Raw genomic sequence first — 57,671 nt, forward strand, 5'->3', positions numbered from 1 at the left:
GAACGGGCTGCGTACGGTGCTCGAAGGCCTGCCCGACGATGCGCCGGTGCATATCCATATCGCCGAGCAGACGGCCGAAGTCGACGACTGCGTGCGGGCCTACGGCGCACGCCCCGTGCAATGGCTGCTCGATCGGTTCGACGTCGATGCGCGGTGGTGCCTCGTGCATGCGACGCACGTCGACGCGGCCGAGACGGCAGCGCTCGCGAAGCGTCGCGCGGTCGCGGGCCTGTGCCTGACGACCGAAGCGAACCTCGGCGACGGCGTGTTCCCGGCCGTCGACTATCTCGCGCAAGGCGGCGTGATCGGCGTCGGCTCGGACAGCCACGTGTCGGTCGACTGGCGCTCGGAGCTGCGCCTGCTCGAATACGGGCAGCGGCTCGTGCATCGCGCGCGCAACGTGCTGGCGAGCGAATCGCAGGCGCACGTCGCCGATCGCCTGTTCGATGCGTCGCTCGCGGGCGGCGCGCAGGCGAGCGGGCGGCGCATCGGTGCGCTGCGCGCCGGTTGTCGCGCCGACTGGCTCGTGCTCGATCCCGACCATCCGGCGATCGCCGAGCACGGCAGCGCGGCATGGTTGTCGGGCATCGTGTTCGCCGAGCACGGCGAGACGCCGGTGCTCGACGTCTACACGGGCGGCGAGCGCGTCGTGAGCGGCCGTCGCCATCGCGACGAAGCCGCCGCGTATGCCGACTACCGCGCCGCGCTGGCGCAACTGCTGCGCTGAACGCGCGGCAACCGGCGCACGCCGCACGCGTGCGCCGGCTGACTCTTACGGTGAGGCGACATGACTGAACAACCGGCTGTATTCACGCTGAAGCAGGGCACGCTGCCGCTGCTGATCTCGATTCCGCACGCAGGCACGTACATTCCCGACGACATCGCCGCGACGATGACGCCCGACGCGCGCTTCGTCGACGATTGCGACTGGCATCTCGAGCGGCTGTACGGTTTCGCGGCCGATCTCGGCGCATCGATCCTCGTGCCGTCGCATGCGCGTTACGTCGTCGACCTGAACCGTCCGCCCGACAACGAGAACCTGTATCCGGGGCAGGACACGACCGGGCTCGTGCCGGTCGATACGTTCGACAAGGCGCCGCTGTATCCGGCGAACGCGCTGCCCGGCAACGACGAGATCATGCGTCGCCGCGACCGCTACTGGCTGCCGTATCACGACGCGCTGCAACGCGAGATCGCGCGCCTGAAGGGCGAACACGGCCGCGTGCTCGTGTGGGAAGCGCATTCGATCCGCTCGCACGTGCCGCGTTTCTTCGACGGCCGCCTGCCGGACTTCAACTTCGGCACGTCGAGCGGCGCAAGTGCGGCGCCCGGCCTCGCGCAGGCGCTGGCGGCGCGCGTGCTCGCGCACGGCGGCTATACGGCCGTCGCGAACGGGCGCTTCAAGGGCGGCTACATCACGCGTCACTATGGCGTGCCCGATACCGGCGTCGAGGCCGTGCAGCTCGAACTGTCGCAGATCACCTACATGGAAGAGACGCGTCCGTACGCGTACGACGAAGCGCGTGCCGCGCGGATCGTGCCGCTGTTGCAGACGCTCGTCGAAACCGCGCTCGCGCATCGTTGAGCACGGGCCGCCGCGATGCGGCAGCGCGGCGCGGCGGTGCGTCCCGCCCCGTCGGCACATAGCGGGCAAGCCGATGCAATGCACAAAACGGCATCGATCCACGCGATCGATGCCGTTTTTTTCGTCTGACCGATGTCGTCATCGGCACCTGAAAATTTGACGCAATTTTTAGTTGATATAAGCTGAATGTCAGGAAGTCGTCACGCGCGCACCGGCGACGAGGCCATCGACGATGGCCGGACTGCGCCGGAATCCGCTGCGAGACATCTTGCTGACGTGTCGCCACGCGGCATTGCGACACGTGTCCTGCCTCCATCAGTCAGTCGAGTACGATCGTGAAAGCCGCCAGCCCTTCGATACGCCGGACGCGAAGTCCGTCGGCGGGCGCGCCGCCTCAGGCCGGGCCGAACCGGCATGCTGATCGCGGCACGCGCGCCGCCCCGTTACGCGAGCCTCGCTTCTTCGCCATTTCCCATCGCGGCCCGCGCCGCTTCAATCTCGTGACCGCGCACCTGTGCAGCGCGGTGCAGTGCGACGGCAGCGCATCGTTGTTGCCCTAGCGTCCCTTTCCGCTTCCGTCCCGGGCCGCACCGCCGGTTGCCGCCGCATCCGCGCGGCAGGACCGCGCCTGCCCCGGTGTTTGCCCGGCGGCGCGACTGCACGCCGGTGCGGCGCGCCCGCGAACCTGCATCGTTGCGCGCGCGAGCGTGTCGCGCGCCATCACCGGAGAGACGCCGATGCGTGCGCGACCGATCGTAGCCGTCACCGCCGACCGCATCCTGCGCGGCGCCCATCCGAACCACACGGCGGGCGAGAAGTACCTCGCCGCGGTCGTCGACGGCGCCGGCGCGCTGGCGTTCGTGCTGCCCGCGCTCGGCGCGCGGCAGCCGGCCGACGCGATCGTCGCGGCGATCGACGGGCTGCTGTTGACCGGCAGCTATTCGAACGTCGAGCCGCATCATTACGGCGGCGCCGCGAGCGCGCCCGACACGCTGCACGATCCGGCGCGCGATGCGACCGCGTTGCCGCTGATCCGCGCGGCGATCGACGCCGGCGTACCGGTGCTCGCGATCTGCCGCGGCATGCAGGAGCTGAACGTCGCGTACGGCGGCACGCTGCATCAGCGGCTGCACGCGATGGCCGGCTTCGACGACCATCGCGAACGGCCGGCCGATCCGCTCGAACGGCAGTACGGTCCCGCGCACGTCGTGCAGCTTGCGCCGGGCGGCCTGCTGCAGCGGATCGCGCGCGGCGCGCGCGAGGCGACCGTCAATTCGCTGCACGACCAGGGCATCGCGCGCCTGGGTGCGGGGCTCGCCGTCGAAGCAAGCGCGCCCGACGGGCTCGTCGAAGCCGTCAGCGTGCGCGGCGCGCGTGCGTTCGCGCTCGGCGTGCAGTGGCATCCCGAATGGCGCTATGCGGAGCAGCCGCTGTCGCGCGACATCTTTGCGGCATTCGGCGCGGCGTGCCGCACGCACATGACGCACCGCCTTCATGGGGCCGGTGGCGCGATGGCGTCGTCGGCCGCATCCGACATCGATATCGACCAACGAGACCGATCATGCAACCCGAACTGAGCGAATTCCTGCGTCAGCACCGCATCACCGAAGTCGAGGCGATCATTCCCGACATGGCCGGCATCGCGCGCGGCAAGATCATTCCGCGCAACAAGTTCGAATCCGGCGAATCGATGCGCCTGCCGCAGGCCGTGATGGTGCAGACCGTCACCGGCGATTATCCGGAGGACGGCACGCTGACCGGCGTGACCGATCCCGACATGGTGTGCGTGCCCGATCCGTCGACGATCTGCCTGATCCCGTGGGCGGTCGATCCGACCGCGCAGGTGATCCACGACTGCGTGCATTTCGACGGCTCGCCGGTGGAGATCTCGCCGCGCTACGTGCTGCGCCGCGTGCTCGACCTGTACGAGGCGAAGGGCTGGAAGCCGGTCGTGGCGCCCGAGCTGGAGTTTTATCTGGTCGACATGAACGCCGATCCCGACCTGCCGCTGCGCCCGCCCGTCGGTCGTACGGGGCGCGCGGAAACGGGGCGCCAGTCGTATTCGATCGAGGCCGTCAACGAGTTCGATCCGCTGTTCGAGGACATCTACGAGTACTGCGAAATGCAGGGCCTCGATATCGAGACGCTGATTCACGAAGTCGGCGCCGCGCAGATGGAGATCAACTTCATGCACGGCGACGCGCTGTCGCTGGCCGACCAGGTGTTCCTGTTCAAGCGTACGGTGCGCGAGGCCGCGCTGCGCCACAACATGTACGCGACGTTCATGGCCAAGCCGATGGAGAACGAGCCGGGTTCCGCGATGCATATTCATCAGAGCCTCGCGGACATGCGCACCGGACGCAATCTGTTCGCCGACGAAGGCGGCGTCGTCTCGCCGCTGTTCCACAGCTATCTCGCCGGGCTGCAGAAATACACGCCCGCGCTGATGCCGATCTTCGCGCCGTACATCAACTCGTACCGCCGCCTGTCGCGCTTCATGGCCGCGCCGATCAACGTGCAGTGGGGCTACGACAACCGTACGGTGGGCTTTCGCATTCCGCAGTCGAGCCCCGTCGCGCGACGCATCGAGAACCGGATTCCGGGCGTCGACTGCAATCCGTACCTCGCGCTCGCGGCGACGCTCGCGGCCGGCTATCTCGGCATCACGCAACAGCTCGCGCCGACCGAGCCGATCGCGTCGGACGGCTACGACCTGCCGTATCAGCTGCCGCGCAACCTCGAGGAAGGCATTTCGCTGATGGCCGCGTGCGAGCCGCTCGCCGGCATCCTCGGCGACAAGTTCGTGAAGGCCTACCTGGCGTTGAAGGAAACCGAATACGAAGCGTTCTTCCGCGTGATCAGTTCGTGGGAACGCAGGCATCTGCTGCTGCACGTGTAAGCGTGCGGCGCTGTTTGACGGAGAAAACATGACCGATCGAAACGAAGCCCTTTCGCCGCATTCGACCGCCGAATACCGCACGCTCGACGCCGCGCACCACATTCATCCGTTCTCGGACATGGGCGCGCTCAACCGCGCCGGCAGCCGCGTGATCGTGAAGGCCGACGGCGTCTACCTGTGGGACTCGGACGGCAACAAGGTGATCGACGGGATGGCCGGCCTCTGGTGCGTGAACGTCGGCTACGGCCGCAAGGAGCTCGCCGACGCCGCCTATCGCCAGATCCAGGAACTGCCGTTCTACAACACGTTCTTCAAGACCACGCACCCGCCGGTGATCGAGCTGTCCGCGATGCTCGCGGAAGTGACGCCCGCCGGCTTCAACCACTTCTTCTACTGCAACAGCGGCTCGGAGGGCAACGACACCGTGCTGCGGCTCGTGCATCAGTATTGGCGCGTGCAGGGCAAACCGCAGAAGAAGTATGTGATCTCGCGCAAGAACGGCTATCACGGCTCCACGATCGCGGGCGGCACGCTCGGCGGGATGGGCTACATGCACGAGCAGATGCCGTCGAAGGTCGAGCACATCGTGCACATCGACCAGCCGTATTTCTTCGGTGAAGCGCAGCCCGGAGACACCCCCGAAGCTTTCGGCCTCGCGCGTGCGCAGCAGCTCGAAGCGAAGATTCTCGAGCTCGGCGCGGAGAACGTCGCCGCGTTCATCGGCGAGCCGTTCCAGGGCGCGGGCGGCGTGATCTTCCCGCCGTCGACGTACTGGCCGGAGATCCAGCGGATCTGCCGCAAGTACGACATCCTGCTGGTCGCCGACGAGGTGATCGGCGGGTTCGGGCGCACCGGCGAATGGTTCGCGCACCAGCACTTCGGCTTCGAGCCCGACCTGATCACGATGGCCAAGGGCCTCACGTCGGGCTACGTGCCGATGGGCGCGGTCGGCATTCACGAGCGCGTCGCGCGGCCGATCATCGACAACGGCGAATTCAATCACGGGCTCACGTATTCGGGGCACCCGGTGGCGGCGGCCGTCGCGGTCGCGAACCTGAAGCTGCTGCGCGACGAAGGGATCGTCGAGCGCGTGAAGACCGACATCGGGCCGTATTTCCAGCGCCGGCTGCGCGACGCGCTGGGCGGCCATCCGATCGTCGGGGAAATTGCGGGCGCGGGGCTGGTCGCCGGCGTTCAACTGGCGCGCGACCGGGGGCGGCGCGAGCGCTTCGGCGCGGACGTCGACGTCGGCACGATCTGCCGCGACTTCTGCTTCAACGGCAACCTGATCATGCGCGCGACCGGCGACCGGATGCTGCTGTCGCCGCCGCTCGTGATTCGCGAGGCGGAGGTCGACGAGATCGTCGACAAGGCGAAGCGTGCGTTCGACGCGACGGCGGAGCGGATCGGACGGGCGTGAGCGGGCGTCGCGCGGCGACTACACGTAGTCGTAGCGCTGCTGGTCGAATTGGACGATCCGCGCGACGCAATCGGCGACGGTTGTCGTGCCGGTTTCGATGACGAGATCGGCGGCGCTCGGCGCCTCGTAGGGATCGGAGATGCCGGTAAACCGGGTTGTCTGACCGGTGACCGCTTTTGCGTACAGGCGCTTCGGATCCCGCGCGGCGCAGGTCTCGAGATCCGCTTTCACGTAGATTTCCGTGAAGCGCGTGTCGCCGATGATGTCCCGTGCCCGTTGCCGGTCGGCGGCGTACGGGGAGATCAGCGCGACAATCACCGTGATGCCCTGTACGTTCAGGAGCTTCGCGATCTCGGCCGTGCGTCGGCAGTTCTCCGCGCGGTCTTCGCGCTTGAAGCCGAGATCGGACGAGACGCCCGAGCGGAGCGCGTCGCCATCGAGTATGCAGACGGGAATTCCGTGCTCGCGAAGGTGGGCAGCGACCTGGCGCGACAGGGTGGACTTGCCGGCGCCGCTCAGGCCGGTGAGCCACAAGGTATGTGAAGTGAGCGGTGCCATGGTTGCGTCGGAACGGTACGCCGGGATCGCGCGATCGTGGTGACTGGAACGGGAGCCGGCACTGCATCGGTCGGCCGATTCTAGTCAGCCAATATCAACCGGATGTTACGAATGCGTTACCGTGAATTACGATGCTCGCCATGCGTTTTTGCGCGGTGCAAGCGGGCACACGGGCCGCGGCCGTCGCTGCCGGGCGATGTCGCAACGGGCGCGAGACGGCGTCGAAACCGGTAATCGTACAAACGCGGCGAACCAAAACGAAAAGGGCCTGCGTCGTGAGACGCAGGCCCTTGAATTCTTTGGTGGGCGGTACTGGGATCGAACCAGTGACCCCTGCCGTGTGAAGGGATTCGCTGGGGGCGGAACGCCGCGGAATAAGGCAAATCAAGCCCTTTCTTTCGTAGCGCGATGAAACAAACTGTCGTTGGTCTAGCGAATCGCCTGTCAACGGTGACAGGTAGGCCGACGTGGCCGGTATGCGAAAATTGCATGCTCAATCCGGGAGTTACCTATGCCGACATGCCCGAGCTTCCTTGAAGCCTTCCAAGCGAATATGACCGCGCTGCATATGCCTGTTCCGACAACGCTTTTCGCGACGCTACAAACGTCGGTTGCGGCCGTCAGTACGATGATGGGGACGCTAAAGGCGCTTGGCCCCGAAGCGACGGTGGGCGAAATACTCGGTGCGACTACGCTAGTCGAAAAGGTGGGCGTTGTCGGTTCGATCCTTGGCAGCGCCTACCTAGGCGCAGTCATCGGTAGCCTGATGGTCGCAACCGATTCGACATTGGCGTGTGGCGTAGGCAAGGGCAACGCGAACACGTCGCTTGCAGTCGCTCAATGGGGCGCTCGCTATGGGCTGGCGATTCATCCGCTCGTCATGGCGCAAATCCTGCGGCATCCGGAAGTTCTCTCGCCCGGCCCGCATAGCTATTTCGGGTTGAAGACGAACACGGCGATCCGGGGTGCGCGATGAAGTGGATTGCCGACCGCCTACTTCTCATCGGCACGGCGATAGTCTGTTTCGCCGTCGCTTGGGCCATCATCGCCGGAACCGGCGAATGGTTCCCCACCGTTATGATGCTGATCGCGTTCGCAACGCTATGGGGCGATAACGCCCGCCTGCGAAAGCTGCTCGAACAAAACGGCATCGATCCGCGACGGCGCAAGCGCTAATCCCGGCAACGTCAGCTGCATGCCCTGGCGTGTCGGACAGATACGAGGCCGGGCGAGACAGGGCATCGATGCGATATTGCGAGCGAATACCGATTGCCCAATCGCCTGGCGCGTTCACGATTCGCCACATTTCCAATCCTTGCTGTTGCGCTGTGGCGGCAACGTCAATGGTCGTCATGCCCAAGTGGTGCCGCCAACGTTGAACGCCGATGCTATGCCGCTCGCGGCCAGTGATATGGAAGAATTAGCCGCGACGCCGAACCTCGGCTCGCCAGTTCCCGTTGCGTTTCCAGATAGATGCCATCGACAGGCTCCAGACAAAGGTTGAAAAATCGTCTGGGCTGGATTCTGCGATTCCGCCATTCTTCCGCCAAAAGCAAATTCCTGGAGGTTCGCGACAAAGAAAAAGGCCCTCGGCTTTCGCCTGAGGGCCTTTGTTCTTCGGGCTTCACACACCGATTAATCCTTGGTGGGCGGTACTGGGATCGAACCAGTGACCCCTGCCGTGTGAAGGCAGTGCTCTACCGCTGAGCTAACCGCCCAAAGAAGCTGAAATTATGTCAGAGCTTTTTGGGTTCGTAAAGTACTTTCTTCAAATATTTTTCAGGCCCGCGCCAACGGCCCGTCAGCCGGCCGCCGGCGGTTCGACCAGATCGAGGATCGAGCCGTCGCGCTTGAGCGTCGCGAGCACGATGCTCGAGTTGATCGACATCACGCCGACTGCGCGATGCAGCCGGTTGATCACGAAGTCGGAGTAGTGGTCGAGGTCGCGCGCGCGCACCGTCAGCACGTAGTTCGATCCGCCCGTCACGACCTGCGCGGCGATCACTTCCGGCCATTGCTGGATCGCCTCGACGAACCGGTCATGCCATTCGGGCACGTCCGGACGCATCGATACCTGCACGAGCGCCTCGAACGCGACGCCGATCTTCTTCGGCTCGATCGTGCAGCGGTAGCCTGCAATGACGCCGCGTTCTTCCAGCAGCTTCACGCGCCGCAGGCATGCCGACGGCGACAGCGCGACCGCGTTCGAGAGGTCCTGATTGCTGAGGCGTCCGTCCCGCTCGAGGTGGCGGAGGATCCGCATGTCGGTTCGATCCAGGCTCATTTCGCAGAATCCGGTAACGTGTGTGATGTCAGGCGCAGACTCTACTGCAATCGGTGCGGTTCGTCATCGAAATGTGAAGCTCATTCTATTTTGACCTCGATAACATGCGCCGCATGTTTCGACCGGATCCACGCTTTCGAACGAGGTCAATCGATGCAACCAGAAGGGCAATTCCAGCATATCGCGGCGCGCGAGCACGGTCTGCGCCGCACGCTTTCCGCACGGCAGATGGCGATGATCGCGATCGGCGGTGCGATCGGTACCGGTCTTTTTCTCGGCAGCGGTTTCGCGATCGGCTTCGCGGGCCCGAGCGTACTCGTGAGCTACGCGATCGGCGCGTTCATCTCGCTGCTGCTGATGGGCTGTCTCGCGGAGATGACGGTCGCGCACCCGACCTCCGGGTCGTTCGGCGCATACGCCGAGCATTACGTGAGCCCGTGGGCCGGGTTTCTCGTGCGCTACGCGTACTGGGCGTGCATCGTGCTCGCGGTCGGCACCGAAGTCACGGCGATCGCGCTGTACATGAAGTACTGGTTTCCGGGCGTGCCGGGCTGGCTGTGGATCGTCGGCTTCTCGGCGCTGCTCGTGTTCGTGAACGCGCGCAGCGTGGACGTGTTCGGCGCGGTCGAGTACGGTTTCTCGGTCGTGAAGATCGCGGCGATCGTCGGCTTCATCGCGCTCGGCGCGTATGTCGTGTTCGGCCATCCGACGCTGGTCGGCACCGGCGCGGCGCGTGCGGGCTTCCATCATTACACCGGTCACGGCGGCTTCTTTCCCAAGGGCATGTGGGGAATGTGGATCGCGGTGATCGTGTCGATCTTCAGCTACCTGAGCATCGAGATGATCGCGGTCGCGGCCGGCGAGGCGGAAGACCCCGAGCGCGCGGTCACGCGTGCATTCCGCTCGACGATCGTGCGGCTCGTGCTGTTCTACCTCGTCACGCTCGCGCTGATGCTCGCGATCGTGCCATGGACCACGGCGGGGCGCGACGAGAGCCCGTTCGTGAAGGTGATGGAGGCGATCGGCCTGCCGGGCGCGGCCGGGCTGATCAACTTCGTCGTGCTGATCGCCGCGCTGTCCGCGATGAACAGCCAGCTCTACATCACGACGCGGATGATGTTCAGCCTGTCGCGTGCGGGCCATGCGCCGAAGGCGCTCGGCGAAGTGAACGCGCGCGGCGTGCCGTTCGGCGCGCTGCTGCTGTCGACGCTCGGGATCGCGCTCGCGACGGTGCTGAGCGTGCTGTATCCGGATGCGTCGTTCACGATCATGATGGCGGTGTCGATGTTCGGCGCGCTCTTTACGTGGATGATGATCTTCGTCACGCACTACTGCTTCCGGCGTCGTCGCGCAGCGCTCGGCCTGCCGGCGCCCGCGTTCCGGATGCGCGGCTTTCCGCTACTGACGCTGCTCGGCGCGGCGCTGATGCTCGCGGTGATGGTGACGACCTACTTCACGGCCGAATTCCACATGACGCTGATTTTCGGCATTCCGTTCCTGGCCGCGCTGTCGGTCGTGTACGCGGTGTGGTATCGGCGTGCGCAGCCGGTGCTGCAGCCCGAAGCGAAGTAGCGCGGCCGTAGCGGTGCGCGGCAACGGCGCCGCGTCAGCCCGCCAGCGCGGGCAGCGCGTCGATCGACGCGCGCACGTAGTCGGCGAAGCGCAGCGCGACCGGTTCGGCGGTGCCGCTGCGCTTCAACGCGAGCGTGCGCGATTCGAGCGATGCATCCCGCAGCGGCAGGAACGCGAGCCGGTCGCTTTTCGCCTGCTGCAGCACGCGCGGCACCAGCGCGATGCCCATCCCGAACTCGATCATCGACAGGATCGTCTGCCACAGCCGCGCCTCGTGACGAATCAGCGGGCTGAAGCCCGCGTTCACGCACTGCGCGATGATCAGGTCGTGATAGTGCGGCGCGGCGTCGCGCGGAAACAGGATGAACGGTTCGGTCGCGAGCGCGGCGAGCGCGACCTGCCTGCGCCGCGCGAGCGGATGTGCGGCCGGCACGCAGCACACGAACGGCTCGGCATAGACGGGCGCCGATTCGACTTCGGGCGGGAAGTGGCCCCAGTGCGCGTAGCCGAGATCGATCTGGCCGCGCTGGATCGCCTGCACCTGCGCATGCGTGTTCATCTCGCTCAGCACGACTTCGACGCCCGGATAGTCGGCCTCGAAGCGCCGCACGGCGTCGGGCAGCCCGCGATACAGCATCGAATGGACGAAGCCGATCCGCAGCCGGCCCGCGAGCCCCGACGCGGAGCGCACCGTCAGGCGCTCGGCTTCGGCCGCCTGCAGCAGCAGCCGGCGCGCTTCGCCGAGCAGTACCTCGCCCGCGTTGGTGAGTGCGACGGTCCTGTTGGCGCGCGAGAAGAGCTGAACGCCGAGTGCTTCCTCGAACTTGCGGATGTCGAAGCTCAACGCCGGTTGCGAGATGAACAGGCGCTTCGCCGCGCGGCCGAAATGCAGCTCCTCGGCGACCGCCACGAAATAGCGCAACTGCCTGAGTTCCATGGTGTCTCCTCCGGACATCGGCATCGATAAGCGGTATCTATCGTACCGGATAAATCCTGTATTGGACGCTTATCGATCGCGCGCCTACGCTCTGCGGAAGGCTCGATGCAGGACCGGCCGGCCGCCGCGGTGCGCGGCCCGGTCGATGCACCGGCAACTCTGGAGACGCACGCATGCACGACCCCGCTCGCACGCCGGACACCGGCGCATCCCATATCCCCGACAGCCGGGGCATCAATTTCTTCTCCGTCGACCCCGATCTCGGCGCGTTGCTGAAGCTGCATCTCGGCGACGCGCGCTATGCCGAACTCGAGCCGCGGCTGCGCGCGCTCGGCGCACGCGTGTCGGGCGAACTCGACGAATGGGCATCGCGTGCGGACAAGCATCCGCCGGTGCTCGAGCACCGCAACCGGCGCGGCGAGGCCGTGCAACGGATCGACAAGGATCCGGCGTACGTCGCGCTCGAACGCGTCGCGTATGCGGAGCTCGGGCTCGCGTCGCTGAGTCACGGATCCGAGGCCGTGCCGCCGCTCGTCAAGTACGCGCTGACGTTCCTGTTCGTGCAGGCGGAGTTCGGCCTGTGCTGCCCGGTCAGCATGACCGATTCGCTGACGCGCACGCTGCGCCGCTTCGGCGATCCCGCGCTCGTCGCGCGCTACCTGCCGAGGCTCGCGTCGCGCGACTTCGACACGCTGTACCAGGGCGCGATGTTCATGACGGAGCAGGCGGCCGGCTCCGATGTCGGCCGGATCGCGACGCGCGCGACGCGTGAAACCGGCACGCATGGCGAGACCGTCTGGCGCCTGAGCGGCGACAAGTGGTTCTGCTCGAATGCGGATGCCGACCTCGCGATGGTGCTCGCGCGGCCCGACGGTGCGCCGGCCGGCATCCAGGGCCTCGCGCTGTTCCTGCTGCCGAAGACGCTGCCGGACGGCACGCGCAACCGCTACCGGATCGTGCGCCTGAAGGACAAGCTCGGCAGCCGTTCGATGGCGAGCGGCGAGATCGTGCTCGAAGGCGCGCAGGCCTACCTGATCGGCGAGATCGGCCGCGGTTTTCACCAGATGGCCGACATGATCAACATGTCGCGGCTGTCGAACGGCGTGCGCGCGGCGGGGCTGATGCGGCGCGCGCTGAACGAAGCGCTGCACGTCGCCGCGCATCGCGAGGCGTTCGGCCGCAAGCTGATCGAGATGCCGCTGATGCAGCGCCAGTTGATGAAGATGCTGCTGCCGGCCGAGGCCGCGCGCGCGATGTTCATGCAGATCGCGCTGCTGCTGCCGCGGGCCGACGCGGGCGACGAGCAGGCCGCGCGCTGCGTGCGGATCCTGACGCCGCTGATCAAGTTCCGCGCGTGCCGCGACGCGCGACGCGTGACGGGCGACGCGATGGAGGTGCGCGGCGGTACCGGCTATATCGAGGAATGGAGCGACGCGCGGCTCGTGCGCGACGCGCACCTCGGTTCGATCTGGGAAGGCACGAGCAACATCGTCGCGCTTGACGTCGCGCGCGCCGCGCAGCGCGAGCAGGCGCTCGACGCGCTGCGCGCGTTCCTCGGCGATCGTCTGGGCGAGGCGCCGCTGCCCGACGCGAGCCGCACCGCGCTGCGCCGCATACTCGCGCGGGCGTGCGATGCGCTGGCGCGGGTGGCCGGGGAGGGCGACGACGCGCATGTGCGGCAGGCCGCGTCCGCGCTGTATTACGCGAGCGCGGCCGTGCTGATGGCCTGCGAGGGCGCGCGGCTCGCGCCGGATTTCCGGCGTCTCGCGCTCGCGCACCTGATCGTGCGCCACAAGCTGCTGCCGGTCGATCCGCTCGCGCCGGCATCGCGCGACGACCGATCGACCGCGTTCGCCGCGCTGCTGCGCGGCCAGCCGGTCGCGCTCGACACGGCGCTCGACCTGCTGCCGGAGGTCGAACGATGAGCGCGACGACGGCGAACACGACGCGCGGCGCGCTGGACGGCCTGAAGGTCGTCGACCTGAGCCGGGTGCTCGGCGGCCCGTACTGCACGCAGGCGCTCGCCGACCACGGTGCGACGGTGATCAAGATCGAGCCGCCGGCCGGCGACGAGACGCGCGGCTGGGGGCCGCCGTTCGTCGGCGACACGGCCTGGTATTTCATGGGTGTGAACCGCAACAAGGAAGGGCTCGCGCTCGACCTGTCGCACGACGAAGGGCGCGCGATCCTGTGGCGCCTGCTCGAGCAGGCCGACGTGCTCGTCGAGAACTTCAAGCCGGGCACGCTCGCGCGCTGGGGGATGGACTACGCACGCGACCTGCAGCCGCGCTTTCCGCGCCTGATCCACTGCGCGGTGACGGGCTTCGGCGAAGACGGCCCGCTCGGCGGGCTGCCGGGCTACGACGCGGTGATTCAGGCGATGGCCGGGCTGATGAGCGTGAACGGCGAACGCGACGGCGACGCGACCCGCATCGGCCTGCCGATCGTCGACATGGTGACGGGGCTCAACGCGCTCGCCGGCATCCTGCTGGCGCTCGCGGAGCGCGAGAAGAGCGGGCGCGGGCAGTCGATCGACATCGCGCTGTACGACTGCGGCGTGTCGCTGCTGCATCCGCATCTGCCGAATTTCTTCGGGTCGGGCCGCGTGCCGGAACGCAGCGGCAACGCGCATCCGAACATCGCGCCGTACGACAGCTACCGCACGGCCACCGTGCCGATTTTCCTCGCGGTCGGCAACGACCGGCAGTTTGCCCGGCTCGTCGCGCATCTCGGCGCGCCGGCGCTGGCCGGCGACGCGCGCTTCGCCGACAACCGCAGCCGCTGCGCGCACCGGCCCGAGCTGAAGGCCGAACTCGAAGCGCGGCTCGCCGCGCACGCATGCGAGCCGCTCGCGCGCGAGCTGATGGCGGCCGGCGTGCCGTGCGGGCCGGTGCGCACGGTGGCCGACGTCGCGCACGATCCGCATGCGCTGCACCGCAATCTGTTCGTCGAGATCGGCGCGTATCGCGGCACCGCGTCGCCGGTGAAGCTGTCGCGCACGCCGGCCACCTATCGTTCGGCGCCGCCCGCGCTCGGCCGCGACACGCGCGCGGTGCTCGACCGGCTCGGCGTCGATCGCGCGCTTCAGCAGCACCTGCTCGATGCCGGCGTGCTGAAGACGGCCGCCGACGAGTCGCCGCCCGACTGACACGACGCCGCCGGCCGGCGGCGCGATGCCGGCCTTCCGGGAAAGGCGCGCACGAGTCGCGCCCCCGCTCACCAACAAGGAGACATCGATGAGCCGTCCGCAATCCCCGAGCGCCGCGCAGCCGCGGCCCGGCCGCGCCGCCCTCGCGGCGTTCGTCGGCACCACGATCGAGTGGTACGACTTCTACATCTACGGCACGGCGGCGGCGCTCGTGTTCGGTAAGGTGTTCTTTTCCCGCACGATGGATCCCGGCGTCGCGACGCTGCTCGCGTTCGTCACGTTCTGGGCCGGCTTCGCCGCGCGGCCGCTCGGCGGCATCGTGTTCGGGCATCTCGGCGATCGCGTCGGCCGCAAGACCGCGCTCGTGATCACGCTGGTGATGATGGGGCTCGCGACAACCGGCATCGGCCTGCTGCCCGGCTACGCATCGATCGGCGCGTGGGCGCCGGCGGGCCTCGTCGTGCTGCGCGTGCTGCAGGGTGTCGCGGTCGGCGGCGAGTGGGGCGGCGCGGTGCTGATCGCGAGCGAGAATGCGCCCAAGCACCGCAGCATCCTGTATGCGGCGTTCGCGCAGCAGGGTTCGCCCACCGGCAACCTGCTGGCCACGGCTGCGTTCTTCGCGCTGAGCGCGCTGCCGACGCCGTCGTTCCTGATGTGGGGCTGGCGCATTCCGTTCCTGCTGTCGGCCGTGCTCGTGATCATCGGGATGGTGATCCGGCTGCGGCTCGAGGAATCGATCGACATGCAGCGCGTGCTCGCACGCAAGCGCACGGTGAAGCTGCCGCTGCGCGACGTCGTGCGCGACCACTGGGTCGTCGTGCTGCTCGCGGCCGGCACGCTGCCGGTGATCAACGTCACGTATTTCCGCAGCACGTTCGCGCTGTCGTGGGCGACGAAGGAACTCGGTTACGCGCAGGGCACGTTCCTCGGCATCCTGTCGATCTCGCTCGTCGTGCAGTTCCTGATGCAGCCGGTCGGCGCGTGGTTCGTGTCGAAGGTCGACATGCGGCGCGCGATGGGCTGGATCCTGATCCCCGAGATCGTCCTGATGCCGGTGATGTTCCATGCGCTCGCGACGCGTTCGTACTGGGTCGCCGTCGCGGGCATGTGCATCTCGACGATTCCGTCGGCGATGTTCTACGGCGCGGTCGGCGGCGTGCTCGCGCGCGTGTTCCCGGCGAACGTTCGCTATACGGGCCTGTCGCTCGCGTATCAGTTGAGCGCGCTGGTCGTCGGCGGCGGCACGCCCGTGCTCGCGCAGGCGATCCTCAATGCGACGGGCAGCATCGTCGGCGTCGCGATCGCCTCGGGGCTGTACGCGCTCGTGTCGCTGGCGTGCATGCTGGCGCTGCTCAATCGCACCGGGTATCGCGCCGACGAGTTGTCGAGCGCCGAGCGCAGCGATGCGGCCGAGTGGGGGGCCGAAGGCTTGAATGCCGACAGTCGGGCCGGCGAGGCCGCGCAGCCGGACGATCGCGGCACGTTGAAACCGGCCGGATGAGCCGGGGAGGCCGGCGTGATTCGGCAGGCTGGCGATTCGGCCATCCGGTGAGCCGGTGCGGCAGTTCGGCGATCGGACGGCATCGCGCGCCGGACGGGGCGCACGTCGCATGGCCGCGATTCGCCCCAAATCACGCTTCCCAAACGCAAACGGCACCGTGCGAGACACGGTGCCGTTTGCCTGCGGTGTTTGCTTCACGTCGCCGCGAGGCCGGCACGGCCGGCCTGCGCGATCCGCGTCGCTTTAGCCTTCCGTCGGCGGTACGTAGCCGGACGCCTGGTCCGCGCCGTCGCCGAAGAAGTACTTCTCGGTCTGCTTCATCAGGTACTGGCGCGCGCGCGGGTCGGCCATGTTCAGGCGGTTTTCGTTGATCAGCATCGTTTGCTGCTTGAGCCAGCCTTGCCACGCTTCCTTCGACACGCTTTCGTAAATGCGCTTGCCGAGTTCGCCCGGCAGCGGCGGGAAATCGAGGCCTTCGGCTTCCTTGCCGAGCTTCGCGCATTGGATCATTCGAGCCATCGTGTACTTCTCCTGTAATCGGTGTCTGGGGGGAAGGGCAGTCGTGCCGGTGCTCAGAGCTGCTTCATCAGCACGAGCGACTTGCGCTGCCAGTTATAGAGTTTGCGACGGTCTTCCGGCAGGTCGTCGACGCTGACCTTGACGAAGCCGCGCTTGAGGAACCAGTGCTCGGTGCGCGTCGTGAGCACGAAGATGTGCGTGAGGCCGCGCGCGCGGGCGCGCTGCTCGATGCGCTTGAGCAGGCGTTCGCCGTCGCCCGAGCCCTGCGCTTCGGGGGCCACCGTCAGGCACGCCATCTCGCCGATCTTCTCCTGCTGGTACGGGTACAGCGCCGCGCAGCCGAACAGCACGCCATCGTGCTCGATGACCGAGAAGTGGTCGATGTCGCGTTCGATCTGGTGGCGGCCGCGCCGCACCAGCGTGCCGTCCGACTCGAGCGGCTCGATCAGCGCGAGGATGCCGCCGACGTCGTCCGGCGTCGCTTCGCGCAGGCTTTCGAGGTTCTCGTACGAGATCATCGTGCCGACGCCGTCGTGCAGGAACAGTTCGAGCAGCATGCTGCCGTCGAGCGACTGCGGAATCAGGTGCGCACGGGTCACGCCGCCGCGGCACGCGCGGATCGAATGCTTCAGGAAGAACGCGTCGTCGCCCTGGATGTTGCCGGAATCGAGCAGCTCGGCGGCCGCGTCGAGCGACATTTCGCGCACCAGCTCGCCTTCGTCGTCGACGATGCCGGGCCCATCGGTCAGGAAGATGATCTTGTCGGCGCGCAGCGCGATCGCGGCGGCCGACGCCACGTCTTCCATCGACAGGTTGAACGCCTCGCCGGTCGGCGAGAAACCGAGCGGCGACAGCAGCACGAGCTTGCGGCTCGCGAGCGAATGACGGATCGATTCGGCGTCGATCTTGCGCACGATGCCCGTGTGCGCGAAATCGACCCCGTCGAGAATCCCCACCGGCCGCGCGGTCACGAAGTTGCCGGACACGACGCTGATGTGCGCGTGCGCCATCGGCGAGTTCGGCAGACCCTGGCTGATCGCGGCCTCGATGTCGAGACGCACTTCGCCGGCCGCCTCCTTCGCGGATTCGAGCGCGCGCGCATCGGTGATGCGCAGCCCGTGCGAAAACTCGGATTCGACGCCGTGCAGGCTCAGCTGCTCCTCGACCTGCGGCCGCGAGCCGTGCACCAGCACGATCTGGATGCCCATCGCCTGCAGGAGCGCGATGTCGGACACGAGCGCATTCAGCAGCCCCTGCTGCACCACCTCGCCGCCGAACCCCACGACGAACGTGCTGTTGCGGAACTTGTGGATATAGGGCGCGACGGAGCGCATCCAGTCGACGAACTGCGCGTGGCTGGCGGCCGAATCGTCGGCGGCCGGCGGCGTCGCGGCGCCGGTCTGGGCGGGAGGGAGGTCGGTTTGGGAATTCATGGGCGGGATTATAATGCGCCCCCATGTCGAATGTTTCTAAAAGTCCCGCGCCGACGCGGGCCAATACGCCGTCGGCGCAGCACCCGGATGGTGCGGCCGATGCGCGCGAGCAGCAGGGCCAGCCGGCGCGCCAGCAGCAGGACAAGCCGGCGGGCAAGCCGGCACCCGCGCCGCGCCATGACGAACGGCGCGGCGACGCGCGCCAGCCGGCCGCGAAGGGCGCGCCGCAGGCGACCGGCGAGCGGGCCCCGCGCCGCGAGCGTGCGCCGCGCGCAGCCGTTCCGCCCAATCCCGTCCCGCCGATCACCTACCCCGAAAGCCTGCCCGTGTCGGGCAAGCGCGACGAAATCGCGCGCGCGATCGCCGGTCATCAGGTCGTCATCGTCTGCGGTGAAACCGGCTCGGGCAAGACCACGCAGTTGCCGAAGATCTGTCTCGATCTCGGCCGCGGCCTCGGCGCCGGCGGCACGGGCCTGATCGGCCATACGCAGCCGCGGCGCCTGGCCGCGTCGTCGACCGGCCGCCGGATCGCCGAGGAGCTCGGCACGCCGTTCGGCGAGGTGGTCGGCTACAAGGTGCGCTTCACCGACAATCTCGCGCCGGGCGCGTCCGTGAAGCTGATGACGGACGGTATCCTGCTCGCCGAGACGCAGACCGACCCGTTGCTGAAGGCGTACGACACGCTGATCATCGACGAGGCGCACGAGCGCAGCCTGAACATCGACTTCCTGCTCGGTTATCTGAAGGAGATCCTGCCGAGGCGGCCGGACCTGAAGCTGATCGTCACGTCCGCGACGATCGACGCCGATCGCTTCGCACGCCATTTCGGCACCGACGAACGTCCGGCGCCCGTGATCGAGGTGAGCGGGCGGCTGTATCCGGTCGAGATGCGTTATCGGCCGGTGGCCGAGGATCGCCCGGCCGTGAAGAACGCCGAAGGCACGGGCGGTCGCGATCGCGTGAAGACCGCGCGCGAGGCCGAGCGTGACCTGATGGACGCGATCGTCGACGCGGTCGACGAGCTGTGCCGCGAAGGCCCCGGCGACGTGCTGGTGTTCCTGCCCGGCGAGCGCGAGATCCGCGAGGCGGCCGAGGCGCTGCGCAAGCACCATCCGCCGCATACCGAGATCCTGCCGCTGTTCGCGCGGCTGTCGGCGGCCGACCAGGACAAGGTGTTCAAGGCGTCGAACGCGCGCCGCATCGTGCTCGCGACCAACGTGGCCGAAACCTCGCTGACGGTGCCCGGCATCCGCTACGTGGTCGACACCGGCCTCGCGCGCGTGAAGCGCTATTCGTACCGGAACAAGGTCGAGCAGTTGCAGGTCGAGTCGATCTCGCAAGCCGCCGCGAACCAGCGCGCGGGCCGCTGTGGCCGCGTGGCCGACGGCGTGTGCATCCGCTTGTACGAGGAAAGCGACTACCAGGCGCGCGCACGCTTCACCGATCCGGAGATCCTGCGCTCGTCGCTCGCGTCGGTGATCCTGCGGATGAAGTCGCTGCACTTGACGGCGATCGAATCGTTCCCGTTCCTCGAACCGCCGCCCGGCCGCGCGATCGCGGACGGTTATCAACTGCTCAACGAACTCGGCGCGGTCGACGACGACAACGCGCTGACGCCGCTCGGCCGCGAGCTCGCGCGGCTGCCGCTCGACCCGCGCGTCGGCCGGATGATCCTCGCCGCGCGCGACCAGCAGTCGCTGCGCGAGGTGCTGATCATCGCGAGCGCGCTGTCCGTGCAGGACCCGCGCGACCGCCCGATCGAAGCGCAGGAGCAGGCCGACCAGGCGCACCGCCGGTTCGCCGACGAGCGCTCCGAATTCCTGCAGTGGCTGAAGATCTGGGCATGGTTCGAAGAGGCCGTCGCGCACAAGAAGTCGAATCGTCAGTTGATCGATGCATGCCGGCAGAATTTCCTGTCGCACCTGCGGCTGCGCGAATGGCGCGACGTCCATTCGCAGTTGCTGACGGTCGTGCGCGAGCACGGCTGGCGGCTCAATGAAGTCGAGGCCACGTACGAGCAGATCCATCTGGCCCTGTTGACGGGCCTGCTCGGCAACCTCGGGATGAAGGCCGACGACGATCCGCATTACCTCGGCGCGCGCGGCATCAAGTTCTACCTGTGGCCGGGCTCCGCGCTCGCGAAGAAGGCCGGCCGCTGGGTGATGGCGGCCGAGCTCGTCGAGACGAGCCGGCTGTACGCGCGCTGCCTCGCGAAGATCGAGCCCGAGTGGGTCGAGAAGATCGGCGCGCATCTGCTGAAGAAGTCGCTGTCGGAGCCGCACTGGGAGAAGCGTCCGGCGCAGGTCAGCGCGTTCGAGCGCGCGACGCTGTACGGGCTGCCGATCTACCACCGGCGGCGCGTCGCGTTCGGCAAGCAGGATCCGGCGCGCGCACGCGAGCTGTTCATCCGCGGCGCGCTGGTCGAAGGCGAGTTCGACACGAAGCTTGCGTTCTTCGCGCACAACCGCAAGCTGCTCGCCGACATCGAGCAGCTCGAACACAAGTCGCGCCGCCAGGACGTGCTGGTCGACGACGAGCTGATCTACGCGTACTACGACCAGGCGATTCCGGAAGGCATTCACACGGGCGCCGCGTTCGAGCGCTGGTATCGCGACGAGGTGAAGAAGGCCGGCCAGCCCGAGGACAAGCTGCGTCTGCTGTACCTGTCGCGCGACGACCTGATGCGCCACGAGGCGGCGGGCGTGACGACGGACCTGTTCCCGAAGCGCGCGACGATGGCCGGCGTCGAGATGGCGCTCACGTACCACTTCGAGCCCGGCACGCCGCGCGACGGCGTGACGCTCGCGGTGCCGCTCTTCGCGCTGAACCAGGTCGACGCGCGCCGCTGCGAGTGGCTCGTGCCGGGGATGCTGAAGGAAAAGGTGCAGTTGCTGCTGAAGTCGCTGCCGCAGAAGCTGCGCCGGCACTGCGTGCCGCTGCCCGAGTACGCGGCCGGCTTCGTCGAGCGGATGGGGCGCGAGCGCTTCGGTGCGGGCGGGCTCGTCGAGGCGCTGATCGCCGACGTGCGCGGCGAGACGCAGGTCGCGATGAAAACGGCCGACTTCAAGCTCGAGACGCTGCCCGCGCACCTGTTCATGAATTTCAAGGTGATCGACGAGCACGGCCGCCAGCTCGCGATGGGGCGCAATCTCGCGCAGCTTCGCCAGGAGCTGGGCGCGCAGGCGCAGCAGCAGTTCCAGAAGATCGCGGCGGCGTCGACGATCGCGACCGGCGGCGAAGCGGGTGCGGCCGATGCGCCGGTTCCGGCCGCCGCGCCGGGTTCGGCGGCGAAGGGCGGCAAGCCGGGCAAGGGCGCGGCGCCGCAGACGGCGGCCCCGGCGGAAACCGGCGCGACGGCGCTGTACGAGAACCTGACGACGTGGAATTTCGGCAAGCTGCCGGAGCTGCTGGAGATCCGCCGGCGCGGCCAGACGCTGTACGGCTATCCGGCGCTCGTCGACCGCGGCACCCATTGCGACGTCGAGGTGTTCGATTCGCCGGAGGAGGCCGCGCGCATCCACCGGGCCGGCTTGCGGCGCCTCTTCGCGCTGCAGCTGAAGGAGCCGATCAAGTTTCTGGAGAAGAACCTGCCGGGCCTGCGCGAGATGGCGATGCAGTACATGTCGCTCGGCACGCAGGACGAGCTGCGCGACCAGTTGATCGACACGGCGCTCGACCGCGCGTGCCTGCAGGACCCGCTGCCCGACGACGACGCGAGCTTCCACGCGCGCCGCGACGAGGGCCGCAGCCGCCTGAACCTGCTCGCGCAGGAAATCGCGCGGCTCGTCGGGCAGATCCTCGCCGAATACGCGGGCCTCGTGAAGAAGCTCGCGCAGGCGAAGCCGTTCGCGCAGGCCCATGCGGACCTGCAGCAGCAACTGGCCGCGCTGGTCGGCAAGCGCTTCGTGATCGACACGCCTTACGCGCAGCTTGCGCATTTCCCGCGCTACCTGAAAGGCATCGCGCTGCGGATCGACAAGCTGAAGGCCGACCCGGCGCGCGACGCGAAGCAGTCGGCCGAGCTGCTGCCGCTCGTCCAGCAGTACCAGCGCGCGGTGTCGCAGCGCGGCGGCGTCGCCGATGCGCGGCTCGCGGAATTCCGCTGGCTGCTGGAGGAACTGCGAATTTCGCTGTTCGCGCAGGAACTGCGCACGCCGATGCCGGTCTCTGTCAAGCGTCTGCACAAGGTCTGGGAGTCGATGCAGCGCTAGCGCGACATCGATCGGCCGGGCTCGCACCGGCGGCCGGTTCGGTCCTGCACCGCGCCGCCTGCCGCGGCGGCTCGTTCGGCCGCCGCGGCAGGCGGCGAAGCGGCGCGATACCGGCATGGGTCAACCGGAGGGGCCCGCCGAACGTTCTACAATGACTGCTGTTCCACGACGTGAGTCTTCATGCGCACTTTCCTTTCCCTCGGCCGCACGCTCGCGCTGGCCGCCGCCGTCCTGGCGCCCGCCGCACACGCGAATAACGTGATCGTTCTCAATTCGGCCGAAGCGACGCTTTCCCTGATCGACCAGCAGACCCGCGAAGTCGTTTCCACGATGCCGACCGGCAAGGAACCGCACCATTTGATGGCGACGCCCGACAACGCGTCGCTGATCGTCGCAAATTCGGTCTCGAACAGCCTGATGTTCCTCGATCCGAAGACGGGCAAGCTGCAACGCACCGTCGAAGGGATCGACGATCCGTACCAGCTCGGCTTCTCGCCCGATCGCAAGTGGTTCGCGGCGGCCGGCCTGCGGCTCGACCGCGTCGACATCTACGGCTACGACGGCCGCGACCTGAAACTCGTGAAGCGCGTGCCGCTCGCGGTGATGCCGAGCCACCTCGCGTTCACGAAGGACAGCAAGACGCTGCTCGTGTCGCTGCAGGTGTCCGGCGAGATCGCGGCGATCGATCTGCCGACGCAGACGGTCAAGTGGAAGATGAAGGTCGGCAAGGTGCCGGCCGGCCTGTGGCTCACGCCGGACGACAAGTTCCTGCTCGTCGGGATGACCGGCGCGGATTACGTCGCGGTCGTCGACTGGCGCAACCAGAAGGTCGTCAAGCAGATCTACACGGGCAAGGGCGCGCACAACTTCCGCTCGCTCGCCGACGGCACGCACGTCGCGGTGACGAACCGCGTCGCGAATACCATCAGCATCATCGACGAGAACACGCTCACCAACGTCGGCGACATCACCGGCCTGCTGCCGGGCCCCGACGACATGGAGCTGTCCGCCGACAAGAAGACGCTGTGGGTGACGTTCCGCTTCGCGAAGAAGGTTGGGATCATCGACCTGGCCTCGCGCAAGCTGGTGCAGACGATCGCCGTCGGCCGCTCGCCGCACGGCATCTACTTCTACGACCGCGCGCCGTGGAAGGCGGCGAACGGCGCGTGACGCGCGGAGGCGAACGATGCTGCACCTGATCGATGCGTTCGTGTCGGACATCCAGACCTGGCTGTACGTCGACGTCGTGCAGCCGCTCCTCTTCAAGTTCAACCTGATGGACTATGACGAGGACACCTACGACGCGCTGTACTGGGTGATCATCGGCGCGCTGCAGATGGTGCTGATGTTCGCGCTGCTGCGCCCGCTCGAGGCGCTGCTGCCGGTCGAGCGCTGGAAGAACCGCCGCGCGGTGCGCGTCGACGTGATCTACACGGCGATCTCGAAGCTCGGCATCTACACGCTGTTCTTCTTCTTCGCGCTGCAGCCGGTGTTCGACAGCTTCCAGGCGTGGCTGCGCCTGCACGGCGTCGCGAACGTCAACCTCGACTATCTGTGGCCGGGCGTGACCTCGCAGCCGATCGTCGCGTTCGCGATCTACCTCGTGGTGCTCGACTTCGCCGGCTACTGGTATCACCGCTGGCAGCACAAGTTCGGCATCTGGTGGGAGCTGCACGCGGTCCATCACAGCCAGCGGCAGATGTCGCTGTGGTGCGACGACCGCAACCACCTGCTCGACGACGTGCTCCAGTCGTGCTTCTTCGCGGCGATCGCGCTCGTGATCGGCGTGACGCCGTCGCAGTTCGTCGTGCTCACCGCGGTCACGAACTTCCTGCAGAGCATCCAGCATACGAATGCGCGGCTGTCGTACGGCCGCATCGGCGAGCGCCTGCTCGTCAGCCCGATCTTCCATCGCCGGCACCATGCGGTCGGCTACGGCCACGAAGGCACCAAGTACGGCTGCAACTTCGGCGTGCTGTTCCCGTGGTGGGACATGATGTTCGGCACCGCGTCGTGGAACCGCACGGTCGAGCCGACCGGCATCCGCGAGCAGGTCGAGGGCGTGTCCTACGGCGACGGCTTCTGGTCGCAGCACGGCCTGGCGTTCGTGCGGATCTTCCGGCGCCTGTTCCCCGCGAAGCGCGGCGCGGCGTCGGCCTGATCCCTGTCCAGCCTTTCTCCCGTTGAACGGCGCTCCCACGCGGCCCGCATGTGCTTTGGCGCATGCGGGCCGCGTGGTTTATCCTTTCCCCGTTTTTCCCCGTCAATCCAGATTCCATAGGCTCGCATGAACGACCTGCTGCGTTCCTTCGTCCGGGCGCTCGCCAGCGCGCTGCACCCGCGCATGCTGTGGCTCACCCTGATGCCGTTCGTCGTCTCCGCGCTGCTGTGGGGCGCCGTGCTGTGGTTCTCGTGGCAGACGCTGCTGGACCTCGCGCGCGGCGCGCTCGACGGCTTCGTGCTGACCGCCGCGCTGTATCGCGCATTCGATGCGATCGGCATGTCGCAACTGCATGCGGTGGTCGCGCCGTTCGTGGTCGTGTCGCTCGCGATCCCGCTGATCGTGCTGACCGTGCTGCTGCTGATCGCGACGATCTCGATGCCGGTCGTGATCAAGCACCTGTCGAACCGGCAGTTCGCGGCGCTCGAGCCGAAGCGGGGCGGCACCTTCTTCGGCAGCGTGGTCAATTCGCTCGGCGCGGCGATCGTCGGCGTCGTGCTGCTCGTCGTCACGATCCCGCTGTGGCTGATTCCGCCGTTCTTCGCGCTGCTGCCGCCGGTGATCTGGGGCTGGCTCACGTACCGCGTGATGACCTACGACGCGCTCGCGCTGCACGCGAGCCGCGACGAGCGCCGCGCGCTCGTGCGCCGGCACCGCTGGCCGCTGATCGGCATCGGCGTCGCGACCGGGCTGCTCGGCACCGTGCCGACCTTCGTGTGGGTGTCGTCGGTCTGGATGATGGTGCTGTTTCCGTTCGTCGCGGCCGCCATGATCTGGGTTTACGCTTTCATCCTCGTCTTCTCGGCGCTGTGGTTCGGGCACTATTGCCTGCGCGCGCTGGAAGACCTGCGCGCGCGTGCGCGCGCCACCGCAATCGACATGGGGCAGGCATGAGCATCGGCATCATCATCATCGGCGACGAAATCCTTTCGGGACGCCGGCAGGACAAGCATCTGGCGAAGGTCATCGAGCTGCTCGGCGCGCGCGGCCTCGCGCTCGACTGGGCCGAATACGTCGGCGACGATCCGGCACGCATCACCGCGACGCTTGCGCGCGCGATCGCGTCGGGCGACATCGTGTTCTCGACGGGCGGGATCGGCGCGACGCCGGACGACCATACGCGCCAGTGCGCGGCCGCCGCGCTCGGCGTGCCGCTCGAGCTGCATCCGGAGGCGAAGGCGCTGATTTCCGAGCGCATTCGCGAGACGCACGCCGATCCGGCCACGCCGGTCGACTTCGAATCGCCGGAGAACCGGCATCGCTTCAACATGGGCGTGTTCCCGGCGGGCGCGACGATCATTCCGAACGGCTACAACCGGATTCCCGGCTTCTCGGTCGGCGATCTGCATTTCGTGCCCGGCTTTCCGGTGATGGCGTGGCCGATGATCGAATGGGTGCTCGATACGAAGTACGCGCACCTGCACCACGCGACGCCGCATGCCGAGCGCTCGCTGTACGTGTTCGAGCTGCCGGAATCGACGCTCACGCCGCTGATGGAAAAGATCGAGCGCGATTTTCCCGGCGTGCGCGTGTTCAGCCTGCCGAGCGTCGGCGACGCGGAGCGCGGCGGCATCTACGCGCGCCGTCACATCGATCTCGGCGTGAAGGGCGAGCCGGAGGCGGTCGCGGCCGCGTTCGTGAAACTGCGCGAAGGCGTGCACCTGCTCGGCGGCGACGTCGTCGAGCCCGATACGCCGCGCGGCTGAGCGGCCTGCCACGCGCCGCTCCAAAAGCAACGGGCCGCGCAATGCGGCCCGTCATCGGCATGTCATCGCCCGGCTCGACGATGAGGCTGTCGCAGCCGGCGTGCGCGGCGCGCCGTCAGGCGCCGATCCACGGCAGTTTGCGGAAGCACCAGCCGTCGACCGTCTTGCGGTGGCCTTCGGCGTCCTTCGCGCCTTCGAAGCCTTCGAGCAGGTCGAACGCCTTCGTGTAGCCGGCCTGCGCGGACGCGACCGCGGCGAGCTTCGAGCGCGCGGCGCTGCGGCACAGGAACAGGATGGGCGTATCGGGCGGGAGCGCTGCCTTCAGTTCGTTGACGAATTCGGCGTTCGGCACGCCGCCCGGGTAGCGCGTCCATTCGACGTGCAGGTACTGGCCGTCGCCGACGAGCGGGCGGCCGACCCAGTCGAGTTCGGCGCGCGTGCGCACGTCGACGAGGCGCGCCGACGGGTCGAGCTGCAGCAGTTCGAATGCCTCGACCGGCAGCAGTGCGCCGGCGTAGTCGAGCGCGCCTTGGGCGCGGCGTTCGTCGGCCTTCGCGTAAAGCTGATCCAGCGTACTCATGGCAGGGAGTCTCCGTATCGGTCAAACGAGCATTCTAGCGCGCCGCCGCGGCACGGACGTCCGCATGCGGCACGGCGCGCGTCGTACACGCGCTCACCAAAACGGTGCAGAATGGTGCGAATGCACCGAAATGATTCGCTCGATGCGGCGGGTCGGGGAGATTGCACCATGACGGTGCTTTCGGGGCAGGACCGACGGCGCGCGAAGCCCCGGAATCGCGCAGCGCGGCCCTGTCGTGGCGAGCCCCGGCGCGATTCGCGCCGATCCTGCGTAAAGGTGGCACGGAAGCTGCTATATAGAATTCGGTCGAATCGGGGCGCGCTGCGCCAAAGCAAGACCCCGGTCAGCTCGATAAACGAGGCGGTTTCCCAGTCCGCCGGAATTGTTCAATCAGGAGAAGAGGTTATGAGTAAAACCGTCGCCGACGTCATGCAGCTCGTGAAGGACGAGGACGTCAAGTTTGTCGATTTCCGCTTCACGGATACGCGCGGCAAGGAGCAGCACGTGTCGGTGCCGGTTTCGGCGTTTGACGAAGACAAGTTCGAAAGCGGTCATGCATTCGACGGTTCGTCGATCGCGGGCTGGAAGGGCATCGAGGCGTCGGACATGCTGCTCATGCCGGACCCGAACGCCGCCTTCGTCGACCCGTTCTACGAAGAGTCGACCCTCGTGCTGACCTGCGACGTGGTCGAGCCGGCCGACGGCAAGGGCTACGAGCGCGATCCGCGTTCGCTCGCGAAGCGCGGCGAAGCGTACCTGAAGAGCACGGGCATCGGCGACACGGCCTACTTCGGTCCGGAACCGGAATTCTTCATTTTCGACTCGGTCCAGTGGAACACGGACATGTCGGGCTGCTTCGTGAAGATCAACTCGGAAGAAGCACCGTGGTCGGCAGGCAAGGAGTTCGAAGGCGGCAACACGGGCCACCGTCCGGGCACGAAGGGCGGCTACTTCCCGGTCGCGCCGGTCGACACGTTCCAGGACATGCGTTCGGAAATGTGCCTGCTGCTCGAACAGCTCGGCATCCCGGTCGAAGTGCACCACCACGAAGTGGCGGGCCAGGGCCAGAACGAAATCGGCACGAAGTTCTCGACGCTCGTGCAGCGCGCCGACTGGACGCAATGGTCGAAGTACATCATCCACAACGTCGCGCACTCGTACGGCAAGACGGCGACGTTCATGCCGAAGCCGGTCGTCGGCGACAACGGTTCGGGCATGCACGTTCACCAGTCGATCTGGAAGGACGGCCAGAACCTGTTCGCGGGCAACGGCTACGCCGGCCTGTCGGAACTGGCGCTGTTCTACATCGGCGGCATCATCAAGCACGCCCGTGCACTGAACGCGATCACGAACCCGACGACGAACTCGTACAAGCGTCTGGTCCCGCACTTCGAGGCACCGGTGAAGCTCGCTTACTCGGCGCGCAACCGTTCGGCATCGATCCGCATTCCGCACGTGTCGAACCCGAAGGGCCGCCGTATCGAAACGCGCTTCCCGGATCCGATGGCGAACCCGTACCTGTGCTTCACGGCGCTGATGATGGCCGGCCTCGACGGGATCCAGAACAAGATCCATCCGGGCGAAGCAGCGGACAAGAACCTGTACGACCTGCCGCCGGAAGAGGATGCAAAGATCCCGACCGTGTGCGCGGGCCTCGACCAGGCACTGGAAGCACTCGACAAGGATCGCGAGTTCCTGACGCGCGGCGGCGTGTTCACGGACGGCATGATCGATGCGTACCTCGCGCTGAAGGAGCAGGAGCTGGCGAAGTTCCGCATGACGACGCACCCGATCGAGTTCGAGATGTACTACTCGCTCTAATCGGCGATGGCGCTTCGATTCAGCGCCGTCATGCCGGTTCGTTCCCGTCGCGCGGCTTGCGGCGGGAGCGGCGGAGTCTGAAAGGGGACGGCGTCCGGCCGTCCCTTTTTTGTTCCGACGATTTTCATTTTCTGGCCCGGTGAGGCGCGACAAGCACGCAGATGGTTCTGAAGAATCTGATCAAGGCGAAAACGGGGCAGCCCGAACGACTGACGGACGACGAGCGGCTCGCGCGCTCCGGTCTGCTGGCGGGGCTCGAAGCGCTGCCGACGGTCGTGCTCGTGCTCGACCGCAAGACGCTGCGGGTGGCGTTCGCGAACCCGTCGGCGGAGGCGATGCTCGACATCTCGCGGCGGCAGCTCGCGCAGCGGCCGTGGGGCGAGATTTTCCCGAACGCGAACGAGCTCGCGTCGACGATCACCGCGATCGGCCAGGAGCGCTTTCACGCGACGCATCTCGATACCGTGCTCGACCGGCCCGGCCGCGAACCGCTGCATGTGCACGCGATCGTCGGCTTCCTCGAGAGCGCGCCCGATTTCGTGCTCGTCGAGCTGTTCGAGAACGAACGGCAGTCGCGCACCGATCGGGAGGAGCGCATCCACGACCTGACCGCGGTCAACAAGCAACTGATCCGCAACCTCGCGCACGAGATCAAGAACCCGCTCGGCGGCATTCGCGGCGCAGCCCAGCTGCTCGAATTCGAGCTGGGCGAGCGCGAGCGCGGCGAGTTGCGCGAATACACGCAGGTGATCATCAAGGAGTCCGACCGCCTGCAGACGCTCGTCGACCGGTTGCTGGAGCCGCATCGGCATCCGCACATCGTCGGCGACGTGAACATTCATGAAGTGTGCGAACGCGTGCGCGCGGTGATGCTCGCGGAATTCCCGCGCGGGCTCACGATCGAGCGCGACTACGACGTGAGCGTGCCGGACCTGCGCGGCGACAAGGAGCAGTTGATCCAGGCGCTGCTGAACATCGTGCGCAACGCCGCGCAGGCGCTGCGCGAACGGATCGCGCAGGGCGACGCGAAGATCGAGCTGCGCACGCGCATCGCGCGCAAGGTGACGATCGCGAAGCGCCTGTACCGGCTGGCACTGGACTTGCACGTGATCGACAACGGGCCCGGCATTCCGGAAGAGATCCGCGACCGGATTTTCTATCCGCTCGTGTCGGGACGCGACGACGGCAGCGGCCTCGGCCTCACGCTCGCGCAGACGTTCGTGCAGCAGCACGACGGGATGATCGAGGTCGAGAGCCGGCCCGGACGTACCGAATTTCAGATTCTGCTGCCGCTCGACCATTGAGCGGCGACATTGCGATTGACCCATACCTGACCGACCTATGAAGCCGATCTGGATAGTAGACGACGACCAATCGATCCGCTGGGTGCTGGAAAAGGCACTCGCCCGGGACAGCTTCGCGACGAAGAGCTTCGCGAACGTGCGCGATGCGCTGGCCGCGCTCGACCACGAGACGCCGCAGGTGCTCGTGTCCGACATCCGGATGCCGGGCGGCTCGGGCCTCGAGTTGCTGCAGGCGATGCACGAGCGGCTGCCGGGCCTGCCCGTCATCATCATGACGGCGTTCTCCGATCTCGACAGCGCCGTCGCGGCGTTCCAGGGCGGCGCGTTCGAATATCTCGCGAAGCCGTTCGACGTCGACAAGGCCGTCGAGCTGATCCGCCGCGCGGTGGAAGAAAGCCTGCGCGGCGGCGCGCCGCAGGACGAGCGCGTGGCCGAGGCGCCCGAGATGCTCGGCCAGGCGCCCGCGATGCAGGACATGTTCCGCGCGATCGGCCGCCTGTCGCATTCGGCCGCGACCGTGCTGATCACCGGCGAGTCGGGCACCGGCAAGGAGCTCGTCGCCCGGGCGCTGCACCGTCACAGCCCGCGCGCGAACGGGCCGTTCATCGCGCTGAACACGGCGGCGATCCCGAAGGATCTGCTGGAATCCGAACTGTTCGGCCATGAGCGCGGTGCGTTCACCGGCGCGCAGACGACGCGGCAGGGCCGTTTCGAGCAGGCCGAGAACGGCACGCTGTTCCTCGACGAAATCGGCGACATGCCGTTCGACCTGCAGACGCGCCTGTTGCGCGTGCTGTCGGACGGGCAGTTCTACCGCGTGGGCGGCCACAACCCGCTGCGCGCGAACGTGCGCGTGATCGCCGCGACGCACCAGAATCTCGAGTCGCGCGTGCGGCAGGGGTTGTTCCGCGAGGACCTTTACCACCGGCTCAACGTGATCCGGCTGCGCCTGCCGCCGCTGCGCGAACGCAGCGAGGACATCGCGCTGCTCACGCGCCACTTCCTGCAGAAGAGCGCGCGCGATCTCGGCGTCGAACCCAAGCGCGTGTCCGACGACGCGCTCGCGTATCTGACGTCGCTGCCGTTTCCCGGCAACGTGCGGCAGCTCGAGAACCTCGCGAACTGGCTGACCGTGATGGCGCCCGCGCAGACGGTCGAGATCAAGGACCTGCCGCCCGACCTCGTGCCGGCCGGCGCGTCCGCGGCGTCGGCCGTCGCGACGGGCGACGGCGCGGACACGCACGGCAGTGGCGGCCATGCGGCGGCCGCGCCGTCCGCGATCGGTGCGGCGCCGCTGGCGGCCGCGCCCGTCGCGAGTGCGCCGAACGGCAGCGCGCCGGCCGGCTACCCGCTGTGGGAGCACGGGCTGCGCACCGAAGTCGCGCGGCTGTTGCGCGAGAACTCGGCCGACGTGATGGACGAACTCGCACGCCGCTTCGAGGCGGCCGTGATCCGCGAGGCGCTCGACTTCACGCGCGGTCGCAAGGTCGAAGCCGCGGAGCGGCTCGGCATCGGCCGCAACACCATCACGCGAAAGATCCAGGAACTCCATCTGGAGCCCTGAGCACGATGCGCGGCATGCGCGGGCATGCGCATGCCGCGATCGGACATAATCGCGGTTTGCACGCCGTTCGCCATTCCGCCGATCCTCCATGTCCGACTCCTTCCGCTGGCCCGCCGGGGCCGACCCGTTCCGTTTTCTCGAAGCGCTCGACAGCAAGCGCGCCCGCACCTGGGTCGACGAGCAGAATGCGCGCACGCGCGCCGCATTGCGCGACGACGATGCCTATCGCGCGCTGAGCGCGCGTCTCGCGAAAGCGTATCTGCCGCGCGAACGCCCGGTGATTCCGACCCGTTGGCGCGACTGGGCGTACGACCTGTGGCAGGACGATCTCCATCCGAAGGGGCTGTGGCGCCGCACGCGCTGGGCCGACTGGCGCGCCGGCCAGCCGATCTGGGAAGCGCTGCTCGACATCGACGCGCTCGGCGCCGAAGAGGGCGAGTCGTGGGTGTTCGAGCAGGAGGCGATCCTGTATCCGGACGGCGATCGCGTGCTGCTGTCGCTGTCGCCGGGCGGCGCCGACGCGGTCGTCGTGCGCGAATTCGATCTCGTCGAGCGCCGGTTCGTCGACGGCGGTTTCACGATCGACGAGCCGGGCCATCACACGGTCGGCTGGATCGACCGCGATACCGTCTACGTGAGCTGGGATCGCGGCGAAGCGCATGCCACCGCCGCCGGTTATCCGTATGAAGCGCGGCGCTGGGTGCGCGGCACGGCGCTCGCCGATGCGCCGGTCGTGTTCAGCGGCGAGCCGGACGACATCAGCGCGGGCGCGTGGTATGACCCGATCGACGGCCGCCACGTCGCGTGGCGCAGCGTCGATTTCTTCGACGCGCATGCGTACCGGCTGACCGACGCGGGCGAATGGGCGCGCTACGACGTGCCGACGCATGTCGAGGTCGGGTTCTGGGAGGGCTGGCTCGTGCTGGAGCCGCGTCTCGACTGGGATTGCGACGGCGTGCGTCACGCGGGCGGCTCGCTGCTCGCGATCCGCGAGCAGGCATTCCTCGCCGGCGCGCGCGCATTCACGACGCTGTTCGCGCCGCAGCCGACGACCTCCGCCTGCACGTGGACGCACACGCGCACGACGCTGATCGCCAGCTGGCTCGACGACGTGCACAACCGCACGATGCTGTGGCAGCCGCGGCAGGCCGACGATGGCGCGTGGACGTGGGACGCGCGGCCGTTCGACTGGCCGGGCGATGCGCAGATCGACGTCGAGCCGGTCGAATCGACGCTGAACGACGAGGTGTACGTCGACGTCGACACCTATCTCGATCCGCCCGAGTGCTGGCTGGCCGATCTGGCCGATCGCGCGGACGACGCGCCGTCGCGCCGCGTGCTGCTCGACCGGCCGCCGGTGCAGTTCGACGCGGCCGGGCTGGTCGTGCGCCGCGCGAGCGCGCGCTCGCGGGACGGCACGGCGGTGCCGTACACGCTGATCGGCCCGCGCGATGCGCTCGACGCGCCGGAAGGCGCGGCACGCGTTGCGCGGCCCTGCCTGCTGTCGGGCTATGGCGGCTTTGCGATTCCGAACCTGCCGGGCTACAGCGATGCGTTCGGCATCGGCTGGCTCGAGCGCGGCGGCGTGATGGCGTTCGCGCACATCCGCGGCGGCGGCGAGTTCGGGCCGCGCTGGCACGTCGACGCGCAGCGCGAACACCGCCAGCGTTCGTTCGACGATTTCATCGCGGTCGCCGAGGATCTGGTGGCGACGGGCGTGACGAGCGCCGCGCAACTCGGGATCGAGGGCGGCAGCAACGGCGGGCTGCTGGTCGCCGCGTGCATGATGCAGCGTCCGGCGTTGTTCGGCGCGGTGCTGTGCCGCGTGCCGCTGCTCGACATGCAGCGCTATCCGAAGCTGCACGCGGGCGCCGCATGGCTCGACGAATACGGTGACCCGGACGATCCGCGCGAAGGCGCGGCGCTGGCCGCGTATTCACCGTATCACCACGTGCGCGAAGGTGTCGTGTATCCGCCGTTGCTGCTGACGACGTCGACGCGCGACGACCGCGTGCATCCCGCGCATGCGCGCAAGATGGCCGCGCGCATGCAGGCGCGCGGCCACGAACGGGTGTGGTACTGGGAGAACACCGACGGCGGCCACGGCAGCGCCGACGATCTCGAACGCGCGCAAGCCGATGCCGCCGAATTCGGCTTCCTGTGGGCCCATCTCGGGCCGGCGCCCGCGCGGCGCTGATCGCGCGCGGGTGCTTGCGCGATCAGCCGACGATCGCGACGACGGGCGTGTGGTCGGACGGCTGTTCCCACGTGCGCGGCACGCGATCGACTTCGCACGACGTGCAGGTGGCCGCGAGCGCCGGGGACAGCAGGATGTGGTCGATGCGCAGCCCTGCGTTGCGGCGGAACGCCATCATCCGGTAGTCCCACCACGTGAAGGCTTTCTCGGGCTGCTCGAAGCGGCGGAACGCATCGACGAAGCCGAGTTCGATCAGCTGCTTGAAGTGCGCGCGCTCCTGCGGCGACACGAGGTTCTGGCCTTCCCATTTCGCTGGATCGTGCACGTCGCGATCTTCCGGCGCGATGTTGTAGTCGCCGAGCAGCGCGAGCTTCGGATAGCGCTGCAGCTCGGTGCGCAGCCACGCCTGCAGCGCGTCGAGCCACTGCATCTTGTAGACGAACTTGTCGGAGTCGAGCGCCTGGCCGTTCGGGAAGTACGCGGACACGATGCGCACGCCGTCGACCGTCGCGGCGATCACGCGCTGCTGCGGATCGTCGAAGCCGGGGATGTTGCGCACGACGTCCGACTCGTCGACGGCGAGCGTGTCGCGCACGAGGATCGCGACGCCGTTGTAGGTCTTCTGGCCCGTGAACCAGCTGCGGTAGCCGGCCGCCTCGAGATCGGCGCGCGGGAATTTCTCGTCCGGCAGCTTCAGTTCCTGCAGGCACAGTACGTCGGCTTGGCTTTGCGCGAGCCAGTCGAGCACATGCTGTTTGCGGACGTTGAGCGAGTTGACGTTCCAGGTGGCGATTTTCATGAACGGGAGCGTGCGTGCGGCGTGAATGCGAAGGCCGCCATCTTACCGCGAGCATGGGGTGCGAACGCACGCGTCATGCGGGGTGGCGCGCGTGTCATGCACCGTCGACCGGATAGCGGAAGCAGAAATTGTGACAAAAGTATTGACGTGAGTACTTCCTCACCCTATAATTTATTTCTCTGACGCGGGGTGGAGCAGTCTGGCAGCTCGTCGGGCTCATAACCCGAAGGTCGTAGGTTCAAATCCTACCCCCGCAACCAAGCACACCAGACGATGTGCAGCGCAAGTGACCGATGCGCGCTTCGTCGACGGAAACCCGGCTCCATGCCGGGTTTTTTGTTTTCCGCGTCCGCCCGTTATTTCGGCGCGCCCGGGCTCCCGGGCAGGAAGCCGTTCTCGATCAGATAGGTCGTCGTGTTGACCAGCGTGGCTCGCGCGTTAGGCGTGCCCGACAGCGCCGCGCACTTGTCCTTTCCCGTATCCAGCCGGATCGACCGTTCGGTCGTCGGGTAGTCCACGTCCTTCAGATAGAAATGCGGCAGCGACGTCATGTAGCGTGCATACGGCACGCATGGCCGCTGCATCGGGTCCTTCGACGCAGTGTTGAACGGAAAATACTCGTCGAACAGATAAGCCGAGCTCGACAGGCCGCCCCAGTCCGCCGGTACCGCGATGCTGCCGGTCGGCGTCGTGGCGCCGGTGGCGACGTCCGTGATGAAGCCGTCGACGGTCGAGCGCCCGTCGCTGCGATTGGCCTGCGTCACGGTGACCCGCAGCCGATAGGCGTGGCCGGTCTTCCACGGGTACGCGATCGAACACGATGTTCCGGAGCCGCCGTCCGCGCCGCCGCGGCAATTCGCCGACAGCGGCGCGGTGCCGGTGCCGAACGCGCTGAAGATCACCAGGTTGCTGCCCTGCGTGCGCGGCTGGATGCCTGTGTAGATCACGTGCCCGCCGTGTTGCGACGACAACTGGTTGGCCCAGTAGTAACTGGCGTTGACCTGGGTCGGCACGACTTCGGGCGTGATGTCCCACGTCATGCGATCGAAGCCGTCCCTGGGCGTCGTGGCCGCCGATGCGGTGATGCCGGGATCGGCGTGTGCGGTGAGCGTGGTCGACACGGCGAACAGCGCGCCGAATACGGTGCTGAGCTTTTTCATGTTCCTGTTTCCCGTTGGTGGAGAAAGAGACCGCGACGAGCAGCGTCGACCGCGGTGCCGCTGCCCGCGTACCAATTTGCGGTCACTTTATTACCAATGGATAACCAGTCGTGTCGGCGTGCCCGCGCGAACCGGGGCGCGCGATTCGCGGGCCGTTCGCGCTTGCCCCGCGTGACGGGCGAGAGCACGGAGTCGGGCGGGCGGCCACGCGCACGCCGGGAGAATGAATCGCGGCGTGCGCAACAATGCGGCGATGCCATCCGGCGACGGTCGCCGCTACGCGACGGCGCGCGTCGTTCAGCGCGCCGCCCATTCGACGGCCGCCTTCGCATGCAGCGCGGTCGTATCGAATACCGGCAGCGGCGAGTCGTCCGCGCCGATCAGCAGCGTGATTTCCGTGCAGCCGAGGATCACGGCCTGCGCGCCGCGCGCGGCCAGTTTGTCGATGATCGATACATACGTCGCGCGCGATTTCGCCGAAATCACGCCGTGGCACAACTCGTCGTAGATGATCCGGTGCACGTCGTCGCGCCCGCATTCGTCCGGCACCAGCACGTCGAGCCCGAACTTCCCGCGCAGGCGCTGCGCATAGAACGGCAACTCCATCGTGTAGCGCGTGCCGAGCAGGGCGACGCGCTCGACGCCCGCGTCGCGCAGCGCGTTGCCGGTCGGATCGGCGATGTGCAGGAACGGCAGCGTCACCGCGGCTTCGATCGCGTCGTGCACGCGATGCATCGTATTGGTCGTCAGGACGACGAGATCGGCGCCGGCCGCCTCGAGTTGCCGCGCGGCGTCGGCCATCCGTGCGCCGAGCGCGGCCCAGTCGTGCGTGCGCTGCAGCGCTTCGATTTCGGCGAAGTCGACCGTGACCAGCACGCTCTTCGCGTTGTGATGCCCGCCGTGCAGTGCCTTCGAGTGGCGGTTGATCATCCGGTAGTACTCGGCCGACGATTCCCAGCTCATGCCGCCGATCAGTCCGATCGTCTTCATTCCGTACCTTTGCGTTTCGTGTCTCGCGGCAAACGAGTATAGGCGCCGCCGCCCGGGCCCGGCCGGTACGATCCGCGTAAAGCGGGCCAGTACGGCGCAGCCGGTTGCGAGTGGCCGGCTGCGGGCGACCGGCTGCGGGCGACCGGCCCCGGACATACGCGGCAGTTGAAACCGGCACTGTGTTTTTGTACAGTATCGGCACCGTGAACCCGACCGCCATCCCGCCTGCCGATCCACACGAGTCGCCGCCGGGCGACACGCCGCCGCGCATGCGCAAGATCATTCATTGCGACTGCGACTGCTTCTACGCGTCGGTCGAGATGCGCGACGACCCGTCGCTGCGCAACCGGCCGCTCGCGGTCGGCGGCCGGCCCGACCAGCGCGGCGTGATCGCGACCTGCAACTACGAGGCGCGGCGCTACGGCGTGCATTCGGCGATGTCGTCGGCGCTCGCGATGCGCAAGTGTCCGGACCTGCTGATCCTGCCGTCCGCCATGGACAAGTACCGTGCGGCGTCGCGGCAGATCATGGCGATCTATCGCGACTACACGCCCGACGTCGAGCCGCTGTCGCTCGACGAGGCGTACCTCGACGTCAGCGGGTCGGAACGTTGCCAGGGCAGCGCGACACTGATCGCGCGCGAGATTCGCGAGCGCGTGCGCGATACGGTCGGCGTGACCGTGTCGGCGGGCGTCGCGCCGAACAAGTTCATCGCGAAGATCGCGTCCGACTGGAACAAGCCCGACGGGCTGTTCGTCGTGCGGCCGCACGAGATCGACGCGTTCGTCGCGGCGCTGCCGGTGCGCAAGCTGCACGGCGTCGGCAAGGTAACGGCCGCGCGGCTCGACCGGCTCGGCATCCAGACCTGCGCGCAGTTGCGCGACTGGCCGCTGATCGACCTGCACCGCGAGTTCGGTGCGTTCGGGCGGCGGCTGTACGAACTGTCGCGCGGGATCGACGAGCGGCCCGTGCAGGCCGACCAGGAGCGCAAGTCGGTCAGCGTCGAGACGACCTACGTGACCGACCTGACGACGCTCGAGCAATGCGCGGACGAAATTCGCCGCCTCGTCGTGCAACTCGACGCGCGGATCGATCGCGCGGGCGCCGCACGGTCGATCCGCAAGCTGTACGTGAAGATCCGCTTCGCCGATTTCCAGCGCACGACGGTCGAGTGCGTGGCCGACGCGACGAATGCCGACACGGCCGTCACGCTGCTCGCGAAGGGGTTGTTGCGGCGCGCGCAGCCGGTACGGCTGCTCGGCGTCGGCGTGCGCATCGACGAGGACACGGCCGCGCGCCACGGGCAATTCCTGCTGTTCGACGACGAGTCGCCCGCACCATGAAAAAAGGCACCGCCGAAGCGGTGCCTGTCGATGCAACCGGCGCAGCCGGGCAGCGCGCTCAGTGCGCGGACGCGGCCATCCCGTTGTGGCGCAGCAGCGCGTCGATTTGCGGCTCGCGGCCGCGGAACGCCTTGAACGACTCCATCGCCGGACGGCTGCCGCCGACCTCGAGGATTTCGCGGCGATAGCGCGTGCCGGTTGCCGCGTCGAGCACGCTGCCGCTGGCGGCGGCCGCTTCCTCGAACGCCGCGTACGCATCGGCCGACAGCACTTCGGCCCACTTGTAGCTGTAGTAGCCGGCCGCGTAGCCGCCCGCGAAGATATGGCTGAACGTGTTCGGCCAACGCGAGAACGCCGCCTGCGGGATCACGTGATAGCGCTCGTTGATCTCGCGCGCGAACGCGGTCACGCCGGTGGTGCCGGCCGGGTCGAAGTCGACGTGCAGCAGCATGTCGAACATCGAGAACACGATCTGGCGCAGCGTGCCGAGCCCGCTCTGGAAGTTCTTCGCGGCGATCATCTTGTCGAACAGCTCGCGCGGCAGCGCGGCGCCCGTATCGACGTGCGACGACATCGACGACAGCACGTCCCATTCCCAGCAGAAATTTTCCATGAACTGCGACGGCAGTTCGACCGCATCCCATTCGACGCCGTTGATGCCCGACACGCCGAGCTCGTCGACGCGCGTGAGCATGTGGTGCAGCCCGTGGCCGAATTCATGGAACAGCGTGATGACTTCGTCGTGCGTGAAGCACGCCGGTTTGCCGCCGACCGGCGCGGAGAAGTTGCAGGTCAGGTACGCGACGGGCGTCTGCACGTCGCTGCCGCGCTTCGCGCGCGAACGCGCGTCGTCCATCCACGCGCCGCCGCGCTTGCCTTCGCGTGCGTACAGGTCGAGATAGAACTGCGCGACGAGCGAGCCGTCGCGGTTCTCGACGCGGAAGAAGCGCACGTCCTTGTGCCACACCGGCGCGTCGTCCGGCTTGATCCGCACGCCGAACAGCGTTTCGGTGACGGTGAACAGGCCCTTCAGCGCGGCCGGTTCCGGGAAGTACTGCTTGACCTCGTTTTCCGAGAACGCATAGCGCTGCTGGCGGAGCTTCTCGGCCGCGTACGCGACGTCCCACGGCGCGAGTTCGGCGAGGCCGAGCTCCTTCGCGGCGAACGTGCGCAGCTCGTCCCAGTCCTTCTCCGCGTGCGGGCGGGCGCGCGTCGCGAGATCCTCGAGGAACGCGATCACCTGCTGCGGCGATTCGGCCATCTTCGGCGCGAGCGACACTTCGGCGAAGTTGCGGAAGCCGAGCATCCGCGCCTCTTCGCGGCGCAGCTTCAGCGCGTCGGCGACGATCGCCGTGTTGTCCCATTCGGCCTTGCCGTCGCCGTATTGCGGCCCGAGCTCCGACGCGCGCGTCGCATAGGCGCGGTAGAGCGTCTCGCGCAGCGCGCGGTCGTCCGCGTACTGCAGCACCGGGAAATACGACGGGAAGTGCAGCGTGAATTTCCAGCCTTCCTTGCCGTCCTTCTGCGCGGCTTCGCGGGCGGCCTCGATCGCGTCGCCGGGCAGGCCGGCCAGCTCGGCTTCGTCCTTGGCGAAGTACGCGTACGCGTTGGTCGCGTCGAGCACGTGATCGGAGAACGCCTTCGACAGCGCGGCCTGCTGTTCCTGCAGTTCCGCGAAGCGCGGCTTCTGGTCCTCGGGCAGCTCGGCGCCCGACAGGCGGAAGTCGCGCAGCGCGTTGTCGAGGATCTTCTTGCGCTCGGCGGACAGCGTCGCGTATTCGGCGCTCGCGGCGATCGCCTTGTACTTTTCGTACAGCGCGAGATTCTGCCCGACGCTCGACCAGAACTCGGTCACGCGCGGCAGGTTTTCACCGTAGGCCGCGCGCAGTTCGGGCGTGTCGGCGACCGCATTCAGATGACCGACGATGCCCCATGCGCGGCCGAGCGGCTCCGTCGCCCGCTCGACCGTCTCGACGACGGCGGCCCAGGTCGACGGCGTGTCGCTCGCGCTCGCGGTGTCGACCGCGCGGTTGGCGGCATCGAGCAGCGTATCGAGCGCGGGCGTCACGTGTTCCGGGCGGATCTCGCCGAAACGGGGCAGGCCGGAGAAGTCGAGGAGCGGATTGGTGTTGGCGCTGGCGGACATAAGACTCCCTGTCTGTTGCCGGATGAACCGGGATGAAAAGGGTAACGGCGGCTGGGCGCGAGCGCGCCCGATACCGACATTATTGGGGCGCATCGTGCGCTTTCCAATCGTTAGTTTCTAATGACGCGATTGACGCAGGGTCGGATGCGCGCGCCCGGCGAGGGGCGACGGATGTGGCGGCAGGCACGATGCCGCCTGGCGCTTGCGGCTGGCGAGGCGCCGGCGCGCGAAACCGCGCGCCGGCCGAGCGGGTGGGGCGTCAGGCCGCGGCGCCAGCGGCGCGTTCGGCGGATTCGATCGTGTTGATCAGCAGCATCGTGATGGTCATCGGGCCGACGCCGCCCGGCACCGGCGTGATGTAGCCGGCGACTTCCTTCACGCCCGCGAAATCGACGTCGCCGCACAGCTTGCCGGCTTCGTCGCGGTTCATGCCGACGTCGATCACCGTCGCGCCCGGCTTCACCATGTCGGCGGTGAGGATATTGCGCTTGCCGACCGCGGCGACCACGATGTCGGCCTGGCGCGTATGCGCGGCGAGGTCGCGCGTCTTGCTGTGACAGATCGTCACGGTCGCGCCGGCGTCGAGCAGCATCATCGCCATCGGCTTGCCGACGATGTTCGAGCGGCCGATCACGACCGCGTTCGCGCCCTGCAGCGCAATGCCGTGCGCTTCGAACATCTTCATCACGCCGTACGGCGTGCACGGGCGGAACAGCGGCTTGCCGGTCATCAGCGCGCCGGCGTTCGCGACGTGAAAGCCGTCGACGTCCTTTTCCGGCGCGATCGCCTCGATCACCTTGTGGCTGTCGATGTGCGCGGGCAGCGGCAACTGGACGAGGATGCCGTGGATCTTCGGGTCGCGGTTCAGTTCGTCGATGCGCGCGAGCAGGTCGGCTTCCGACAGCGTGGCCGGGTACGCATCCTTCTGCGAGAAGAAACCGTTGTCCTCGCACGCCTTGATCTTGTTGCGCACGTAGACTTCGCTCGCCGGGTTGGCGCCGACGAGGATCACCGCGAGACCGGGCTGGTGGCCGCGTGCGGTCAGCGCGGCGGCGCGTTCGGCGGCCTGGGCGCGCAAGGTCTTCGAAAGGGCGTTGCCGTCGATGAGGAGGGCTGTCATGGTGGTGGGTCCTGCCGGGAAGTTGGAATGCGGGCGTACGGCGCGCGAAGCGCCGTAGCAAAGCACGCAATTATACCGTTCGCCTGCTGCCGTCCGACAGCGAATACAAGGAAAGCGTCATGGACGCGGTGCCGGCGCTCCGGGAGGGAAGCGCCGGGCCGGGCCGCGCGAGTGGGCCGCATCGCGCGGCGCGGCAGTGCGCTGACGCGGCCGGCCGGGGCAGGCGCCCCGCGGCCGCGCGCGACGTTCAGGCCTGCTCCTTCGACAGCGCGAGGCGCAGCAGATCGGCGACCGTGTTGACGTTGAGCTTTTCCATGATGTTCGCGCGGTGCGCTTCGACCGTCTTGATGCTGATCCCGAGATCGTCGGCGATCTGCTTGTTCAGGCGGCCGGCGATGATCCGTTCGAGCACCTGCTGCTCGCGCGCGGTCAGCTTCGACAGGCGTTCGCTCGCGGCGCGCTGTTCCTGGACGCTCTTGCTCTCGCTTCGGGCCTTGTCGAGCATCCGCTCGACGAGCTTGCGCAGCTCGGCTTCGTCGAACGGTTTCTCGATAAAGTCCATCGCACCCTTTTTCATCGTCGACACGGCCATCGGCACGTCGCCGTGGCCGGTGACGAAGATGATCGGCAGCGCGGCGTTGTCGGCGATCAGGCGTTCCTGCAATTCGAGGCCGCTCATGCCCGACATCCGCACGTCGAGGATCAGGCACGCGATCTGGCCGGCCTGCTGCGCCGGCTGGTAGGCATCGAGGAACTGCTCGGCGCTCGAGAAGCATTGCACGCGATAGCCGTTCGCCTCCAGCAGCCAGCGCAGCGAGTCCCGTACGGCCTCGTCGTCGTCGACGACAAAGACGGTTTCCTGAGTGGTGGTGACAGGGCTATTCATAGTTCTCCCGTAACGGTATGTGATGCCGATGCCTCGCGCCCCCCTTGGCCGAGATCAGCGGGTTCCCCAATGGGCAGGCTGCAGTGGAACGTCGCGCCGGAAATGCGGCCGTCCGGCTCGACGTTGTTGACCACCCACAGACGCCCCCGATGCGATTCGATGATCGAACGGCAGATGTTCAGCCCCATGCCCATGCCGTCGGACTTGGTGCTGTAAAACGGTTCGAACAGGCGCTCGGCGGTCGCTTCGTCGACGCCCGGGCCCTGGTCGATCACACGGATGTCGACGAAGCCCGCGTCGATGTCGGCGACCACGCGGATCACGCCGTCCGCCGACGCCGGCTTCACGTCGGCCATCGCCTCGGCCGCGTTCTTCATCAGGTTCATCAGCACCTGTTCGATCAGCACGGGGTCGACATAAATAATAGGCATTCTTGCGAGGATTTCCGTGACGATCCGGATCCTGCGCTTTCTCGCCTCGATTTCGGCGAGCCCGACCGCGTCGGCAACGATGTCCGCGACCCGCGCCGGCTGGCGCTTCGGCTCGCTGCGCTTCACGAATTCGCGGATCCGCTTGACGATCATCCCCGCGCGCAGCGCCTGCTGCGCGGTCTTCTCGAGCGCGGGCTGCAGCGTCTCGGGCGTGCCGCGGCCGCTCTTCACGAGCGCGAGCGTGCCCGAGCAGTAGTTGTTGATCGCGGCGAGCGGCTGATTCAATTCGTGAGCAATCGACGACGCCATTTCACCCATCGTCATCAATCGGCTCGTGAACTGCAGCTTCTCTTCCTGCTGGTGCGCGAGTTCCTGCGCCTTCTTGCGGGTCGTGATGTCGGTCGCGATCTGCATCTGCGCGAGGTGGCCGTCCACCCACTGGATGTACTGGCGGCGCACTTCGAACCACTTCTGGATGCTCTCGACGTACACCTCCTGCGCATCGGCGGTGCTGTTCGTGAGCGCGGCGGCCGGCAGGCCCGCGAACGCGTCGACCATGTCGATCGAGTCGGACGACGCCTGCGCGCGGTCGAAGCCGCCGCCCGACAGCTCCAGATGGCCGTCCGGGCGAATGCCGAACAGGTGGCGGTAGTAGCGGTTCGCGAACAGCAGCTCGGCTTCGTCGGCGGCGAGCACCGACACCGCGGCGTCGAGGCTTTCGAGCACGGTCGTGAAGCGTTCGTGCGCGGCCGCGAGTTCCTCGCGCGCGCGCTTCGGCTCGGTGATGTCGGTCATCGACGACATCCAGCCCGTCTGGCGGCCCGAGCTGTCGATCAGCGGCGACACGTACAGGCGCGCATGGAACAGCGTGCCGTTCTTGCGCCGCACGCGCAGCTCGAAGCCCGAGCTCGGCGCCTTGCCGCGCAGCGTCATGTCGAGCTGGCGCTGCATTTCCGGGTAGGCGTCGCGCGGCCAGTACGGGAACGGCGCGACCTTGCCGACGAGATCGGATTCGTCCCAGCCCGTCATCCGGCAGAACGCGGGGTTCACGTGCGTGATGCGGCCGTGCATGTCGAGCACGCGCATGCCGATCAGCACCGAGTTTTCCATCGCGCGGCGGAAGAACGCTTCCGCGTACAGCGCCTGCTGCGCCTCGAAGCGCTGGCGCGTGTGCTTCCACAGGCTCCAGAGGCTCCACAGCACGAAGCACGACAGGCCGGCGACGAGCCACACGAGCGTGTTGTTGGTCAGGTTCGTGAGCTGCGGGAACGCATACACGCGCACCGTCAGCCCCTGGCCGGGCGGGTCGAGCGGAAGGTCGTAGTGCGAGTCGCGCGGCAGCCGCGGGCGCGTCGACGTGGACGACAGCTCGCGATTGTTCGAGTCGGTGATCGAGATCTTGTACTTCGACGACAGTTCCTGCGGGATGTCGTGCTTCAGGATGCCCTCGACCGAGAACACCGCGGCGATCGAGCCGAGATAGTCGCGGTCGCCGCGCATCACGGGCGTCTGCAACGTGATGAAGCCGTTGCCGAAGTCGTCGTAGATCAGCGGCGAATAGGCCTGGCGACGCGTGCTGCGCGCCTCGTCGTACGCGCCGCGCACGGCGTCCTGCATCTGTGCATCGCCGGGCTTCGCGAGCCGCTGGCCGAGCAGCGGCGGATGCACGGTCGGCCAGCGCTGCACGCCGGGCGCCGTGTACCAGTTCAGGTAGAGAATTTCGGGATGCGTCTGCATCACGTCCGCGACGGCCATCTGGAACGCGTTCTGGTCGAGGCGGCCGGACGCGAGGTCGCGCGACAGCGCCTGCAGCTGCTCCTGCGCGCCCGTCATCGACAGGCGGATCTGCTGCTGGGCCCACGCGACGTTGCGAAAGAGGGTGTCTTCCTGCTGCTGCTGTTCGCGCCGGTTGAGGCTCCACAGGATGAGGCTCATCACGACGAGGAACACCAGGATCGACAGCAGCGGCGTCAGCAAATAGGAATTGGACCACCACGGTCCGTGGTGCCAACGGGACGGCTGCGACTCCGCCGGCGGGCCCGGCGGTCGCGCCGAGCGTGCGAAAAGCCGATCGGTCAACATGGCAGGATTGTAGCGCAGCGCAATACATGGAAAACCGATACCGGATATGTTGAACGGAAACGGTTTTGTCCTGACGAGACGTGCCGCGGAGCCCCGAAATATGGGTGCAGCGCAGCAATATTCCGCATTGCGAGAAAAGATCTCACAATTCGAAAATTTTGTTGCGCGGGCCTGTCCACGCTCATTACAATCCGTCGGAGCTTGCCCGCAGCCGGCCGCGTCGCGTCGTCTGCACGAGAGCGATCCTCACATTCCAGGACCCAGGAGACGAGAATGTCCGCTGTACCGAACGAAGTGATGAAATATGTCGCCGCCGAACGTGACGACGACCCGCAAGAAACCGTCGAGTGGCTGGAGTCGCTCGATGGCGTGATCTCCTCCGTGGGCACCGGCCGTGCGCATTACCTGATCGAAAAGCAGATCGAATTCGCCCGCATGCACGGCGAACACCTGCCGTTCTCCGCCAATACCCCGTACATCAACACGATTCCGGTCGAAGCCCAGGCGAAGATCCCGGGCGACCAGGACATCGAGCACCGCATCCGTTCGTACACGCGCTGGAACGCGCTCGCGATGGTGCTGCGCGCAGGCAAGGACACGAACGTCGGCGGCCACATCGCGTCGTTCGCGTCGGCCGCGACGCTCTACGACGTCGGCTACAACCATTTCTGGCACGCCGCGTCCGACCAGCACGGCGGCGATCTCGTGTTCGTGCAGGGCCACTCGTCGCCGGGCGTGTACTCGCGCGCGTTCCTGCTCGGCCGCCTGTCGGAAGAGCAGCTCGACAACTTCCGCCAGGAAGTCGACGGCAAGGGCATCTCGTCGTACCCGCACCCGTGGCTGATGCCGGACTTCTGGCAGTTCCCGACCGTGTCGATGGGCCTCGGCCCGATCATGGCGATCTACCAGGCACGCTTCATGAAATACCTCGAGTCGCGCGGCATCGCGAAGACGGAAGGCCGCAAGGTGTGGGCGTTCCTCGGCGACGGCGAGACCGACGAGCCGGAATCGCTCGGCGCGATCGGCATGGCGAGCCGCGAGAAGCTCGACAACCTCGTGTTCGTGATCAACTGCAACCTGCAGCGTCTCGACGGCCCGGTGCGCGGCAACGGCAAGATCATCCAGGAGCTCGAATCGGAATTCCGCGGCGCCGGCTGGAACGTGATCAAGGTCATCTGGGGCAGCCGCTGGGATGCGCTGTTCGCGCGCGACAAGACGGGCGCGCTGATGCGCCGCATGATGGAAGTCGTCGACGGCGAATACCAGACGTACAAGTCGGAGTCGGGCGCGTACGTGCGCGAGCACTTCTTCAACACGCCTGAACTGAAGGCGCTCGTCGCCGACTGGTCGGACGACGACATCTGGGCGCTGAACCGCGGCGGCCACGATCCGCACAAGATCTACGCGGCGTTCCACGAAGCCACGAACACCAAGGGCGCGCCGACCGTCATCCTCGCGAAGACCATCAAGGGCTACGGGATGGGCGAGTCGGGCCAGGCGATGAACATCACGCACCAGCAGAAGAAGCTGCCGGTCGAGCAACTGAAGAAGTTCCGTGACCAGTTCCGTCTGCCGATCACCGACGAGCAGATCGCCGACGTGCCGTACCTGAAGTTCGAGGAAGGCTCGAAGGAGCTCGAATACATGCGCCAGAAGCGCATGGACCTCGGCGGCTACCTGCCGCACCGCCGCGAGAAGGCGACGTCGCTGCCGGTGCCGGCGCTCGACGCGTTCGAGCCGCTCTTGAAGGGCACGGGCGAAGGCCGCGAGATCTCGACGACGATGGCGTTCGTGCGGATCCTGAACATCCTGCTGAAGGACAAGGCGCTCGGCAAGCGCGTCGTGCCGATCGTCCCGGACGAATCGCGTACGTTCGGCATGGAAGGCCTGTTCCGCCAGATCGGTATCTGGAACCAGGAAGGCCAGAAGTACGTGCCGGAGGATTCCGACCAGCTGATGTTCTACAAGGAATCGCAGACCGGCCAGATCCTGCAGGAAGGCATCAACGAAGCGGGCGGCATGTGCGACTGGATCGCGGCGGCGACGTCGTATTCGACGCACGGCGAGATCATGGTGCCGTTCTACATCTTCTACTCGATGTTCGGCTTCCAGCGGATCGGCGACCTCGCCTGGGCCGCGGGCGACATGCGCTCGCGCGGCTTCCTGCTCGGCGGCACCGCGGGCCGCACGACGCTGAACGGCGAAGGTCTGCAGCACGAAGACGGCCACTCGCTGCTGTGGGCCGCATCGGTGCCGAACTGCGTGAGCTATGACCCGACGTTCGGCTACGAACTCGCGGTGATCATCCAGGACGGCCTGCGCCGCATGGTGCAGGACCAGGAAGACGTGTACTACTACATCACGGTGATGAACGAGAACTACGAGCACCCGGCGATTCCGCAGGGCGAGCACGTGGCGGCCGACATCATCAAGGGCATGTACTCGTTCAAGAAGGCCGACGCCGACAAGAAGGCGCCGCGCGTGCAGCTGCTCGGCGCGGGCACGATCTTCAACGAAGTGATCGCCGCCGCCGACCTGCTGAAGAACGACTGGGGCGTCGCCGCCGACCTGTGGAGCGTGCCGAGCTTCACCGAGCTCGCGCGCGAAGGTCACGACGTCGAGCGCTGGAACCTGCTCCATCCGACCGAGGAGCGTCGCCTGTCGCACGTGCAGAAGTGCCTGAAGGACACGCAGGGCCCGGTCATCGCGTCGACCGACTACGTCCGTGCGCTGGTCGACCAGATTCGCGGCCAGATCGATCGCCGCTTCGTCGTGCTGGGCACCGACGGCTTCGGCCGTTCGGACACCCGCGAGAAGCTGCGTCACTTCTTCGAGGTCGACCGTCACTGGGTCACCGTCGCGGCGCTCAACGCGCTGGCCGACGAAGGCACGATCGAGCGCAAGGTGGTCGCGGACGCGATCGCCAAGTACAACCTCGATCCGTCCAAGCCCAACCCGATGACCGTTTAACGCACACGCCGTGTGATGCCGCGCGCGGCGCCCGCGAGGCGCGCGTGCGGCCATGGAGACAGAAACAGATGAGTCAAGCGATCGAAGTGAAGGTGCCGGATATCGGCGATTACAAGGACGTGCCGGTCATCGAGATCGGCGTGAAGGTGGGCGATACGGTCGAGCCCGAGCAGTCGCTCGTCACGCTCGAGTCGGACAAGGCGACGATGGACGTGCCGAGCCCGGTCGGCGGCGTCGTGAAGGAAATCAAGGTCAAGGTCGGCGATTCCGTGTCGGAAGGTTCGCTGATCGTCCTGCTCGAAGGCGGCGCAGGCGCCCAGGCGAACGGCGCGGCTGCGCCGGCGCCGGCTCCGGCAGCAGCACCGGCACCGGCCGCCGCGGCACCCGCTGCCGCACCGGCCGCGTCCGGCGGCACGCTCGAAGTGAAGGTGCCCGACATCGGCGACTACAAGGACGTCCCGGTGATCGAGATCGGCGTGAAGGTCGGCGACACGGTCGAGAAGGAGCAGTCGCTCGTCACGCTCGAGTCGGACAAGGCGACGATGGACGTGCCGAGCCCGGCCGCCGGCGTCGTGAAGGACATCAAGGTCAAGGTGGGCGATTCGGTGTCGGAAGGCACGCTGATCGTGCTGCTCGAGGCCGCCGGCGCACCGGCTGCCGCACCGCAGGCCAGCGCACCGGCTCCGGCTGCCGCCGCGCCGGCACCCGCCGCTGCACCGGCACCCGCACCCGCGAAGGCGGCGCCGGCACCGGCCGCCGCCGCGCCGGCCGCGGCGCCGTCGGGCGAATACCGCGCGAGCCACGCGTCGCCGTCGGTACGCAAGTTCGCGCGCGAACTCGGCGTCGAAGTCGCGCGTGTGCAGGGTTCGGGTCCGAAGGGCCGCATTACGAAGGAAGACGTCACGAGCTTCGTGAAGGGCGTGATGACGGGCCAGCGCGCGGCACCGGCCGCGGCAGCCGCGCCGGCAAGCGGCGGCGAGCTGAACCTGCTGCCGTGGCCGAAGGTCGACTTCTCGAAGTTCGGCCCGTTCGAGGCGAAGCCGCTGTCGCGCATCAAGAAGATCTCCGGCGCGAACCTGCATCGCAACTGGGTGATGATCCCGCACGTCACGAACAACGACGAAGCGGACATCACCGAGCTCGAGGCGCTGCGCGTGCAGTTGAACAAGGAGCACGAAAAGGCGGGCGTGAAGTTCACGATGCTCGCGTTCGTGATCAAGGCGGTCGTCGCCGCGCTGAAGAAATTCCCGACCTTCAACGCGAGCCTCGACGGCGACAACCTCGTGTTCAAGCAGTACTACCACATCGGGTTTGCCGCCGATACGCCGAACGGTCTCGTCGTGCCGGTGATCCGCGATGCGGACAAGAAGGGTCTCGTCGACATCGCGAAGGAAATGGCCGAGCTGTCGAAGGCCGCGCGCGACGGCAAGCTCAAGCCGGACCAGATGCAGGGCGGCTGCTTCTCGATCTCGTCGCTCGGCGGGATCGGCGGCACGCATTTCACGCCGATCATCAACGCGCCGGAAGTGGCGATCCTCGGGTTGTCGCGCGGCCAGATGAAGCCGGTGTGGGACGGCAAGCAGTTCGTGCCGCGTCTCACGCTGCCGCTGTCGCTGTCGTACGACCATCGTGTCATCGACGGCGCGGAAGCCGCGCGGTTCAATGCGTATCTCGGCGCGTTGCTGGCCGATTTCCGTCGCATCATTCTTTGATGAGATGAGGGGCTCGCGGGGGCGTGGTTTTTTGTGTCGGTTCTCCACGCCCTTGTTGTCGAACCTGTTTTGCCAACGGTCTGCCAGCGTCGCCCCTGCGCGGGGCGGCGGTTACTTTTCTTTGTCTTCCAAAGAAAAGTAACCAAAAGAAAGGCGCGTCCTTGGGCGGACGGCAAAGGTGGTCCTGCCCTACGTCGCGTGTTCTTGTCAGGCCGCATGTCGTCAGGTTCCGGCTTTCCGCCAGTCTCTCCCTCTCTCTCTGCAGCTAATCAAGAAGGGGACAGTCATGAGTCTCATCGAAGTCAAGGTTCCGGATATCGGCGATTTCAGCGGCGTCGATGTCATCGAAGTCAACGTCAAACCCGGCGACGTGATCGAAAAAGAGCAAACGCTCATCACGCTCGAATCCGATAAGGCCTCCATGGAAGTGCCCAGCGACGTCGCCGGCACCGTCAAGGAAGTCAAGGTCAAAGCCGGCGAGAAAGTCTCGCAAGGCACCGTCATCGCCATCGTCGAAGCGTCGGCAGGCGCAGCCGCGCCCGCGAAAGCGCCCGAAGCGCCGAAGCCCGCAGCAGCCGCACCGGCGCCGGCCGCCGCCACGCCGGCACCCGCGCCGCAAGCGGGCAGCTACAGCGGCGCCGCCGACATCGAGTGCGACATGCTCGTGCTCGGCGCCGGCCCCGGCGGCTACTCGGCCGCGTTCCGCGCCGCCGACCTCGGCATGAAGACCGTGCTCGTCGAACGCTATTCGACGCTCGGCGGCGTGTGTTTGAACGTCGGCTGCATCCCGTCGAAGGCGCTGCTGCATACGTCGCTCGTCGTCGAGGAAGCCGCGGCGCTCGCATCGCACGGCATCACGTTCGGCAAGCCGCAAGTCGACCTCGACAAACTGCGCGACTTCAAGGGCGGCGTCGTCAAGAAGCTGACGACCGGCCTCGCCGGCATGGCGAAGGCGCGCAAGGTCGAAGTGGTCACCGGCGTCGGCGCGTTCGTCGATCCGTACCACATGGAAGTGCAGGGCGAAAACGGCAAGAAGGTCGTCAAGTTCAAGCACGCGATCATCGCCGCGGGCTCGCAGGCCGTGAAGCTGCCGTTCATGCCGGAAGACCCGCGCGTCGTCGATTCGACGGGCGCGCTCGAGCTGCGCCAGTTGCCCAAGCGCATGCTCGTGATCGGCGGCGGCATCATCGGCCTCGAAATGGCGACGGTGTACTCGACGCTCGGCGCCGAGATCGACGTCGTCGAAATGATGGACGGCCTGATGATGGGCGCCGACCGCGATCTCGTGAAGGTCTGGGACAAGTACAACGCGAAGCGTTTCGGCAACGTGATGCTGAAGACCAAGACGGTCGGCGCGGAAGCGAAGGAAGACGGCATCTACGTGAAGTTCGAGGGCGAGAAGGCGCCGGCGGAAGCGCAGCGCTACGACCTCGTGCTCGTCGCGGTGGGCCGCAGCCCGAACGGCAAGAAGATCGGTGCTGACAAGGCCGGCGTCGCGGTCACGGATCGCGGCTTCATCGACGTCGACAAGCAGATGCGCACGAACGTGCCGCACATCTTCGCGATCGGCGATATCGTCGGTCAGCCGATGCTCGCGCACAAGGCCGTGCATGAAGGCCACGTCGCCGCGGAAGCCGCGCACGGCGAGAAGGCGTACTTCGACGCACTGCAGATCCCGTCGGTGGCCTACACCGATCCGGAAGTGGCGTGGGCCGGCAAGACCGAAGACCAGTGCAAGGCCGAGGGCATCAAGTACGGCAAGGCCGTGTTCCCGTGGGCCGCATCGGGCCGCGCGATCGCGAACGGCCGCGACGAAGGCTTCACGAAGCTGATCTTCGACGAGGAAACCCATCGCGTGATCGGCGGCGGCATCGTCGGCCTGAACGCGGGCGACCTGATCAGCGAAGTGTGCCTCGCGGTCGAGATGGGCGCGGACGCGGAAGACATCGGCAAGACGATCCATCCGCACCCGACGCTCGGCGAATCGGTCGGCATGGCCGCCGAGCTGTACGAAGGCGTCTGTACCGACCTGCCGCCGCAGCGCAAGAAGTAACGCGACCGGCGCGGCCGGCCACGCGCCGGCTGCAAAAAACGCCGCCGCCCGGGCAAACCGGGCGGCGGCGTTCTTTTTTGCGTGGCGCGCGACAGGCTCGAATGGGGCCGGCAGTTGCCGCTCGCGCACGTTCCGGCGCCGGAAACGAAAAAGCCGCGCTGGGCGCGGCTCTTTCAGGAGCAGGCGGCGCTTACGCGGCCGGCTTGCTCGAACGGCGTGCGGCGGCGGCGGTGGCAGCCTTCGTGGCGACGGCAGCAGCGGCGTTGAAGTTCGTTTCAGCGATTTCCACTGCTTGCTTCGTGGCCTTCTGAACCGTTTCGTACGTGGTGTTCGCAGCGTTCAGCGCCGACTTCAGTGCGGCGACAGCCGTTTCCGAACCGGCCGGGGCATTCTTCGCGACGTTGTCGACGAGTGCCTGGACCTTCTTGTTCTGCTCGTCGAATTGCGCTTCTGCGACCTTCGCGAACTCGGCTTGCGTCGACGATGCGATTTCGTACAGGTGACGGCCGTACGACAGCACCTTTTCCGCGACCGGCTGCGACAGGCTCGCTTGCAGCGCGATCAGCTCCTGCGCGTCCTTCACCGACAGCAGGCGCTGTGCATTTTCCTGGCCTTCGGCCAGCGTCGACTTCACGACTTGCAGGTTGAGTTCGATCAGCTTCTCGACGCCTTCGAACGCCTTGGTCGTCAGACCGAACAGGCTTTCGAGGTTGGCTTTCTGGGCGGCGGCGATTTGCTCGGGGGTCAGCAAGGACATGTCAGGCTCCTGAAAAGCGATCGCGTCGATCGCAAGATAAAGGGCACTACGCTGGGGAACGTCGGCGCCGCGTGCTTTGTGCAACGCAGCAATGAGGCCTATTTTAGGGCAGAGAGAACGGATGTCAAGCATTTTTTGTGCGTTGCACAATCGCGACAAATTATCGATAAAACAACGAGTTATCGTGGCCCTTCGGAATCGGTTTCAGGCCTGTTCCCAGATGGTGCGCACGACGGCGGGGCAAGCGCGCCGCACCATGATCATGCACAGGTAAACCTGACAGGCCCCTGGAACGTTATCCTTCTGTTCCTGTCGAAAAACGCGCCGTTTCGATGCGCGTGCCGTGGCGACGTGCCGCCGCCACGGTCGAGACCGGCGCCTTTGGCACACCGAGCACCGGATACGTACTTTCCCCGCTTTAAATCGCCTCCGAAGTGACGTTATCTCAATTAACCGTGCGGTAATCGGGAGACGGGCGCTGTCGGGCAGGGCCTCCCATGGATTTTTTCGATGGGAGCGGAAGGGTCGATTGGCCGGAGGTTGGCCGACTCTTACATTCCGGTTTAAAGACGATCGGTAAGTGCCTAATATTGCTCTTTTTTTCAGCTTTAACTACACTTGCGGAAACCTCCCGCCCGCTTTGTCCAGACCCCAATGAAAGCCGAATCGTTTTCACCGCGCAGATTGTTGCAGAGCATGACGCTCGGCACCGCTGTGTCGGTCGCAGTCGCGTTGCTGGCGACCACCGCGTCCGTCACGCCTGCTGACGCCTTCGCCGCCACTGCGAAGACCCAAGCCGCCAAGAAAAAGGCCGTCGCGCCTGCTTCGTCAGCGAAGAAGAAGTCGGCCAAGGCCACTTCCGACAAATCCGCGAAGGTCGCCGCGGCCGATGCGCCACGCGCGAAAGCGTCGCGCAAGCGCGTGACGCTCGCGGCGAACGCCGTGCACGGCGGCCATCGCGGCGCGGTGCGCAAGGTCGCGTTCCAGCCGCGCCGTCCGACGGTCGGCCAGGCGTTCGGCCTGCACGACACGCCCGACGCGCTCGCGCTGCGCTCGAGCGTCGCGTACGTCGTCGACCAGAACTCCGGCGAGCCGCTGTTCGACAAGAATTCGCACGCGGTCGTGCCGATCGCGTCGATCTCGAAGCTGATGACGGCGATGGTCGTGCTCGACTCGAAAGCGCCGATGACCGACCAGCTCGAAGTCACCGACGAAGATCGCGACTACGAGAAGGGCACGGGCTCGCGCCTGTCGGTCGGCTCGGTGCTGTCGCGCGAGGACATGCTGCACATCGCGCTGATGGCGTCGGAAAACCGCGCGGCCGCCGCGCTGTCGCGTTACTACCCGGGCGGCCGTCCGGCATTCATCGCGGCGATGAACGCGAAGGCGAAGGCGCTCGGCATGACCGATACGCACTTCGAGAATTCGACCGGGCTGTCGAGCTCGAACGTGTCGAGCGCGCGCGACCTCGTGAAGATGGTCAATGCGGCGTACCAGTACCCGATGATCCGCCAGTTCTCGACCGATCGCACCTACGAGGTGTACACGGGCAAGCGCAACCTGGTCTACAACAGCACCAACGCGCTGATCCGCGGCAACGGCTCGTGGGACATCGGCCTGCAGAAGACGGGCTTCATCAACGAAGCGGGCGAATGCCTCGTGATGCAGGCGACGATCCACGGCCGGCCGATGGTGATGGTGCTGCTCGATTCGTTCGGCAAATACTCGCGCTTCGCCGACGCCTCGCGCCTGCGCAACTGGCTCGATGCCGGCGGCGGCGAACGCCTGACCGCGGCCAACACGCCGAACGGCGGCACCTGATCGCGTGCGGCGGTTCGCCGCCGTACCCGGTCGCCGCAACGAAAAAGCCCCGCAATCGCGGGGCTTTTTTTGTCCGGCGGAACCGGAACCGAACCGATGGCGCGGCTTACGCCTGCCGCTGCAGCCCGTCCACGTCCTTCTCGGGCGCCGGCCGGTAGCCGAGCGATTCCGAGATGGTGAGCGCCGTCCGGCTCAACTGGCCGAGCCACGCGTCCTGCAGCCGGTCGGCCGGTGCCGACAGCGACAGGCCGGCAACGAGCTTGCCCGAATCGTCGTAGATGCCGGCCGCGATACAGCGCACGCCGAGCTCGAGCTCCTCGTTGTCGCGCGCGCACGATTGCTGGCGGACGATCGTCAGCTCGCGCTCGAGCTTCGCGATATCGGTGATGCTGTTCTGCGTATGGCCGGACAGCCCCGTGCGCGTTGCATAGGCCCGCACACGCGACGTTTCGTCGGCCGCGAGGAACAGCTTGCCGACCGATGTGAGGTGCAGCGGCGCGCGGCCGCCGATCGCGCGGACGACCTGCATCCCCGAGCGCTCGGAATACGCGCGCTCGATATAGACGATCTCGTCGCCCTGGCGTACCGACAGGTTCACGGTCTGCCCGGTGAGGCGGTGCAGCTCGCGCATCGGCATCAGCGCCGCGTCGCGCACCGACAGACGCGCCTTCACGAGATTGCCGAGCTCGAGCAGCCGCATGCCGAGGCGGTAGGTACCGGGATCGGAACGGTCGACGAGGCGGCAGGTCACCATGTCGTTGAGGATGCGGTGCGCGGTCGACGGGTGCAGCTCCGTGCGCTGCGCGAGTTCCTTCAGGCTGACGGGGTCACTGTGCGCGGCGAGCGCGTCCAGCAACCGCATCATGCGTTCGATCACCTGGATCGACGTTTTTGAATCCGGGGTGGGTTGGCTCATGTCGGGGGAGGAATCGGTTGACGCGTCAAGCGGTGTTGGACCGATTGTATCTCGTATCGTGAAAAAAGCGAACGCCGTTCGAGGAAGTCCTCGCTTCGCGCGTCGCGGGCTTGCGCGCGGGCCGGCGTTGGTCTTGCCGGTCAAACGTCGGATAATGAGGGCCGTTTTCTCGAAGGAGCACGTATGCGAGTCGGTTTGTTCGTGACCTGCCTGGTCGACCTGATGCGCCCCGAAATCGGCTTTTCGGCGCTCAAGCTGATTCGCGACGCCGGCTACGAAGTGATCGTGCCGCCCGCGCAAACCTGCTGCGGCCAGCCGGCCTACAACTCGGGCGACCGCGCGCTCGCGCGCGACCTCGCGGAAAAGACGCTGCGCGAGTTCGAACAGTTCGATTACGTCGTCGCGCCATCGGGTTCGTGCGGCGGGATGATCCGCGCGCACTACGGCGACCTGTTCCGCGACGATCCCGAACTGATGGGGCGCTACACGCGGTTCCAGCAAAAAGTCCACGAATTGACCGATTTCCTCGCGAACGTCGCGAAGGTGTCGCTCGCACCGGGCGAGTTCGCCGGGCCGGTCACCTATCACGATTCGTGCTCGGGCCTGCGCGAGCTCGGCGTGAAGGCGCAGCCGCGCGCGCTGCTCGCGCAGCGCGGCGTCGCGGTGACCGAGATGAAGGACTGCGAGCACTGCTGCGGCTTCGGCGGCACGTTCGCGGTCAAGTACGGCGACATCTCGGCGGCCATCGCGGACGAGAAATGCGCGAACGTGCGTGCGTCGGGTGCGGGCGCCGTCGTGCTCGGCGATCTCGGCTGCATGCTGAACATCGAAGGCCGGTTGCGCCGCACCGGCGACCGCGACACGCGCGTGCTGCACGTCGCGCAGGTGCTGGCGGGCGACGTCTGACGCCCGGTTCCGCTCACATTTCCCCCGATACCGCGATGCAAGTCCAATCGATGCATTTCAAGGCGCGCGCCGGCCAGAAGCTGGCCGACCAGCGCCTGCAGCAGAACCTGAAGAAGCTGTCGACGAAGTTCGTGTCCGCGCGCGCCGACGCGATGACCGCCATCGACTTCCCGGCCACGCGCGCGGCGCTCAAGGCGCGCCGCAACCGCGCGCTGGAGCATCTCGACGTGTGGCTCGAGGCATTCGAGCGCGAGGCGACGCGGCGCGGCACGACGGTGCTGTTCGCCGAAACGACCGCGGACGCCGCGCGGCTCGTGGCGGACATCGCGCGCCGGCACGACGTGAAGAAGGTCATCAAGACCAAGTCGATGGTGTCCGAGGAAATGCGCCTGAACGCGGTGCTCGCCGAGATGGGTGTGCAGTCGATCGAGACGGATCTTGGCGAATACATCCTGCAGATCAACGACAACGAGCCGCCGAGCCACATCATCGCGCCCGTCGTGCACAAGGACAAGGACGAGATCGCCGACCTGTTCGCGCGTACGCACCGGCGCGAGCGGCTCACCGAGATCCCGGACATGACGCGCGAGGCGCGCGAGGTGCTGCGCCCGCATTTCATGTCGGCCGACATGGGCGTGACGGGCGGCAATTTCGTGATCGCCGAGACGGGCTCGGTCGCGATCGTGACGAACGAAGGCAACGAGGGCATGTGCACGGTCATGCCGCGCGTGCACGTCGCCGTGACCGGCATCGAGAAGGTGCTGCCGACGCTCGAGGATCTCGCGACCGCGATGCGCCTGCTGCCGCGTTCGGCGACCGGGCAGAAGACGTCGAACTATTTCTCGCTGCTGACCGGGCCGCGCGGGCCGGGCGACGAGGACGGCCCCGAGCACAACTACGTGGTGCTCGTCGACGGCGGCCGCACCGGCCTCATCGGCGGCGAATTCCAGGAGATGCTGCGCTGCATCCGGTGCGGCGCGTGCATGAACCATTGCCCGGTGTACCAGAAGGTCGGCGGTCATGCGTACGGCTGGGTCTATCCGGGGCCGATGGGATCCGTGCTGACGCCGAGCTACGTCGGCCTCGACCGCGCGCTGGACCTCCCGCAGGCCGCGACGCTCTGTGGCGAATGCGACAGCGTATGCCCGGCGGGGATTCCGTTGTCGCGCCTGTTGCGTACGCTGCGCGAGAAGCAGGTCGAGCGCCATCTGCGGCCGTGGCGCGAGCGGGCGGCGCTCGCCGCGTGGGGGTTCTTCGCCCGGCGGCCGATGCTGTATGCGCTGACGACCAAGCTTGCGGTGCGCATCCTCGAGCGGTTGGGCGGCAGCGGCGGCACGTTGCGGCGCCTGCCGATGATGGGCGGCTGGATGGATACGCGCGACATGCCGACGCCGACCGGACGCACGTTCCGCGAGCTGTACGCGGCGTCGCAAAGCCACCTCGGCTGACACTGTTCAGCCCGCGGCAACAGTGCGTTCGCTATTTGTATATTTATCTCGATAGATGCGATCTATAGAATCTCGTCTGTAGTCCCCGGAATCGGGTTTCGGGGTACGAGGTCAACGAGGTCCGCATCATGAAAAAGACAATATCGATGTACTGGCCGCTGGCAATCGTGGTTCCGCTGGCAGCGGTTGCCTATCTGCATGTGATGGCCGATGCGCCGTCGCGCGGTCCGCTCGCGGTTCACCAGGCGTCCGCCGAGCTGGCGCGCGCGGTGTCGTTCGGGCTCGTCGGCGACGCGGCGCAGCCGCTGCCGGCGGCATCCGGCGACATCGCGCTTGCCGCGCCGAAGGCGCTGTGAGGCATGGCGCCGTCGCTTGGCGCGGCGGCGCGATTCCGGCCGCCTTTGTATAATGGCGTGTTCTTCTTCCACGCGGTCCGCCGCGGCTTTCCGATAGTGCGATGACCCGCGTTGCGATCTGTTTCGTCTGTCTCGGCAACATCTGCCGTTCGCCCACCGCGGAAGGCGTGATGCGCCGCCAGGTCGACGCGGCCGCGCTGGCCGACCGGATCGCGATCGATTCGGCCGGCACCGGCGACTGGCACGTGGGCGAGCCGCCCGATACGCGTGCGCAGGCGGCCGCCCGGAGCCGCGGCTACGATCTGTCGGCGCTGC

The 57,671-nt window shown here is 67.2% G+C and carries 44 protein-coding genes and 2 tRNA genes (2 of these 46 cut by a window edge); 30 read left to right on the top strand and 16 right to left on the bottom strand.

All coding sequences use genetic code 11. The annotated features are described in order from the left end of the window. From HWX62_RS27675 to HWX62_RS27695, 5 genes are all read left to right on the top strand, one after another. A protein-coding gene (locus tag HWX62_RS27675) for a formimidoylglutamate deiminase (protein WP_175932717.1) crosses the window boundary here: on the top strand, nucleotides 1-727 show its 3' portion. Its footprint begins 650 nt before the window's first position; 727 of the gene's 1,377 nt are visible here — the last part of the coding sequence; the start codon falls outside the window, past its left edge; it ends in the stop codon at nucleotides 725-727. A 60-nt stretch (nucleotides 728-787) separates the two neighbouring features. Next, nucleotides 788-1,585 (top strand): N-formylglutamate deformylase, encoded by a 798-nt coding sequence (hutG, locus tag HWX62_RS27680; protein WP_175932718.1) that lies wholly within the window; start codon nucleotides 788-790, stop codon nucleotides 1,583-1,585. A 737-nt stretch (nucleotides 1,586-2,322) separates the two neighbouring features. Continuing rightward, nucleotides 2,323-3,162, top strand: a complete 840-nt coding sequence (locus HWX62_RS27685) for a gamma-glutamyl-gamma-aminobutyrate hydrolase family protein (RefSeq protein WP_175932719.1) — start codon at nucleotides 2,323-2,325, stop codon at nucleotides 3,160-3,162. Next, entirely contained in the window at nucleotides 3,147-4,484 is a 1,338-nt protein-coding gene (locus HWX62_RS27690) for a glutamine synthetase family protein (protein WP_175932720.1), read from the top strand. Before HWX62_RS27685 ends, HWX62_RS27690 begins: the two co-directional genes overlap by 16 nt. A gap of 28 nt (nucleotides 4,485-4,512) precedes the next feature. Further along, the gene (locus HWX62_RS27695; RefSeq protein ID WP_175932721.1) at nucleotides 4,513-5,904 is read left to right on the top strand and encodes an aspartate aminotransferase family protein; all 1,392 of its coding nucleotides are present in this window, start codon (nucleotides 4,513-4,515) and stop codon (nucleotides 5,902-5,904) included. A gap of 18 nt (nucleotides 5,905-5,922) precedes the next feature. On the opposite strand, the gene cysC is transcribed toward HWX62_RS27695, so the two are convergent. After that, nucleotides 5,923-6,462, bottom strand: a complete 540-nt coding sequence (cysC, locus tag HWX62_RS27700; RefSeq protein ID WP_175932722.1) for an adenylyl-sulfate kinase — start codon at nucleotides 6,460-6,462, stop codon at nucleotides 5,923-5,925. Nucleotides 6,463-6,973: 511 nt separating this feature from the next. Here cysC and HWX62_RS27705 point away from each other — a divergent pair. Both HWX62_RS27705 and HWX62_RS27710 read left to right on the top strand, forming a co-directional pair. Next, nucleotides 6,974-7,438, top strand: a complete 465-nt coding sequence (locus HWX62_RS27705; protein ID WP_175932723.1) for a hypothetical protein — start codon at nucleotides 6,974-6,976, stop codon at nucleotides 7,436-7,438. Continuing rightward, nucleotides 7,435-7,638, top strand: coding sequence for a hypothetical protein (locus tag HWX62_RS27710; protein ID WP_124557644.1), 204 nt, complete (start codon nucleotides 7,435-7,437; stop codon nucleotides 7,636-7,638). Before HWX62_RS27705 ends, HWX62_RS27710 begins: the two co-directional genes overlap by 4 nt. A gap of 467 nt (nucleotides 7,639-8,105) precedes the next feature. Here HWX62_RS27710 and HWX62_RS27715 read toward each other — a convergent pair. Together HWX62_RS27715 and HWX62_RS27720 are read right to left on the bottom strand one after the other, a co-directional pair. Beyond that, a tRNA-Val gene (locus HWX62_RS27715) sits at nucleotides 8,106-8,180 on the bottom strand. An 83-nt stretch (nucleotides 8,181-8,263) separates the two neighbouring features. Continuing rightward, nucleotides 8,264-8,746 (bottom strand): Lrp/AsnC family transcriptional regulator, encoded by a 483-nt coding sequence (locus HWX62_RS27720; protein ID WP_175932724.1) that lies wholly within the window; start codon nucleotides 8,744-8,746, stop codon nucleotides 8,264-8,266. 153 nt (nucleotides 8,747-8,899) lie between these two features. Here HWX62_RS27720 and HWX62_RS27725 point away from each other — a divergent pair, with 153 nt between their 5' ends. Further along, nucleotides 8,900-10,318, top strand: coding sequence for an amino acid permease (locus HWX62_RS27725; protein ID WP_175932725.1), 1,419 nt, complete (start codon nucleotides 8,900-8,902; stop codon nucleotides 10,316-10,318). 34 nt (nucleotides 10,319-10,352) lie between these two features. On the opposite strand, the gene HWX62_RS27730 is transcribed toward HWX62_RS27725, so the two are convergent. Continuing rightward, nucleotides 10,353-11,255 carry a LysR family transcriptional regulator gene (locus HWX62_RS27730; RefSeq protein ID WP_175932726.1) on the bottom strand — a complete coding sequence of 301 codons (903 nt, stop codon included), beginning with the start codon at nucleotides 11,253-11,255 and terminating at the stop codon, nucleotides 10,353-10,355. 173 nt (nucleotides 11,256-11,428) lie between these two features. Between HWX62_RS27730 and HWX62_RS27735 the strand changes: the two genes are divergently transcribed. From HWX62_RS27735 to HWX62_RS27745, 3 genes are all read left to right on the top strand, one after another. Beyond that, complete coding sequence (locus HWX62_RS27735; protein ID WP_175932727.1) at nucleotides 11,429-13,180, top strand: acyl-CoA dehydrogenase family protein; 1,752 nt, start codon at nucleotides 11,429-11,431, stop codon at nucleotides 13,178-13,180. Continuing rightward, on the top strand, nucleotides 13,177-14,403 hold the full coding sequence (locus tag HWX62_RS27740) for a CaiB/BaiF CoA-transferase family protein (RefSeq protein WP_175932728.1): 1,227 nt from the start codon (nucleotides 13,177-13,179) through the stop codon (nucleotides 14,401-14,403). The genes HWX62_RS27735 and HWX62_RS27740 overlap by 4 nt, the downstream gene beginning before the upstream one ends. Before the next feature lie 88 nt (nucleotides 14,404-14,491). Next, complete coding sequence (locus tag HWX62_RS27745) at nucleotides 14,492-15,904, top strand: MFS transporter (RefSeq protein ID WP_175932729.1); 1,413 nt, start codon at nucleotides 14,492-14,494, stop codon at nucleotides 15,902-15,904. Between the two features lie 243 nt (nucleotides 15,905-16,147). Here the strand turns inward: HWX62_RS27745 and HWX62_RS27750 are convergent, their stop codons facing one another. Together HWX62_RS27750 and argA are read right to left on the bottom strand one after the other, a co-directional pair. Next, complete coding sequence (locus HWX62_RS27750) at nucleotides 16,148-16,423, bottom strand: oxidative damage protection protein (protein WP_006478357.1); 276 nt, start codon at nucleotides 16,421-16,423, stop codon at nucleotides 16,148-16,150. Nucleotides 16,424-16,476: 53 nt separating this feature from the next. Beyond that, nucleotides 16,477-17,856, bottom strand: coding sequence for an amino-acid N-acetyltransferase (gene argA, locus HWX62_RS27755; protein ID WP_175932730.1), 1,380 nt, complete (start codon nucleotides 17,854-17,856; stop codon nucleotides 16,477-16,479). 23 nt (nucleotides 17,857-17,879) lie between these two features. Between argA and hrpA the strand changes: the two genes are divergently transcribed. The 5 genes from hrpA (at nucleotide 17,880) to HWX62_RS27780 (ending at nucleotide 25,994) form a co-directional block, all read left to right on the top strand. Continuing rightward, nucleotides 17,880-22,067: an ATP-dependent RNA helicase HrpA gene (gene hrpA, locus HWX62_RS27760; RefSeq protein WP_175932731.1), complete on the top strand. Its 4,188-nt coding sequence runs from the start codon at nucleotides 17,880-17,882 to the stop codon at nucleotides 22,065-22,067. A gap of 180 nt (nucleotides 22,068-22,247) precedes the next feature. After that, on the top strand, nucleotides 22,248-23,237 hold the full coding sequence (locus HWX62_RS27765; protein WP_006482513.1) for a beta-propeller fold lactonase family protein: 990 nt from the start codon (nucleotides 22,248-22,250) through the stop codon (nucleotides 23,235-23,237). 16 nt (nucleotides 23,238-23,253) lie between these two features. Beyond that, the gene (locus HWX62_RS27770) at nucleotides 23,254-24,228 is read left to right on the top strand and encodes a sterol desaturase family protein (protein WP_006482516.1); all 975 of its coding nucleotides are present in this window, start codon (nucleotides 23,254-23,256) and stop codon (nucleotides 24,226-24,228) included. A gap of 126 nt (nucleotides 24,229-24,354) precedes the next feature. Continuing rightward, nucleotides 24,355-25,182: an EI24 domain-containing protein gene (locus HWX62_RS27775; protein ID WP_175932732.1), complete on the top strand. Its 828-nt coding sequence runs from the start codon at nucleotides 24,355-24,357 to the stop codon at nucleotides 25,180-25,182. Then, nucleotides 25,179-25,994 carry a molybdopterin-binding protein gene (locus HWX62_RS27780; RefSeq protein WP_175932733.1) on the top strand — a complete coding sequence of 272 codons (816 nt, stop codon included), beginning with the start codon at nucleotides 25,179-25,181 and terminating at the stop codon, nucleotides 25,992-25,994. The genes HWX62_RS27775 and HWX62_RS27780 overlap by 4 nt, the downstream gene beginning before the upstream one ends. 115 nt (nucleotides 25,995-26,109) lie before the next feature. Here HWX62_RS27780 and HWX62_RS27785 read toward each other — a convergent pair whose 3' ends face one another. Next, entirely contained in the window at nucleotides 26,110-26,574 is a 465-nt protein-coding gene (locus HWX62_RS27785) for a rhodanese-like domain-containing protein (protein WP_175932734.1), read from the bottom strand. 405 nt (nucleotides 26,575-26,979) lie between these two features. Between HWX62_RS27785 and glnA the strand changes: the two genes are divergently transcribed. From glnA to HWX62_RS27805, 4 genes are all read left to right on the top strand, one after another. Continuing rightward, complete coding sequence (gene glnA / locus HWX62_RS27790) at nucleotides 26,980-28,395, top strand: type I glutamate--ammonia ligase (RefSeq protein WP_059583292.1); 1,416 nt, start codon at nucleotides 26,980-26,982, stop codon at nucleotides 28,393-28,395. A 161-nt stretch (nucleotides 28,396-28,556) separates the two neighbouring features. Continuing rightward, nucleotides 28,557-29,699 (top strand): nitrogen regulation protein NR(II), encoded by a 1,143-nt coding sequence (glnL, locus tag HWX62_RS27795; protein ID WP_175932735.1) that lies wholly within the window; start codon nucleotides 28,557-28,559, stop codon nucleotides 29,697-29,699. A 37-nt stretch (nucleotides 29,700-29,736) separates the two neighbouring features. Further along, nucleotides 29,737-31,263, top strand: coding sequence for a nitrogen regulation protein NR(I) (gene ntrC, locus HWX62_RS27800; RefSeq protein ID WP_175932736.1), 1,527 nt, complete (start codon nucleotides 29,737-29,739; stop codon nucleotides 31,261-31,263). Nucleotides 31,264-31,351: 88 nt separating this feature from the next. Further along, entirely contained in the window at nucleotides 31,352-33,460 is a 2,109-nt protein-coding gene (locus HWX62_RS27805) for a prolyl oligopeptidase family serine peptidase (RefSeq protein ID WP_175932737.1), read from the top strand. Nucleotides 33,461-33,482: 22 nt separating this feature from the next. Here the strand turns inward: HWX62_RS27805 and xth are convergent, their stop codons facing one another. After that, the gene (gene xth / locus HWX62_RS27810; RefSeq protein ID WP_175932738.1) at nucleotides 33,483-34,259 is read right to left on the bottom strand and encodes an exodeoxyribonuclease III; all 777 of its coding nucleotides are present in this window, start codon (nucleotides 34,257-34,259) and stop codon (nucleotides 33,483-33,485) included. A gap of 183 nt (nucleotides 34,260-34,442) precedes the next feature. Between xth and HWX62_RS27815 the strand changes: the two genes are divergently transcribed. Continuing rightward, nucleotides 34,443-34,519, top strand: a tRNA-Met gene (locus tag HWX62_RS27815). Between the two features lie 96 nt (nucleotides 34,520-34,615). On the opposite strand, the gene HWX62_RS27820 is transcribed toward HWX62_RS27815, so the two are convergent. Both HWX62_RS27820 and HWX62_RS27825 read right to left on the bottom strand, forming a co-directional pair. After that, entirely contained in the window at nucleotides 34,616-35,419 is an 804-nt protein-coding gene (locus tag HWX62_RS27820; RefSeq protein ID WP_175985288.1) for a DUF3472 domain-containing protein, read from the bottom strand. A gap of 297 nt (nucleotides 35,420-35,716) precedes the next feature. After that, a complete protein-coding gene (locus HWX62_RS27825; RefSeq protein WP_175932284.1) occupies nucleotides 35,717-36,409 on the bottom strand; it encodes an aspartate/glutamate racemase family protein in 693 nt (230 codons plus the stop codon). A 179-nt stretch (nucleotides 36,410-36,588) separates the two neighbouring features. On the opposite strand from HWX62_RS27825, the gene dinB reads away from it, so the two are divergent. After that, the gene (gene dinB, locus HWX62_RS27830) at nucleotides 36,589-37,752 is read left to right on the top strand and encodes a DNA polymerase IV (protein ID WP_175932283.1); all 1,164 of its coding nucleotides are present in this window, start codon (nucleotides 36,589-36,591) and stop codon (nucleotides 37,750-37,752) included. Between the two features lie 58 nt (nucleotides 37,753-37,810). Here the strand turns inward: dinB and HWX62_RS27835 are convergent, their stop codons facing one another. From HWX62_RS27835 to fixL, 4 genes are all read right to left on the bottom strand, one after another. Further along, nucleotides 37,811-39,898, bottom strand: a complete 2,088-nt coding sequence (locus tag HWX62_RS27835; protein WP_175932282.1) for a M3 family metallopeptidase — start codon at nucleotides 39,896-39,898, stop codon at nucleotides 37,811-37,813. Nucleotides 39,899-40,157: 259 nt separating this feature from the next. Continuing rightward, complete coding sequence (gene folD / locus HWX62_RS27840; protein WP_175932281.1) at nucleotides 40,158-41,018, bottom strand: bifunctional methylenetetrahydrofolate dehydrogenase/methenyltetrahydrofolate cyclohydrolase FolD; 861 nt, start codon at nucleotides 41,016-41,018, stop codon at nucleotides 40,158-40,160. A 247-nt stretch (nucleotides 41,019-41,265) separates the two neighbouring features. Beyond that, nucleotides 41,266-41,904 (bottom strand): oxygen response regulator transcription factor FixJ, encoded by a 639-nt coding sequence (gene fixJ, locus HWX62_RS27845; RefSeq protein WP_175985290.1) that lies wholly within the window; start codon nucleotides 41,902-41,904, stop codon nucleotides 41,266-41,268. Next, nucleotides 41,901-44,417: an oxygen sensor histidine kinase FixL gene (gene fixL / locus HWX62_RS27850; protein WP_175932280.1), complete on the bottom strand. Its 2,517-nt coding sequence runs from the start codon at nucleotides 44,415-44,417 to the stop codon at nucleotides 41,901-41,903. Before fixL ends, fixJ begins: the two co-directional genes overlap by 4 nt. A gap of 273 nt (nucleotides 44,418-44,690) precedes the next feature. Here fixL and aceE point away from each other — a divergent pair, with 273 nt between their 5' ends. The 3 genes from aceE (at nucleotide 44,691) to lpdA (ending at nucleotide 51,152) form a co-directional block, all read left to right on the top strand. Beyond that, a complete protein-coding gene (gene aceE, locus HWX62_RS27855) occupies nucleotides 44,691-47,387 on the top strand; it encodes a pyruvate dehydrogenase (acetyl-transferring), homodimeric type (protein WP_175932279.1) in 2,697 nt (898 codons plus the stop codon). A 68-nt stretch (nucleotides 47,388-47,455) separates the two neighbouring features. Then, nucleotides 47,456-49,099 (top strand): dihydrolipoyllysine-residue acetyltransferase, encoded by a 1,644-nt coding sequence (aceF, locus tag HWX62_RS27860; RefSeq protein ID WP_175932278.1) that lies wholly within the window; start codon nucleotides 47,456-47,458, stop codon nucleotides 49,097-49,099. Nucleotides 49,100-49,385: 286 nt separating this feature from the next. Beyond that, a complete protein-coding gene (gene lpdA, locus HWX62_RS27865) occupies nucleotides 49,386-51,152 on the top strand; it encodes a dihydrolipoyl dehydrogenase (protein WP_175932277.1) in 1,767 nt (588 codons plus the stop codon). A gap of 190 nt (nucleotides 51,153-51,342) precedes the next feature. Here lpdA and HWX62_RS27870 read toward each other — a convergent pair whose 3' ends face one another. Next, complete coding sequence (locus HWX62_RS27870; protein ID WP_034188948.1) at nucleotides 51,343-51,909, bottom strand: phasin family protein; 567 nt, start codon at nucleotides 51,907-51,909, stop codon at nucleotides 51,343-51,345. Between the two features lie 654 nt (nucleotides 51,910-52,563). On the opposite strand from HWX62_RS27870, the gene pbpG reads away from it, so the two are divergent. After that, on the top strand, nucleotides 52,564-53,730 hold the full coding sequence (gene pbpG, locus HWX62_RS27875; RefSeq protein ID WP_175932276.1) for a D-alanyl-D-alanine endopeptidase: 1,167 nt from the start codon (nucleotides 52,564-52,566) through the stop codon (nucleotides 53,728-53,730). A gap of 106 nt (nucleotides 53,731-53,836) precedes the next feature. On the opposite strand, the gene HWX62_RS27880 is transcribed toward pbpG, so the two are convergent. Further along, a complete protein-coding gene (locus HWX62_RS27880; RefSeq protein ID WP_006478384.1) occupies nucleotides 53,837-54,646 on the bottom strand; it encodes an IclR family transcriptional regulator in 810 nt (269 codons plus the stop codon). Nucleotides 54,647-54,829: 183 nt separating this feature from the next. Between HWX62_RS27880 and HWX62_RS27885 the strand changes: the two genes are divergently transcribed. From HWX62_RS27885 to HWX62_RS27900, 4 genes are all read left to right on the top strand, one after another. Then, entirely contained in the window at nucleotides 54,830-55,552 is a 723-nt protein-coding gene (locus tag HWX62_RS27885) for a (Fe-S)-binding protein (protein ID WP_175932275.1), read from the top strand. Between the two features lie 35 nt (nucleotides 55,553-55,587). Beyond that, nucleotides 55,588-57,000 carry a lactate utilization protein B gene (locus HWX62_RS27890; protein ID WP_175932274.1) on the top strand — a complete coding sequence of 471 codons (1,413 nt, stop codon included), beginning with the start codon at nucleotides 55,588-55,590 and terminating at the stop codon, nucleotides 56,998-57,000. 128 nt (nucleotides 57,001-57,128) lie between these two features. Beyond that, nucleotides 57,129-57,356: a hypothetical protein gene (locus HWX62_RS27895; protein ID WP_175932273.1), complete on the top strand. Its 228-nt coding sequence runs from the start codon at nucleotides 57,129-57,131 to the stop codon at nucleotides 57,354-57,356. 101 nt (nucleotides 57,357-57,457) lie between these two features. Beyond that, nucleotides 57,458-57,671: the start of a low molecular weight protein-tyrosine-phosphatase gene (locus tag HWX62_RS27900; protein ID WP_175932272.1), read on the top strand. It continues 269 nt past the right edge of the window; only the first 214 of its 483 coding nucleotides appear in the window; it begins with the start codon at nucleotides 57,458-57,460; its stop codon lies off the right edge, out of view.

Origin of the sequence: Burkholderia sp. BCC0506 (assembly GCF_902833145.1) — a bacterium.
Classification (GTDB): domain Bacteria; phylum Pseudomonadota; class Gammaproteobacteria; order Burkholderiales; family Burkholderiaceae; genus Burkholderia.

Bases quoted from the DNA above. Each gene is read 5' to 3' on its own strand.
- HWX62_RS27770 (WP_006482516.1), top strand. From the start codon at position 23,254: ATGCTGCACCTGATCGATGCGTTCGTGTCGGACATCCAGACCTGGCTG.
- xth (WP_175932738.1), bottom strand. From the start codon at position 34,259: ATGAAAATCGCCACCTGGAACGTCAACTCGCTCAACGTCCGCAAACAG.
- HWX62_RS27690 (WP_175932720.1), top strand. From the start codon at position 3,147: ATGCAACCCGAACTGAGCGAATTCCTGCGTCAGCACCGCATCACCGAA.
- aceF (WP_175932278.1), top strand. From the start codon at position 47,456: ATGAGTCAAGCGATCGAAGTGAAGGTGCCGGATATCGGCGATTACAAG.
- cysC (WP_175932722.1), bottom strand. From the start codon at position 6,462: ATGGCACCGCTCACTTCACATACCTTGTGGCTCACCGGCCTGAGCGGC.
- HWX62_RS27895 (WP_175932273.1), top strand. From the start codon at position 57,129: ATGAAAAAGACAATATCGATGTACTGGCCGCTGGCAATCGTGGTTCCG.
- hutG (WP_175932718.1), top strand. From the start codon at position 788: ATGACTGAACAACCGGCTGTATTCACGCTGAAGCAGGGCACGCTGCCG.
- glnL (WP_175932735.1), top strand. From the start codon at position 28,557: ATGGTTCTGAAGAATCTGATCAAGGCGAAAACGGGGCAGCCCGAACGA.
- fixL (WP_175932280.1), bottom strand. From the start codon at position 44,417: ATGTTGACCGATCGGCTTTTCGCACGCTCGGCGCGACCGCCGGGCCCG.
- HWX62_RS27775 (WP_175932732.1), top strand. From the start codon at position 24,355: ATGAACGACCTGCTGCGTTCCTTCGTCCGGGCGCTCGCCAGCGCGCTG.
- HWX62_RS27710 (WP_124557644.1), top strand. From the start codon at position 7,435: ATGAAGTGGATTGCCGACCGCCTACTTCTCATCGGCACGGCGATAGTC.
- HWX62_RS27705 (WP_175932723.1), top strand. From the start codon at position 6,974: ATGCCGACATGCCCGAGCTTCCTTGAAGCCTTCCAAGCGAATATGACC.
- HWX62_RS27785 (WP_175932734.1), bottom strand. From the start codon at position 26,574: ATGAGTACGCTGGATCAGCTTTACGCGAAGGCCGACGAACGCCGCGCC.
- HWX62_RS27745 (WP_175932729.1), top strand. From the start codon at position 14,492: ATGAGCCGTCCGCAATCCCCGAGCGCCGCGCAGCCGCGGCCCGGCCGC.
- folD (WP_175932281.1), bottom strand. From the start codon at position 41,018: ATGACAGCCCTCCTCATCGACGGCAACGCCCTTTCGAAGACCTTGCGC.
- hrpA (WP_175932731.1), top strand. From the start codon at position 17,880: ATGTCGAATGTTTCTAAAAGTCCCGCGCCGACGCGGGCCAATACGCCG.
- HWX62_RS27835 (WP_175932282.1), bottom strand. From the start codon at position 39,898: ATGTCCGCCAGCGCCAACACCAATCCGCTCCTCGACTTCTCCGGCCTG.
- HWX62_RS27685 (WP_175932719.1), top strand. From the start codon at position 2,323: ATGCGTGCGCGACCGATCGTAGCCGTCACCGCCGACCGCATCCTGCGC.
- HWX62_RS27880 (WP_006478384.1), bottom strand. From the start codon at position 54,646: ATGAGCCAACCCACCCCGGATTCAAAAACGTCGATCCAGGTGATCGAA.
- HWX62_RS27750 (WP_006478357.1), bottom strand. From the start codon at position 16,423: ATGGCTCGAATGATCCAATGCGCGAAGCTCGGCAAGGAAGCCGAAGGC.
- ntrC (WP_175932736.1), top strand. From the start codon at position 29,737: ATGAAGCCGATCTGGATAGTAGACGACGACCAATCGATCCGCTGGGTG.
- glnA (WP_059583292.1), top strand. From the start codon at position 26,980: ATGAGTAAAACCGTCGCCGACGTCATGCAGCTCGTGAAGGACGAGGAC.
- HWX62_RS27730 (WP_175932726.1), bottom strand. From the start codon at position 11,255: ATGGAACTCAGGCAGTTGCGCTATTTCGTGGCGGTCGCCGAGGAGCTG.
- HWX62_RS27890 (WP_175932274.1), top strand. From the start codon at position 55,588: ATGCAAGTCCAATCGATGCATTTCAAGGCGCGCGCCGGCCAGAAGCTG.
- HWX62_RS27740 (WP_175932728.1), top strand. From the start codon at position 13,177: ATGAGCGCGACGACGGCGAACACGACGCGCGGCGCGCTGGACGGCCTG.
- HWX62_RS27780 (WP_175932733.1), top strand. From the start codon at position 25,179: ATGAGCATCGGCATCATCATCATCGGCGACGAAATCCTTTCGGGACGC.
- fixJ (WP_175985290.1), bottom strand. From the start codon at position 41,904: ATGAATAGCCCTGTCACCACCACTCAGGAAACCGTCTTTGTCGTCGAC.
- pbpG (WP_175932276.1), top strand. From the start codon at position 52,564: ATGAAAGCCGAATCGTTTTCACCGCGCAGATTGTTGCAGAGCATGACG.
- HWX62_RS27695 (WP_175932721.1), top strand. From the start codon at position 4,513: ATGACCGATCGAAACGAAGCCCTTTCGCCGCATTCGACCGCCGAATAC.
- HWX62_RS27735 (WP_175932727.1), top strand. From the start codon at position 11,429: ATGCACGACCCCGCTCGCACGCCGGACACCGGCGCATCCCATATCCCC.
- HWX62_RS27820 (WP_175985288.1), bottom strand. From the start codon at position 35,419: ATGAAAAAGCTCAGCACCGTATTCGGCGCGCTGTTCGCCGTGTCGACC.
- HWX62_RS27885 (WP_175932275.1), top strand. From the start codon at position 54,830: ATGCGAGTCGGTTTGTTCGTGACCTGCCTGGTCGACCTGATGCGCCCC.
- HWX62_RS27720 (WP_175932724.1), bottom strand. From the start codon at position 8,746: ATGAGCCTGGATCGAACCGACATGCGGATCCTCCGCCACCTCGAGCGG.
- argA (WP_175932730.1), bottom strand. From the start codon at position 17,856: ATGAATTCCCAAACCGACCTCCCTCCCGCCCAGACCGGCGCCGCGACG.
- HWX62_RS27725 (WP_175932725.1), top strand. From the start codon at position 8,900: ATGCAACCAGAAGGGCAATTCCAGCATATCGCGGCGCGCGAGCACGGT.
- HWX62_RS27825 (WP_175932284.1), bottom strand. From the start codon at position 36,409: ATGAAGACGATCGGACTGATCGGCGGCATGAGCTGGGAATCGTCGGCC.
- HWX62_RS27870 (WP_034188948.1), bottom strand. From the start codon at position 51,909: ATGTCCTTGCTGACCCCCGAGCAAATCGCCGCCGCCCAGAAAGCCAAC.
- aceE (WP_175932279.1), top strand. From the start codon at position 44,691: ATGTCCGCTGTACCGAACGAAGTGATGAAATATGTCGCCGCCGAACGT.
- HWX62_RS27805 (WP_175932737.1), top strand. From the start codon at position 31,352: ATGTCCGACTCCTTCCGCTGGCCCGCCGGGGCCGACCCGTTCCGTTTT.
- lpdA (WP_175932277.1), top strand. From the start codon at position 49,386: ATGAGTCTCATCGAAGTCAAGGTTCCGGATATCGGCGATTTCAGCGGC.
- HWX62_RS27765 (WP_006482513.1), top strand. From the start codon at position 22,248: ATGCGCACTTTCCTTTCCCTCGGCCGCACGCTCGCGCTGGCCGCCGCC.